Below are 41,020 nucleotides of genomic sequence, written 5' to 3'. Positions count from 1 at the left end.
GAGGTTAGATAGGCACAAGGTGTAAGCATGGTAACATGTTCAGCTGATGTGTACTAATAGGTCGAGGGCTTATCCAAAGAAAGCAAGATAGGATCCAAGAGATTTCAGTGTTCGGTTTTGAAGGTATAAACTTCAGGAAATGGCCCGGTGGCTCAGCTGGTTAGAGCGCCGCCCTGTCACGGCGGAGGTCAGGGGTTCGAACCCCCTTCGGGTCGCTCAACTTCATATTTTAGTTTGACCGGGGTCTTAGCTCAGCTGGGAGAGCATCTGCCTTACAAGCAGAGGGTCACAGGTTCGAGCCCTGTAGGCCCCATTTTTAAACTAATTACACATTCGAGTGTAAGCCGATGTGGCTCAATTGGCAGAGCAGCTGATTTGTAATCAGCAGGTTAACGGTTCGAGTCCGCTCATCGGCTCTATATGGATGGCTTCCCGAGTGGCCAAAGGGGACAGACTGTAAATCTGCTGCAATTTGCTTCGGTGGTTCGAATCCACCGCCATCCATTTTTTGTTGCATATAAGCAGCAAACATAAGCGATTCGTACGAGGTACGGATTTATAATGACGCGGGGTGGAGCAGTCTGGAAGCTCGTCGGGCTCATAACCCGAAGGTCATAGGTTCAAATCCTGTCCCCGCTACTATATGCCTAGATAGCTCAGTTGGTAGAGCAGAGGACTGAAAATCCTCGTGTCGTTGGTTCGATTCCGACTCTAGGCATCTTTTTTTATTAATCCTAGCGATCAGGTCTCGCTGGGATTTTTTTTTCTCACGATCTCTGATAAAGAAATAAGAATTATTTAGCTACTTTTTTTAGGTTTTTTATACTTTATTATTCATTGTGTGATATGATGAAAAAAATTAAGTAACTTAAAATGTTGTGTTATGCGCTCACGAAAGCGCATGGAGAATGAAAATGCATCATTTACACCACATAGATGAAGAGGATAAAGAGATCATCAAAAAGTTTCTGGATGTGAAGCACTATGATCCAGATGCTTTTGATCCAGAGATTTTAAATGATCTAGAGGCAGATAAGGAATATCAGAGTCTGCTTACTTTTTATGGTTCTGATATTTTAGGATCTGAGAATTACATAAAATTAAAGAGCTTTATCCAGCATGGTAATGTTACTGTTTTTGAACACAGTATCCATGTTGCTTTGTGCGCTATCAAGCTTAACAGAAAGATGGGAATCGGTGGAAGAGAGAGGGAGATCATAAGAGGAGCTCTTCTTCACGACTATTTCCTCTATGACTGGCATGACGGAGAGGCACCAGGAAACATACATCCTAAGCTTCATGGTTTCTACCATCCAGGTATCGCTCTTAAGAATGCAACAAGGGACTTTACTCTTTCAGAGAGAGAAAAAGAAATAATCAAAAAGCACATGTGGCCTCTTACTGTTAAGCCACCCAGATGCCGAGAAGCCTGGGTTGTTTGCATGGCTGACAAATACGCGTCAACACTGGAGACCTTAAAGATCAGAAAGGGAAAGATTAGAGTTAATTATGCCTGATATTTACCAGGAACTTCTTAAACTGGCTGACAGCGATATGTATCCGCTTCACATGCCAGGACATAAAAGGAACCTTGAAAGCACCCCGTTAAAGGGTGCTTTTCGCTGTGATATAACGGAAATTGACGGCTTTGACAATCTTCACGACGAGAGCGGAATCATCCTGGAGGCGGAGAGAAGGGCAAATGACCTCTACGGCGCGGATGAGACTTTTTTCCTGGTAAATGGAAGTACTTCAGGTGTGCTTAGTGCAGTTTCAGCTGCGGTTTTAGAAGGTGGCAGGATCCTTGCAGCAAGGGGAAGCCACAGATCTTTTTACCATGCAGCCTACTTAAGACACCTGGATGTAGAGTATCTGCCAGTTAAGATGATCGATAAATATGGAATATTTGATGGATACAGCGCGCAGGAAGTTCAGACTGCGTTGGACAGTCTTGATAATCAGGTAGAAGCAGTATTTATTACATCGCCAACCTACGAAGGCAAGTGTTCAGATGTTGCAGGAATCGCCAGGGTCTGCCATGACAGAAACATCCCTCTTATTGTGGATGCTGCTCACGGAGCGCATTTTGGTCTGGGAAAAGAGATCCCGGAAAGCGCAGTAAAGCTTGGCGCAGACGTAGTCATTCATTCACTTCACAAGACACTTCCTGCAATGACGCAGACTGCACTAATTCATCTTCAGGGAAGCCTTGTAGATAAGGCTCTATTAAAGAGGTTCTTAAGGATATATCAGTCCAGCAGTCCTTCTTATGTCTTGATGTCATCTATTGATCTTTGCATAAATGAGCTTTTGGAAAAGAAGGAAACCTATGTACAGAGGCTCCTGGAACATAGGAAAAATCTGGAGTTAAAGACAAGAGGGTGCGAGAAAGTTCGCATAATCCACACAGATGAGCTGGAAGACCCTTCAAAAGTGCTGATTTTTGTTGATTCTGAGGAAATGACAGGCCATCAGTTATATGATATACTGCGTGAGGAATACGGATTGCAGCTTGAAATGGCAGGGGAGAGATATGGTCTTGCCATCATTACAGGCTGGGATACCGATGAGGGTATAGACAGATTATCCAAGGCTATCTGCGAGATAGATAACAGGCTATCTGACAGTAAATCCCGCCATGAAGAAAGTGGGAAGCCAGCTTTAATCCCACAAAAGCAGATGCCTCTTTTTGAGGCCTGGGACAGTGATAGCGAGGCTGTTGAACTTGGCATGGCAAAAGGGAGAATTGCTGGGGATTTTGTAAACCTTTATCCGCCAGGAATTCCAATGATAGTTCCAGGAGAGGTAATAGATCAGGGACTTATAGACCAGATTGAAGGATGTATAGAGCAAGGACTTAATGTTCAGGGCATTTTCAATGGAGAAAATAGGGGAAATAAGGGTATAATAATTAGGAGAGAGATAATATGCGTAAAACAAAAATAATCTGCACGATCGGACCAGCAAGTGAGCAGGAAGATAAGTTAAAAGAGCTGATGCTTGCTGGAATGAATGTAGCAAGATTTAACTTTTCACATGGTTCCCATGATGAACATAGAAGAAAGTTCGAGAGGATCAGAAAGCTTAGAGATGAGCTTGACCTTCCTGTCGCAACAATGCTCGATACAAAGGGACCAGAAATAAGACTTAAAGATTTCGAGAATGGTAAAACTGAGCTTAAGGCAGGTCAGACATTTACTTTGACTGCAAGAGACATCAAGGGTACAGACAGCGAGGTTTCCATTACATATAAAGAACTTCCAAACGACTGCAAGAGTGGAATGACAATCCTCTTAGATGACGGTCTTATCGAGCTTAAGGTCGAGAAGGTTACAGATACAGACATTGTCTGCACAGTAGTTAACGGTGGACCAATCTCTGACAAGAAGGGCGTCAATGTTCCAGGAGCAGAGCTCACAATGCCTTATCTTAGCGAGCAGGACAGAGGGGATATCATCTTTGGCTGCGAGCAGGGCTTTGATTTTGTTGCAGCTTCTTTTGTAAGAACAAGAGCTGATGTTGATGCCATAAGAGAGATCTTAAAAGAGCAAAACAGCCCAATGAAGATCATTGCTAAGATTGAGAGCACACAGGGTATCAACAATCTTAAGGACATCCTTGATGCTGCTGATGGTATCATGGTAGCAAGAGGAGACATGGGTGTTGAGGTTCCTTTTGAAGAAGTTCCAGTTATCCAGAAGATGATGATCAAGATGGCAGAGGCAAATGGTAAGTATGTTATCACAGCAACTCAGATGCTTGATTCAATGATCCATCATCCAAGACCAACAAGAGCTGAGGTTACAGACGTAGCCAATGCGATCTACGATGGAACAACAGCCATCATGCTTTCAGGCGAGACAGCTGCAGGCGACTATCCTATCGAGGCACTTAAGACCATGTCTAAGATTGCTGAGAGAACAGAAGCTGATATTGATTATATAGGAAGACTTAAAAAGAGAGACTACGCACCAAGCGATGACACAACTGCTATTTCACACGCAACATGCAGCATTGCTGCTGAGCTTGACGCTGATGCGATCCTTACAGTAACAATGTCAGGCTTTACAGCCAGCATGGTTTCAATGTACAAGCCAAATTGCCAGATCATTGCATGCACAACCAATCCAACAGTATGCAGACAGATGAACCTCATGTTTGGTGTTCTTCCTCTTCATATCAGACAGGAAGATACAGCAGACGAGCTGTTCAGAGAGGCAATCAATTCTGCTAAGAACGCCGGATATCTTAAGAGCGGCGATAAGGTTGTCCTTACAGCCGGAGTTCCACTTGGAATTCCTGGAAGGACCAACATGATAAGAGTAGAAGAAATCTAAGGAAACAGGACAGGACACAATATGGGCAGGATTTTTCTTTTGATGGGCAAGAGCACATCTGGGAAAGATACGATATACAAGAACTTAATAGCAGATGAGAGCCTTTCATTAAAAAAGGTTGTTCCCTACACCACAAGGCCTCAGAGGTCCGGAGAGACTGACGGAGTTCAGTACTTTTTCAAAACGGAAGAGGAATATCAGGATCTTAAGGGCAGTGGCAGGATCATCGAGGAGAGAACCTATCACACAAACTACGGTGAGTGGAGATATTTCACAGTAGATGACGGACAGATCGACCTGTCACAAGGCGATTACATGGTGATCGGAACTTTGGAATCCTTCTGCTATATAAGAGATTATTTTGGAAAAGAAAATGTGGTACCCCTTCTGATCGACGTGGAAGCAAGGATTCGTCTTGAGAGAGCCATGAAGAGGGAAGGCAAGCAGGAAAATCCAAGGTACGACGAGATGTGTAGAAGATTTCTTGCTGATGAGGAAGATTTTTCCGAGGACAAATTGCAGGAAGCTGGTGTCAGCACCAGATTTACCAACAACGACAAGATAGAGGACTGCATAAGCAGCATAAAAGCGTTCATTCTTGAGAAAAAAGCTTAACTTATTTGGGGAGGGCTTGGAATGGATATTAAGATCAATAATATCGCGCCAACACAACAGGCTCCTGCACCGGAACAGGTACAGGAAGCTAATGGCGATTTTAAGTTCATACTGACCAGTAAGCTTGAAGACACTGATCTTGCTGAGCGCCTGAATCTCATGATGCAGGACATAGTCCAGCAGGGCGAGCGCATTTCCAAGAAGAATGACATCAAGGACATGCAAAGATACAGGATCCTTATCAAGGATTTCCTGAATGAAGTAGTGACCAGGTCACATGTCTTTTCCAGAGAGAACTTCCTTGACAGGAAGGGACGCCACAGAGTCTATGGCATTATCAGACAGGTGGATAAAGAGCTGGACGAACTGGCTCAGGAGCTGGTAAAGGACGAGTGTAACAACATTGATATTTTAGCTAAGATAGGGCAGATACAGGGGCTGCTGCTCGATATATTTACTTAAGGGGAGTTGTAATGGCGGATTTTTCCGATATCTATGATCAGGAACAGATGAAGGAGCACATGCAGTATGTGCTTAAGACTGATAAGGCATCCCATGCCTATATCATTTCCGGAGAAGATGGATCGGGAAAAGAGTTTATCGCCAGGATTTTCGCAAAGGCCCTTCAGTGCAGTGACAGACAGGAAAAAGATGGTGAAATAGAGGCATGTGACCTCTGCCCATCCTGTATAAAGGCCATGTCAGATAACCACCCTGACATCATCACCATAACCCATGACAAGCCAAATAGCATCGGTGTTGACGACATCAGACTGCGCCTCAGGGATGATGTGGTGATCAAGCCCTATGAGAGCAAGTACAAGATCTATATAATTCCCGAAGGGGAAAAGATGACAATAGCAGCTCAGAACGCGCTTTTAAAGACGCTTGAGGAGCCGCCTTCTTACATTATCATCATCATTCTGACCAACAATCTGAATGCTTTTTTACCCACTATTATCAGTAGATGTATAGTTCTTCCCACAAAACCAGTAAGGGACGAAGTAATTAAGAAGTATCTGATGGAAAACTGCCGGGTAGTAGACTACAAGGCAGAACTCAGTGCTGCCTTTGCAAGGGGCAACATTGGAAAAGCACTGGAGCTCTCATCAAACGAGCGCTTTGAGAATCTAAAAAACGAGACAATTGACCTTATCACCAAGCTTGAAAACCTTGAAGTCCACGATATAATGGACAGGGTTCATGGGCTTTTGGAAAACCCGGAAGCAGACGAGAAGTCAACCAAGAAGGGTATAGATATCGCTCAGTACGAGGACTTTATGGATATCCTTTTGTTCTTCTTTAGGGATATGCTTGTGTTCAAGGCGTCCGACAACGTGGATCACTTGATTTTCACTGATAAGGTATCGTATATTAGTAGTGTTACAAACAAGTGTAGCTATGATGATATTAGCAGTATTTTGGACAACATCGATATTGCAAAAAATCGCATATCTTCCAATGTAAATATAGATTTGGCCTTAGAGCTTATGCTCATAGGCATTAAGGAGCATTTATGACAAGAGTAATCGGCGTAAGATTCAGATCTGCCGGCAAGATATATTTCTTTTCACCAGGGAAATACATTATCAAAAAGGGTGACCATGTCATTGTTGAGACAGCTCGTGGCGTGGAGTATGGAACTGTAGTTACTGAGATCCAGGAGATTGAGGACGAGAAGGTAGTTAAGCCCCTCAAGACAGTTCTTAGAACAGCAAGTACCAAGGACGACGAGCAGGAAGCTGGCAACAGGGAAAAAGAAAAAGAGGCATTCAGGGTATGTCTTGAGAAGATCAAAAAGCACAATCTCGAGATGAAGCTCATCGATGCAGAGTATACTTTCGACAACAACAAGATCCTCTTCTACTTCACAGCTGATGGAAGAATTGACTTTAGAGAACTGGTCAAGGATCTGGCAGCAGTATTTAAGACCAGGATCGAGCTCAGACAGATCGGTGTTAGAGATGAGACCAAGATAATCGGTGGCTATGGTATCTGCGGAAGACCACTTTGCTGCCACTCATATCTTTCAGACTTTGTACCGGTATCCATAAAGATGGCCAAGGAGCAGAGCCTTTCACTTAATCCGACCAAGATTTCCGGAGTTTGCGGAAGACTTATGTGCTGCCTTAAGAACGAGGAAGAGGTTTACGAGGAATTAAACCGCAAGATGCCTGGCGTTGGTGACTTCTGTACAGCCAAGGACGGACTTAGCGGAGAGGTTTCAAGTGTAAATATCCTCCGTCAGACAGTTAAGATCCTTGTGGAAGTCAATGACGAGAAAGAGGTTCACGAGTACAAGCTCGAGGAACTTGAGAACATCAAGAAGAGACAAAAGAAAAAGAACAACAATAACAATAATGGCTCTAAGAAGGGTTCCAAGGAAGACGAAGAAATGAAGGAACTCGAGAAGCTTGAAAAGATCGAAAAGCAGGAAGGAAAGTCTAAGCTTGGGGACAATTGAGCTTAAGGAGTCAGAGAGACTTGACGATCTCCAGAGGAACAACCTGAAGATCATTCAGGATCCGGACAGATTCTGCTTCGGAATGGATGCAGTTCTTTTGTCAGGATTCGCAGCTGCCAAAGAGGGAGACAGAGTTCTGGACCTTGGAACTGGCACTGGGATAATACCTATCCTTATGTCAGCTAAGACTAAGGCACAAGAGCTGGTTGGCCTCGAGATACAAAAAGACAGTGCAGACATGGCTCAAAGGAGCGTCAGGCTCAACGACCTGGAAGACAAAATTAAAATAGTAAATGGCGATATTAAGGAGGCAGGGCAATTATTTGACGCTGCCTCTTTTGACGTGGTAACAAGTAATCCGCCTTACATGATAAACAGCCACGGCCTTCAGAATCCCGAGGCGCCAAAGGCAATCGCAAGGCATGAAGTGAGCTGCACCCTTGAGGATGTGGTGGCAGCAGCTGCAAAGTGCCTTAAAAGCGGCGGTAAGTTCTACATGGTCCACAGGCCCTTCAGACTTGCTGAGATCATGGTGATCATGCACGAGTACAAGCTTGAGCCAAAGAGGATGCAGTTGGTTTATCCATTTGTAGACAAGGAGCCCAGCATGGTCCTTATCGAAGGTGTCAGGGGCGGAAGATCCAGGATCACAGTGGAAAAGCCCCTTATCATCTACGAGAGTCAGGGCAGGTACACCAAGGACATTTACGACATTTACGGCTATTAAGAGGATTGAGATATGGCTGGAATACTGTATTTATGCGCAACTCCTATAGGAAACCTTGATGACATAACCTTCAGGGTGCTGGAAACACTTAAGTCTGTTGATCTCATTGCAGCAGAAGATACCAGGAACAGCATAAAGCTTTTAAACCACTTTGATATACATACGGAGATGACAAGCTACCACGAGTACAACAAGTACGACAAGGCACAGTGGCTCATCGGCAAGATGCAGGAGGGCATTAACGTGGCTCTTATCACTGACGCCGGAACTCCCGCTATTTCTGATCCGGGAGAGGTGCTGGTGGCAGAGTGTCACAAGGCAGGCATTACTGTAACATCCCTGCCAGGTCCCGCTGCATGTATCACGGCTCTGACATTATCTGGACTTTCTACCAGGAGGTTCTGCTTTGAAGGATTCCTTCCATCTTCAGATGATAAGAAGGCGAGAAAGAGGATCCTTGAGGACCTTAAGGATGAGAGCCGCACAATGATAATCTACGAAGCGCCCCATCATCTTAAGGCGGCACTTTCTGATCTTTATGACACACTTGGAGACAGGAGAATTTCCATCTGCAGAGAGCTGACCAAGAAGTTTGAGGAGGTCAGACCAACTACTATAGCAGAGGCGATCTCTTTTTACGAAGCTAATGAACCACGAGGCGAGTATGTCCTTGTTATTGAAGGCAAGAGCCTTCAGGAGCAGGATGAGGAGAGCAGACAGAGTTTCCTTGAGATGAGCCTTGAAGAACACATGGCAATATACGAGAGTCAGGGGCTTTCAAGGAAGGATGCCATGAAGAAGGTAGCAGCTGACAGAGGTGTCGGAAAAAGAGATATCTACCAGGCACTTTTAGATGGTGAAAAGAACTGAGGATTTAGAGATTTTTTATACATAAAACCCACGAAAATCCCTTGTTAAAACATTGACTTTGTAGTATAAATGAAGTATCGGCGCACATTTGCCGGAAAATTTAATAGTGTATCTGCGAAATATCTGGATATTTATAAATATCAGTTATTTCGTACAAAAAAATCATAAAGAAAAGAGGTTAACAAATGGCAAACATCGATTTAACCAAGTATGGTATCACAGGAACAACTGAGATCGTTCACAACCCTTCCTATGATGATCTTTACACAGAGGAAATGAAGCCAGAACTTACTGGTTACGAGAAGGGCGTTGACACAGAGCTCGGCGCTGTTAACGTTATGACTGGTATCTACACAGGACGTTCACCTAAAGACAAGTACATCGTTATGGATTCTAACTCCAAGGACACTGTATGGTGGACATCTGACGAGTACAAGAACGATAACCACCCAATGAGCGAGGAAGTTTGGGCTAAGGTTAAAGAGATTGCTAAGAACGAGCTTTGCAACAAGAGACTCTTCGTTGTTGACGCTTTCTGTGGCGCTAACAAGGATACTCGTATGGCAGTTCGTTTCATCGTTGAGGTTGCTTGGCAGGCTCACTTCATCAAGAACATGTTCATCCAGCCTACAGAGGCAGAGCTTGCTTCTTTCGAGCCAGACTTCGTAGTTTACAACGCTTCACTTGCTAAGGTTGATGACTATCAGGCACTTGGCCTTAACTCAGAGACTTGTGTAGCATTCAACATCACAAGCCGTGAGCAGGTTATCATCAACACATGGTACGGCGGAGAGATGAAGAAGGGTATGTTCTCAATGATGAACTATTACCTTCCTCTTAAGGGAATTGCTTCTATGCACTGCTCAGCTAACACAGATATGAACGGTGAGAACACAGCAATCTTCTTCGGTCTTTCAGGAACAGGTAAGACAACACTTTCAACAGATCCTAAGAGACTTCTTATCGGTGATGACGAGCACGGCTGGGACGACAACGGAGTATTCAACTTCGAGGGCGGCTGCTATGCTAAGGTTATCGGCCTTGATAAGGATTCTGAGCCAGACATCTACAACGCTATCAAGAGAGATGCTCTTCTTGAGAACGTAACTGTAGCAGGTGATGGCAAGATCGATTTCGATGACAAGAGCGTTACAGAGAACACTCGTGTATCATATCCTATCAACCACATCAAGAACATCGTTCTTAATGTACATCCTACATCATCAGGCCCTGCAGCTCAGAATGTAATCTTCCTTTCAGCTGATGCTTTCGGAGTACTTCCTCCAGTATCAATCCTTACACCTGAGCAGACTCAGTACTACTTCCTTTCAGGCTTCACAGCTAAGCTTGCTGGAACAGAGAGAGGAATCACAGAGCCTACACCTACATTCTCAGCATGTTTCGGACAGGCATTCCTTGAGCTTCATCCAACAAAGTACGGTGAGGAGCTCGTTAAGAAGATGCAGAAGTCAGGAGCTAAGGCTTACCTTGTAAACACAGGATGGAACGGAACAGGCAAGAGAATCTCCATCAAGGATACTCGTGGAATCATCGATGCAATCCTTAACGGCGATGTAAACAAGGCTGAGACCAAGAAGATTCCTATCTTCGATTTCGAAGTTCCTACATCACTTCCAGGAGTTGATCCTGCAATCCTTGATCCTAGAGATACATACGCTGATGCTTCTGAGTGGGAGACAAAGGCTAAGGATCTTGCAGAGAGATTCATCAAGAACTTCAAGAAGTATGAAGGTAATGACGCTGGTAAGGCTCTTGTAGCTGCTGGCCCAAAGCTTTAATCAATAATTAGTTTATAATTATTTAAAAAAACATTAATGGCGCTACGTCTTTTCGGATGTAGCGCCTTTTTGTATAATATTATTGATGGTTGTTGGCTCAGTAGAGGGCTTGGCATGGATAAGGAGTCTGCTAATAAATTCGAAAAAATGGATCTTGTTTTTGTGGCCGGCATCGTAGTATCCTACAGCTGCTTTTTTATAAGCACAATGCTAAAGGCTACTTTTTTTATTGAGCTGTTTTCACCAATTACAGGATTTGCTATAGGAATAACTATTTTAGGATGTCTTAAGCGAATGGGAAGGTTTTGGAAACCTTCTTTTATTCTTGCTTTAGGCATTTTTTCATATGCTTTTGCAGATATCCTGATCTTTATCAGCAATTGGATAACAGGTAGTGAGAAGCTGTATGAGTTTGCCGCGTTCATTTTTCTTCTGCCAAACTATTTTTTTGGTGCATCGGTAGGATTCTACTTTATCCAGAAATTAAAGGGAAAAGATCTTTACCGGTTCCTCATTAACTCTCTGACCTTTACGGTAATTGGAATCATTGCTCTAAGGCGTATTCTGGTGCATCTGGGCACATATGACCTTGTTGATCAGGGAGCCCTTATCAGGATATACCTGTATTTCACAGTGAATATCTTTATTCTGATCATGATCGTGCACATGACTTTGATGATCGCTACAGATAATGGTCTTAAGGGCACAAATACCATGATTTTCGGAATTATCGGGTACATTCTGCTTGATTTTCCCTACACTTATGTTCAGGCTTTGGGCCAGGATCCTGAAAATATATACACAAACCTTGTGTACATGCTATGCATGATACTCATGGCTCATGGAATCTATCATCAGGTTCATCATCATCACGTATTCCAGTTTAAACCGTACAAGTACACACAGGGAGCTGTCAGAAGGACCAGAATTGTAGTTTTAGCTGGTCTCATTTTAAGTATTATCCTGATGGTCCTAAAAGTGATTGAGAGTGGAGAGTTCTTTTATGTAGCATTTGCTCTACTTGCATACTGGATCACCACAGCTACTTTCCAGAACAGTGCTTTAAGCGAGCAGCTTCTTAAGCAGCAGGATATCCTTACAGGACTGTATAACAGAAGGTACAGCAGTACTGTTCTTGAGGAAGCTGTAAACAAGGCAAAAGAGCAGAGCAAGAGATTTGTAATTTTTTGCGTTGATCTAAACTGCTTTAAGCCCATAAATGATACCTATGGACACGACATGGGAGACAGGGTATTAAAGGAGTTTGGCTCAAGAATGCTTGCGCTTCCCAAATCATACACGTCATTTAGAACCGGTGGAGATGAGTTCATGCTGGTAAGGGAAGAGATCAGCGAAAAAGAAGAGATCGTTCAGTGTGCCAGGGATCTTCAAAAGCTGTTTAACACTCCTTTGCACATTGATACATACATATTCTCCCTCTCAGGAAGCATCGGAGTATCTGTTTATCCCGATGATTCAGAACAGATAGAAACTCTTGTCAGGTATGCAGATGCAGCTATGTATGCCGTTAAGCACAGCGGCAAGAAAGACAACTTCAGACTCTTTGATAGTAGTCTGGTAGAAACAGTTGAAAAGCACAGAGCTTTGGAAGAACGACTAAGAAAAGCAGAGCCAGACAGGGATTTCATACTTCATTATCAGCCGAGAATAGATGCGTTCACTGGGCGACTAACTGCAGCTGAGGTTTTCCCAAGACTTAAGGGGGAAAGTAACTACACCGCAGCAGATCTTTTGCCGATCACTGAAGAAGTGGGCCTTATGAACAGGCTTGGAAACTGGATCATAGAAACTGCCATACGTCAGCTTAAGACCTGGCGTGATACCTGTGGACAGGATATATCCATATCAGTCAATTTATCTCCGCTGCAGTTACTGGACATGGATTTTCTGGAGAACCTTAAAGTGGTTGTTAAAAAGAATGATCTTAGCCCTTCAAAGGTTCATCTTGATATCAGTAATGATGTAATTATGGGAGCTTCCATAACCGCCAAGGAGACCCTTAGGAACTTAAATGAGTATGGCTTTAAGCTGTCACTGAATGATTTTGGCGGAGATGACATCAATCTTAACCATATTCTGACCTGCGGATTTTCAGCGATCCACATGTCGCCGTCCCTTATCCACAGGGCAGACAGTGATGAAGATGCAAATGTTCTTATAGAGACAATTGTTGGCCTGGCTGGTAATATGAATATAGACGCCTATGCAGTTGGTATTGAGACAAAAGAGCAGGGAGAAAAATTAAAAAGTATGGGCGTAAGGGCTCTTCAGGGGTATTATTATGGTAAACCTGTAGAAGCAGAGGAATTTACCAGGAGGTATTTTTAAAAAGCGATAAAATGGAGAAGAAAAGAGAGTGTTATCTTGATATTGCCCGTGTCGCATCAATGCTGGGAGTCATAATAGTTCATACGGGAGCCATCAGCTGGTATGCTGCTCCATTTTCGTTGTATCCCTGGGGTGTTCTAAATGTTTTTGATATGCTTGGAAGGTTCAGCGTCCCTGTATTTTTAATGATCAGTGGGTACCTGTTTTTATCACCAAAAAGAGATGTCAAACCGTCTGATATCTTCAAGAAGTATATTCCGCGCCTTCTTTGCGCGTACATTTTCTGGGCATTTATCTACGCAGTGATAACCAGTGGCCTGTTATCTTCAAGGAGCCTTTCAAATGGAGTTGGAGAAAAGCTCCTAAGTGACACCATTTCTGGCAGATATCACATGTGGTACATCTTTACCATAGCAGGACTTTACATTATAACGCCGGCTCTAAGGCCCGTTGCTGCTGACAGGAAGGCAATGAAGTATTTCCTTATAACATCCTTTGTGCTTGCTTATGCCATCCCCACACTTCAGCTGCTCCCAATATCGAATCAGTATGTGGCGTCAATATTCGGAAGACTTGAACTGTCATATATATCAGGTTATGTATTTTATTATCTTGCTGGATACTATTTTGGAACGGAGGAGCTATCCCCGAAACAAAGGAAGATCATATATGCCATAGGAACTGCATCGGTACTTGTGATGTACGCTGTAGTCTCTTTTGTCATTATAAAAGAGCAGTATCCAACACTTATATATCACGACTATGCAAGTGCAGGAATGCCTCTCTTTGGAATAGCAGCATTTGTTTTCTTCCGTTACAGGTTCCAGAACGTTGACCCTGACTCAAAAATAATGAGAGTCATTGTAAAGCTCTCAAAGATGAACCTGGGAATATATCTGGTACATGACTTTGGACTTATAGTATTTCGGAAAATAGGACTAAGTCCGGTAATGGGAACGCCAATCATTACACTGCCTGTTCTGGCTCTTATTGACTTTGCAATTTCCATATGTATAGTATTTGTGATAAGTCATATACCAGTACTTAAAAAGTGGATAATATAAAAATGAAGCGACATGTATCATCACATGTCGCTTTTACTTTGGATATATTCTCTTGGGCTGTGGCCATCCACCTTTTTAAACACCTTGGAAAAATAGTACGCTGACTCAAATCCAAGGGCGTCAGCCACTTCATAGATCTTCATATCGCCGGACAGGAGCATCTCTTTTGCCCTGTCAATTTTCTTGGTATTAACATATTCGGAAAATCCTGACTCTGTGGTCTTTTTAAACAGCACTGAAAGGTAGGCTGGTGACAGACCAAAGACTTCCGCCACTTCATTTAGCTGGAGCTTGCCATTTAAGTTGGAATCGATGTACTCCTGAATTGCAGTAATAAGCTTATCTTTGCCTGACCTTCTGTTGCTTCCAACGATGTGGCTAAAGAGCCTTACCGGCTGGGAAGCGTCAGTCTGCTGAGCTGCAGTCTTGGCTTCATCAAAAGAAACTGCGATATCTAAGGGTGCAGATACTGCAGAGCCGATTCCAAAGGTGATCTCAGCTTTAAAGTAGCTGCTTATCATGGTCCTGGCATTTTCAAGGGCCTCAGTGATAAGGTCCATGGTTCCAGCCACAGGCTCATCCTCGTTGAACATAAAGACTATCGCAAAATGTTGGATATCAATTGACACGATCTGGCATGGCGCATGCCTTGAGATTATCTCCTTGGCCATGCTGATACTGGAGGAATATACGTCAAGAGCAGCTTGGGTAAAAGAGCTGTCGGCGCCCTCAGACTGGTTCCCTGAGTGGATCTCTCCGTAGACCACAATGTATCTGTTGTAATCAAAGCTAAGGTTCAGACGTCCTGCTTCTGATAAAAACTCTTCCTCACTTCCAGCAAGATGGTTAAAGAGTTTTACCATGAACTTCTGACGAAGGTCTTCAAGGGAGCTTTCGCTGCTTCCTTCCTTCTGGGAGGTCTGGGGCTTAAGCTCATCTATTCGCTGGATGGCCTTGTTTATAGCTTTGGTAAGAGTTGCAGGGTTGAGCTCTATCTTAACAAGATAGTCCACCGCTTCTCCGATGAGGGCCTGCCTTGCCATCTCAAATTCTTCATAGGCTGTGAGCATGATAAAAGCCGGGACTGTGCCATATTTGTTGTGGGACTTGTTAAGCAGTTCAAGGCCGGTCATGACGGGCATTCTTATGTCCGCAATGACAATGTCCGGGGGATCCATGCTGATCATGTCCCAGGCTTCCTGGCCATTTGAGGCTGTTCCGATAACTTCTATTTTATCCGCCAGCTCTTTTGCCAGCATGCTCTTGAGCCCTATCTGGACAAGGGGCTCATCATCTACAATCAGTAATCTGTACATTTCTTCTCCAATTTATTTCCCTGAGGGAAGAGTAAATCTCATGGTGGTGTAAACGTTAGGTTCGCTCTCTATGGTTATACCATAGCCCTCTCCGAAGGTGTATTTGATGCGCTCGTTAACATTGAAAACGCCTATCTGCTTAAAGAACTCTGTGCTGGTCTGGGTCTTACCAGAGAGTACGGACTCTATGGCCTCAGAGGTCATGCCAACGCCGTTGTCCGTGACGTCTATTATAACATTGCCATCCTGCCTGTAGGTGTGGATAAAGATCCTGCCTGCGCTGCCCTTTGGCTCAATGCCGTGGAAGATGGCGTTCTCAACAATTGGCTGAAGAGAGAAGCGGTTGATCTTCTCATCAAGGAGGCTCTCGTCATCTGTCTGGTACTCAAGCTCAATGGTTCCGCCGTAGCGGTATTTCATAATGGTAAAATAGTCATCCACCAGGGAGAACTCATCGCTTAAGGGGATAAGGTCCTGAGAGCTCTTACTGATGTTCTTCATGAGCCTCGAAAGAGATGTGGACATATCTGCTATTCCATCAGACCCTTGTATTGTGGCCATCCACTTGATGGTGTTTAAGGTATTATATAAAAAGTGCGGATTGATCTGGGACTGAAGAACCTGGTATTCCAGTTCGTGCCTCTCCTGCTCATCCTTAAGCTTGGTCTCCATAAGGTCTGACACATTAGTGGAAAGAGAGTTGATGCCCTTTCCAATCTCCCCAAGCTCGTTGTTCCACTCAAGGGCCTCGTCTCTTGAGAAGTCTCCCTGACCTATCTTTTCAAGGCGGCCAATAAGAAGATTAACGGGCTTTGTAATGTTTCGCTGAAGAACAAAACTTAAGATAAGTCCTGCACACAAGATGATCATAAATATAAGAAGGATCATGAGCCTGTAAAAGTTCATCCTGCTGGTGAGGGCCTTTTCAGATGGAAGGTAGGATATGATCCATCCGGAATCTGGAAGGGTGTAGGCAATAACTCCTTCCGGGACAGTGGCTTTTACAAGAGTTCCGCCCATATATCTGTAGGAATGACCGTGGCTGAAGGTAAGGAAAAGAGCATCATCCTCAGATAACACGAAGTTCCTAAGGGCATTGGTAATGACCTTCTCGGGGATATCAAGATATACCCAGCCAAGAACAATCGATGATGAAGAACTGTAGATGGGACGTACAACCGGAAGAACCCTTGGATTACCGCTCTTGGTAAGAGGGTTATCAACAAAGCCGATCCATGCATAAGAAGGATCAGTTATAAGCTCATCAAAAAAGACAGTGTCCATGATGGTCATGGGGCTACTAAGAGAACTCTGGGCATCACCGCCTGATATACTCTGAAGGTACTGCTTGCCATCAGGAGTTGAGATGATAACTCTGTCCACATAGTTTCTTACGCCGATGATATTAAATTCATTATTGAGGTGATTCCATGCGGAGAGAGACAGCTTTTTTCCCAGATGCTCGTCAGAAGCGTAGGTTCTGTTAACGGTCTGGAGGTAGTTTTCAAGCGTGCTGTCCAGGCGGATCCAGTTAGCAAAGGTAAGAACACTTCCTATATCAGAGTCCAGGTCGTTACCAAGGACGTGGATATTGGTCAGGGCGGACTGCTGCTGATTCTCTTTTAAATAGCGCACGGAAAGAACGTAGCTAAGAGAAGCTACGGACAGCGCCAGGATCAGGGCAAAGCCCATGGCCCAGATGATTATTTTGTTCCTTATAGAATGTTTGTGACCCCGCATAGATATAGTTTAGAGCAGGGGAAAGATTAATAAAATACAATTTTATATAAAAAAATTGCATTTTTTTGTCAACAAGAGTTAAAGAATGTACATTCTTAATTTCGTATAACAATTATAAAATTACTGTGAACAAAGGACAGCCGACATCGGCTAAAATGTAAAGGGAGGTTATTCCATGAAAAAGAGAATTCTTAGCACAATTCTTGCTATGGCTATGGTTGTAGCCAACATCACAGCTTGCGGAAGCGCAGCACAGACCGCTCCTGCAGAGCCAGCACAGACAGAAACAACTGAGGCTCCAGCAGCAGAGGCACCTGCAGCAGAGGCTCCAGCAGCAGAGGCATCAGATGAGCCAGTTAATCTTAAATGGGCTCTTTGGGATGTATCAAGCACAGTTTACTATCAGCCACTTATCGATGCTTATACAGCAGCACATCCAAACGTAACAATCGAGATGGTTGACCTTGGATCAACAGATTACAGCACAGTTCTTGGAACACAGCTTTCAGGTTCTGGTTCAGACTTTGACGTAGTTACAATCAAGGACGTTCCTGGTTACGTTTCACTTGTTAACAAGGGAGTACTTGAGTCACTCAATGACCGTATCTCAGCAGACGGCGTAGATCTTTCACTCTACAACGGTGTTACAGATCAAGTTACAATCGACGGAAATCTCTATGAGCTTCCTTTCCGTTCAGATATCTGGGTTCTTTTCTACAACAAGGACGTATTTGATGCAGCAGGCGTTGACTATCCTACAAACGACATGACATGGGAAGAGTACGATGCACTTGCAAGAAGCGTAACAGATACAACTCCTGGTTCAGAAGTTTATGGTGCACACTACCACACATGGAGATCAACAATCCAGCTTGATGGTATCCTTGATGGAAAGAACACAATCGTTGATGGCAACTACGAGTTCACAAAGCCTTACTACGAGATGGTTCTCGCACAGCAGAAGGACGGCGTATGCATGGACTACGCTACACTTAAGACACAGGGTCTCCACTACTCAGCAGCTTTTGCTCAGGGTAATGTAGCAACTCTCAACATGGGTTCATGGTTCATCGCAACACTTATCCAGAAGATCAAAGACGGCGAGTACACAGACTGCACAAACTGGGGTATTGTTAAGTATCCTCACGCAGCAGGTGTAGAGCCTGGATCAACTCTTTCAACAATCACAGGTCTTGCAGTTCCAACATCAGCTCCTAACAAGGATGCAGCATGGGATTTCGTTAAGTTCGTATCTGGATCAGAGGGTGCAGAGGTTATGGCTTCAACAGGTAACATCCCAGCTATGACAAACGACAAGATCGTAGAACTCATCTCTTCAATGGATGGATTCCCAACAGACGCTGCTTCTAAGGAAGCACTTGTAACAAGCCACACATACCTTGAGATGCCTGCAAACGACAAGTCATCTGAGATTGAGACAGTTCTCAACGAGCAGCATGACCTTATCATGAACGAAGAGACAAGCGTTGATGATGCTATTGCAGCTATGAACGAAGGTGTTCAGGCAATCCTTGCACAGTAATCTTAAGAAGTAAAGATTAAAACGGGGCACTTGAAACATATTCACTACATTTCAAGTGCCCTTTTTATAGAAATGAGGAATTACTAATGGCAGCAGAGCTTACCGCGATGGAAAAGAATATGAAGAGAAGGGCCAGGAAAAGAAATCTGGTGGCCTATTCTTTTATTGCACCAAACTTTATCGGGTTTGCGGTGTTTACACTTGGACCAATAGTGCTTGCTCTTCTCATGTCCTTTGCAGAGTGGGATGGAAGCAATGCAATGAAGTTCGTGGGACTTCAGAATTTTGTAAATATCTTTAAGGACGACAGATTTTTGGCGTCACTTAAGAACACTATCGTATATAGCGTGTTCACAGTGCCGGTAACACTGATCATGGCCCTGGGACTTGCTATCCTTCTTAACCAGAAAATAAAAGGAAGAGATTTCTTCAGGACCGTAGCTTTCTTTCCATATGTAGCTTCACTGGTTGCAGTTGCAGCTGTATGGAACATGCTCTTTACCCCTGCAAAAGGCGGTATCGTCAATCAGGTCCTTATGAATGTATTTCATGTAGCGCCTCTTAAGTGGGCTGCTTCATCAAGTACAGTAATGTTGACTATTATCATGTTCTCCGTATGGAAGAACATGGGTTATTATATGGTAATTTACCTGGCGGGACTTCAGGGAATAAGTGAAGACCTCTACGAGGCAGCAGCTCTTGACGGAGCAAACTCCTGGCAGAAGTTCATGCACATCACTGTTCCACAGCTTAAGCCCACCACTTTCTTTGTAACCATTATGCTTACGATCAACTGCTTTAAGGTATACGACATCGTATACATGCTGGCAGGCGGATCAAACGGCGTTGTAAATAAGAGCGCTATGGTACTTGTTTTCTATATCTACGAGGAAGCTTTCAGAAACTGGAAGCTGGGCCAGGCATCAGCATCTGCCCTGGTACTCTTTGCCATAGTACTTGTTGTCACACTCATCCAGTTCAGGGGTGAGAAGAACTACGCGAACGATTAACCTGGGAGGAATTTGACGTGAAAAGCAAAAAAGCAAACAGAACCATAGGACGAGTAATAGTCTATGCGCTGCTTATCCTCCTGGCACTTATGATGTTAGTGCCCTTCGTGTGGATGATATCAGCATCTCTGAAGTTCAATAAAGATGTATTTGTAATACCTTTTGAGTGGATCCCAACAGCTCCAAGATGGCAGAACTATGTGGACATCTGGACCAAGATCCCTCTTGCAAAGTTTACTTTAAACACTGCCAAGCTGACACTTATTGTTACCTGCCTGCAGCTCCTTACATCAAGCTTTGCAGCATACGCTTTTGCCAAGCTTGAGTTCAAGGGAAGAGATATTCTTTTCCTTGCATACGTTGCAACTATTGCAGTTCCATGGCAGGTTTACATGGTTCCTCAGTTCATGTTCATGAGAGGTCTCGGCCTTGCGGACACTCATCTGGCGATCATAATCCTTCAGGCGTTCTCAGCCTTTGGTGTGTTCCTGATGAGACAGTTCTACGCAGGAATCCCAGATTCATTGTGCGAAGCAGCCAGGATCGATGGAATGTCAGAGTATGGTATCTACGCTAAGATCATGATACCAATGTCCAAGCCAGCTCTTTCAACACTGGTTATCTTCACATTCGTTAACACCTGGAACGACTTCCTTGGACCACTCATCTATCTGACCACAGAGTCAAAAAAGACTTTGCAGATCGGACTTAAGATGTTCATATCCCAGTACTCTGCTGAGTATGGACTTATCATGGCAGCATCTGTGTTATCATTAATACCAGTATTTATCGTATTTATCTCACTTCAGAAGTACTTTGTAGCTGGCATCACAACCGGTGCTGTTAAAGGATAACTTTAAATGAAAAGAACTATTGTTAGTGATCATGTAAAAGAGACTAAGGGAGCATCTGCATTTTTCAGATACCCTGACATCTCACATAGAGAAAGATGGGAAGGACTTTCTTCCTCTCTTAAAAAAGACATCATAGAGGCTGGAGAAGAGGCGCTACTTGCGCCTTGGACCCAGCTTCTTATCTCTGATTTCACACAGTTTAGCAAAACCGGAGAAAGACTCCCCTTCGAGGATAAGTATTTCCCAAGAAGAAAGAAGCTCGCTGGTCTCATTATGGCTGAGTGCGTGGAAAATAAGGGCCGTTTTATGGATGACATCTTGGATGGCCTCTACCTCATCCTTGAGGAGACTACCTGGTGCCTTCCTGCCCACAACACCTACGTAAGAGACGCTGTGCAGGAGTATCTTCCAAGCGCATCAAGACCTGTCATCGACCTGTTCGATGCAGAGACAGGAGCCTTTGTGGCCATGGCAGAGTATCTGCTAAGGCCCGCTTTTGATAAGATAAGTCCCTACATCTCTCAGTACGTGGATGAGAGATTGAACGAGAGGATCTTTAAGCCATATTTCAGGGAGCATTTCTGGTGGATGGGCAATGGAAAAGAGCCTATGTGCAACTGGACTCCATGGATAACCCAGAACATCCTGATCGCGGCTTTAACAAGAAGAGAGACTTATTTCACACAGGAGGAGAGGCGCTACTACCTTGAAAAAGCGGCTGTCTCTCTGGACTTTTTCCTTGATGAGTACGGTGATGACGGGTGCTGCAACGAAGGCGCCCAGTACTATTCCCATGCTGGACTCTGCCTCTTTGGTGCTCTTCATGTGATGAGCAGCGTCTTAGAGACCTCTTTTACAGACATATTCAAGAATGAACTTATCAGAAATATAGGAAGCTACATCGTCAAAATGCATGCCTGCGGCGACTACTATATTAACTTCGCTGACTGCAGTCCTATCTGTGGAAGGCGCACAGCAAGAGAGTATCTGTTTGGAAAGGCCACAGGGGACGAGGCACTTAAGACCTTTGCAGCAGCTGACTTTGCGAAAGGGTCAGCCTCTGAGAGACTTATTACCGATGAGATAAATCTCTTTTACCATGTGCTTCAGGTTCTAAACTACGACGAGATGCTTGGCTATGAGGGAAAAGAAATATCCCCACAGGACAGCTTTTTTGACAGCACGGGCCTTATGATCGCAAGGGATGAAAGATACGTTCTTGCGGCAAAAGCCGGTAACAACGCGGATTCCCACAACCATAATGATGTTGGTTCCTTTACCGTCTACAAGGATGGAAAACCCATGATCATTGACCTTGGGGTTGAGACTTACACCGGAAAGACCTTTTCAGATAAACGCTACGAGATCTGGACCATGCAGTCACAGTTCCACAATCTGCCAACATTCCTGGATGGAGACTATAAGGGAAGCCTTGGAAAGGCCCCAGAAATGGATGTTTATGACATGGGCGTCGTAATGCAAAGAGACGGCGGAAGATTCGGAGCATACGGTGTTACCTGTGACCTTGAGGGCAGAAGTCTTCAGATGGATATTGCTCCTGCCTATGGAGATACCAGGGTAAAGAGCTACAAGAGGAAGATAGCTCTTTTGCCAAAAGAGGGAATCCAGGTAGTTGATAACTATGTGGGAGCCCTTAGGTCTGTAATGAGCCTTATGACTTATGAAAAACCAGAGGTGACAGATGAGGGACAGGTCAGCATTATAAAGCTTGGAGACCTTGGGGAAGTGAGAATAGAAGGATCTCTTGGAGTAAATGTTGAGACCTATCCTGTTCTTGATGAGAGGCTTAAGATCTGCTGGAAGCACGAGGTTTACAGGGTGCTTATAACCATGGGCGAAGAAGGAAACTTAAAGCTCGAAATACAGTAATGTGTGCAAGAAAGATAAGATATTTGCACAGATTTTCATTAATATACTGGAAACTTATACCTATAATGATAATAAAGTCATACAAGTTGGAGGGTACATGAGAAATCTTACTGGGGAAGAACAACAGTGGGTAAGGGACGTTCTTAAAAAGATCGAAGATAAGATGGTTCCTGTCACACAGAGGAATCTTGATAAAATCCCATACACAACTAAAGATGGAAAATTTGATGATAAATCTGCTTCCGAGATCACATGGTGGACCAATGGATTCTGGGGCGGCGAGATGTGGCAGCTATTTAAGCTCACAGGAAATGAGATGTTCAGGCAGCAGGCCATAGAGGTTGAGGATAAGCTTGATGCTAACCTTATGATCACTGAAGGGCTTGACCACGACAACGGCTTTAAGTGGCTTCCCACATCAGTTATCAGATACAAACTGGAAAAGGAGCCCAAGTCCCTTAACCGCGCAATGCTGGCAGCAGGCAACATGGCAGGCCGCTTTAACATGGCAGGTAACTTCATAAGAGCCTGGAACAACTGGGACAACGTGGACAGAAGAGGCTATGCAATCATCGACTGCATGATGAATCTTCCACTTCTCTACTGGGCATCAGAAGAGACCACTGATCCAAGATTTAAGATGATGGCCGTAGCCCATGCTGACACAGCCATGAGAGATTTTGTAAGGGAAGATGGCTCAGTTAATCACATCGTGGTTTATGATCCTGAGACAGGTAAGATGAAGGAATCCCTTGGAGGACAGGGGTATGGTGTTGGCTCATCCTGGACAAGGGGCCAGAGCTGGGGAATTTACGGATTCGCCCTCAGTTACCGCTACACCGGTGACAAGAAATATCTGGAAACTTCAAAAAAGATCGCGGACTACGTTATCTCAGAGCTTCCGGATTCTTATCTTGTTCCAATAGACTATCGCCAGCCTAAGGACGTAGATCTTGAGGATTCAACAGCAGCAGCTATCACAGCATCAGGCCTTATCGAGCTTTCATTCCTTCTTGATGAAGGGGGAGATAAGTACCTGGACGCAGCAATTAAACTCCTTAAGACCCTTGATGAAAAGCGCATCAGCTGGGGCCTTGATACAGACAACCTTCTTAATAACTGCGCTGTGGACTACCACGGAGATGGCCACAACATGTCCATCATCTATGGTGATTACTATTTCATCGAGGCAGTTATGAAGCTTGCAGGCAATGCTCTTTGCATTTTTTAAGTGAACTCACTTTGGAGAATACAGATGTTTAAACCAACCAAAACCGACTTTGAACTTAGCCCATATACCGGCCTTACAAGGGAAAGCTGGATCGAAGCTGCCAGGTACCTGTTATCAGGAGTCTTTGATAACCTTGAGAGTATTGAGGCTCCGGTTGTCATGCCAAGATATGAGACAGAGGTTACTTACCCTCATCCGGGAGATCCCGAGTGGCGCTTTAAGGCTGAAGTTTTTGAGGGCCTTGCAAGATCTTTTTTCATCGCAGCGCCTCTCATGCACATAGAGCCTGACCTTGAACTCAACGGGATAAGCGTAAGAGACTACTACAGGAAGCAGGTTCTCTACGCAGTTACCCCCGGGGAAAAGAACTACGTACTAAATTACACGGATATGAAAGCCCAGGATAAGAGCGGCAACAACTTCGCTGCCTTCCAGCAGACTGTGGAAACAGCGGCTCTTGTGATCTGTCTGTGGCTTTCACAGGAAGAGATCTGGGATACCTACAGCCAGGAGGAGAAGGACAGGATCGCTGCCTTCCTTTCAGACTTTGGCCACTCCAATACCGTTCCCCAGAACTGGCGCCTTTTCAACATGCTTGATCTGGCCTTCCTTCACATGAACGGATACGACATAGACGAGGATATCATGCGTGATCACGCCCAGAACATCCTCCACTACTATGCAGGAAACGGCTGGTATAGAGACGGTCACTCTTTTGACTACTACTCATGCTGGGCCTTCAACATGTACACAGCCATCTGGAACAACTGGTATGGCTATGAAAAAGAGCCTTACATCGCCGCTCGGTTTGAAGAAAATTCCAATGAACTTATGAAGACCTACCCTGATTACTTTGACAGGGATGGCTTTACAAATATGTGGGGCAGGAGCGGTATCTATAGAAATGCCGCCACCAGTGCATTTGACGGAAATCTCCTTATGAAGAACTCCTCTGTGGACCCTGGCCTTGCCAGAAGGATCTGCTCAGGGTCACTTCTTCAGTTCCTTACAAGAGAAGATTTCCTTTATAAGGGCGTTCCAACCCTTGGATTCTACGGACCTTTCGTGCCACTGCTTCAGGGATATTCCTGTGCGGAATCACCCTTCTGGCTTGCGAAAGCCCTTTTGTGCCTGCATCTTCCAGCAGATCATCCATTCTGGACTGCAAAAGAAAACAACGGAACCTGGGATAAACTGCAGAAAAACGAGAGCAAGGTCACATACCTTGATGGGCCAGGTCTTTGCATCACTAACCACGAAGCCAACGGAATCACTGAGCTAAGAACAGGTAAGGTGTTCAAGGATAAAAAAGATATCCACGGAATGAACAACTACTCAAAGCTTGTGTTTAACAGCAAGTTCCCATGGGAAGCTACTGTAGCTGAGGATGTGGAATCCCAGCAGTACGTGGCAAAGTACCTTGATGATGGTCAGATCCTTAGAGGAAACACCACTCTCTGGGCTGGTGAGAAGGACGGTGTTCTCTACAGGCGTCAGTTCTTTGAGTACGAGATGGAGACAGAGTGCCACTGGAGAACAGCCATAGACCTTGCAGACTTTGCAGTTCCATGCGGAATTTTAAGAGCTGACAAGATCCGTATGTACAGAAGACCTATAGAGTTTACCCTTGGAAGCTTTGGTTTTCCGGATAATGGAACCGAGATGCTCACCAAAACCAATGGCAGCGCCAAGGCAGTTATCTTAAAGGGAAGAGATCACACGGGAAAAGAAAAACAGCTGGCCTTTACTATCTTCGACGGATGGGGAGACATCCTCTCAAAGGCAAGCACAGGAACCAACCCTGATTCAGAAAAGTCAGTTGTCCTCTACGCTACCACAAGGAGAGATAAGCAGTACGGATATGATCCATACTTTTTGATCTCCCAGACCATCACCAAAGAGTCCTTTGAGGACTTTACTGAGGATGAGCTTTTCCCAATAGAAAAAATAGAGTACGAAGACCCTCAGTGCTGCGGTGGATATGGACCTGTTAAGATCCACTTAAAGAGCGGCATGGTAAAGACCATAGATTTCTATGGAATAGAAGGAAAGCTCACACTGTAACAAACACTTATCACAAAGGAAATACACAGATGAAGATTACAGTTTATAATGACTGGGACCACGTGCCAAAGGCGGAAAGCGAAGGCACGGATGAGGCTGTCCTTGCTTGGGATGGTGAATATAGAAAGGGCGACATCATAGAGTTTTCAGGCCTTGAGCCTGGGCGCTTCTACATGGTCAAGGTTGATGCGGCTATTGAGACATCGCTCGTCCTTATCAAGGAGGAGACAGTTCTTTACACTGTTCCCTTCTATGAGAAAAAGACAAGCTACAACCCCCTGGCCTTCTTTGGCAACAGGCATGTAGTGACTATCCGTTATGCAAGGGACTATGAGATAAATTCCTATAAGAACCTGGCCCTTAATCCTTTTGACCAGCATGAGGTTTCAGGTGTATATCCACACGCCAGTGCCAATGTAGAGACCAGAGGAGAAGCAGTGTTTGCAGCAAGAAATGCAATTGATGGCTGCATCTGTACTTTATCTCACGGCGAGTGGCCATATGAGTCCTGGGGGATCAACAGGCAGGATGATGCCAAGATCACAATAGACTTTGGCAGAAAGGTAGACTTTGACAAGATTGTTATTTATACAAGAGCAGACTTCCCACACGACAACTGGTGGGTTCAGGGAACCTTTGAATTCTCTGACGGAACAACTGAGGTGGTGAACATGGACAAAAAGGTCCAGGAGCCCCATGTCTTTGACATAAACAAAAAGGGAATAGAGTGGATCAGGCTTGGAAATCTCATTAAGGCAGACGATCCAAGCCCGTTCCCGGCTCTTACCCAGATAGAAGTGTACGGAACAGAAAGTAATTTAATTATTAAAACACCTTCCAAGGATTAATAGTTTTTTAAGAAAAGCTGCATATTCCAGATGTTAGAATATTGTTAGTTCTTATGAGAAAGCAGGAAGGTGAGATATGAATACATATTTTACAAGAGGTAAAGATCAAAATAAGAGCAGGCTGTTATCTACTGTGCTGATAATAGCCCTGCTTTTTTGTTGCACAGGTTTATGCGGCTGCGGAAAGAATGGCGGCAAGGCCCTTTCAGAATACTGGGCTGCTGACTCGGAAGCCGCAGAGAGCCTATGCGAGTACGTTTCAAAGGTTACAAACAAAAAGGACAGCGAAAACTTCATTCCGGTAGAGGACAGGATTGCTGTATTTGACATGGATGGTACTCTTACCTGCGAAACTTACTACACCTACTACGACACCATGATGTTCATCAACTACTGCCTCGAGGATCACCCTGAAAGGGTCTCTGACGACCTGAAGGCAGCAGCTGCAGAAATAAAGCCTGGCTACACCGCTGGGGAGGAACTTGCAAGAAACTTTGCCAAGGCCTATGCAGGAATGACTGTAAAAGAGCTCTATGACTTCGCTGTAGAATTTGGCCAGAAGGAAACAGATAGCTTTAATAACATGAAGTACATTGACGGTTTCTATCTGCCAATGGTGGAAGTGGTCAAGTACCTTTATGACAACGACTTTACGATCTATGTGGTAAGCGGAACAGAGCGCACTACTACAAGGGCAATCGTAGCAAACTCTCCTATACGTGACTATGTTTCTCCGGCCCATGTGATCGGTACAGAGTTCGAAGTCAAGGTAAAAGGAAACGAAGACGTATCTTCAAATATGGACTTTAAATATGCAGATGGCGATGAGCTGGTATTTACCGGCGGCTTTATCCAGAAGAATCTTAATGCCAATAAGACCATCTGGATTGAGAGGGAGATAGGTCAGTATCCGGTACTTGCCTTTGGTAACAGCGGAAGTGATACCAGCATGATGAATTATGCTCTGGATAAAAGAAATCCATACCCCCTCTGAGGCTTATATGGTTGTGGCGGATGATGATGTGAGGGAATGGGGAACTCAGAACTGGGAAGAAAAATCCGCTGCCTACAAAGAGCAGGGATACGTTCCGATCTCTATGAAGAGCGATTTCCTTAAGATTTACCCGGATGCCATCACCAGAGCAGAAAACCAGTATGTTGAAAGAGAGATCGAAGCAGCACAGGCAGATAACATTATCCAGTTCCCGTCAAAGACAGAAGGAGGTACTTCTGAGGATGAGAACGTAAGGGCAACTCTTTCAAGAGAAGGTTTCACACTAGAGAAGTCTGTTGTCCTTAGCAGACATAATATCAGAGCTCCGCTATCAGGCGAGGGCTCAGCACTTGATACCATAACTCCTCACGAGTGGCTTGACTGGTCAGCAGAGGCCAGCCAGCTCTCTGTAAGAGGAGGGACTTTAGAAACAGAGATGGGCCAGTACTTCAGGAAATGGCTTGAGAAAGAAGGGCTGTTTGAACCAAACTACAGACCAGAAGACGAGGCAGTTCGCATTTATGCAAACTCCAAACAAAGAACTATTGCTACAGCTGAGTTTTTCGCAGCAGGTCTTTTGCCGGTTGATGGTATAGATGTTGAGTATCACAGCGATTTTGATACCATGGATCCGGTATTTAACCCAGTTTTCACGTATGCTTCTGATGATTATGCAGCTGATGCAACAGATGAGATCATAGAAAAGTTTGGTCCTGTGATAGAAGATCTGAGTGATAATTATTCTCTTTTAGAAGAAGTGATTGATGTGAAGGAATCTGATGATTTCAAGAATGGCTCCTTTACAGGCTTTGATACCGGAGATGACGAGTTTGCTATCGAAGAAGGGAAAGAACCTTCAGTATCAGGGTCACTAAAGAAGGCGTGCCAGATAAGCGATGCCCTGGTTCTTCAGTACTTTGAGGAAGAAGATGAAAAGAAGGCAGCTTTTGACCATGACCTTACTACAGAGCAGTGGGAAGCAATCTCAGAGATAAAGGATGTTTACGGTGACGCTCTCTTTACAGCACCGCTAGTAGCTACTAATGTAGCCCACCCTCTTCTTCAGGAGATAGAGAGCGAACTTACAACTGAAGGAAGGCAGTTTACCTTCCTTTGCGGACATGACTCAAACCTTGCAAGTGTGCTGGCTGCACTGGATGTTTCAGATTATTCTCTTCCCGATACGATAGAGAAAAAGACCCCTATAGGAGCAAAGCTTGTTATAAACACCTGGAAGGATGGTAGCGGCGAAGAGTACATCACCCTTGACCTTGTCTATCAGCAGACTGAGCAGCTAAGAAGCATGAGCATTCTTGATGACAACAATCCTCCTGGAATCTATACACTTCATCTTAACGGAATTACAGCAGATGAAAATGGAATGTATAAGGCAAAAGACGTACTTGACCGCTTCAATAGTGCCATAGAAGCTTATGATCTCATGATTGAGGAGTATCAGCAGGAAGGCGCAGCATAAATATCATATCTAAAACAGCCATCTGAATCCAAAGTTCAGATGGCTGTTTGTATAAGTCAGTCTTTTTTATCAAAATCATCTGGAACATGTGAGAATACGCCCTGTCTTACAGGAGCAGTATCTTCACTTGAAGCTTCCTCAGCCTTAGGCTCGGCGTCCTCTTCAACAGGCTCATCGTTAACAGCCTCAGGGCTAACTGGAAGGTCACCAGCTGCTCCTGCAAGAGCATCGATGAATGCCCCCTTTTCTGGAGCATCGTCCTTGGACTCTTCCTCTTTGGACTCTTCCTTGTCCTTGGGCTTTTTAACTGGAACGTTCTCACCAACAAGGGCTGACTCAGCTCTTGTTGCGTAGATCCTTCCGTGCTTGGCTGCCTCTGCCTCTTCCTCTGTGGGTTCAGGGATGTTGCATACCTCACGGTAGATCTTCATGAATTCTTTACCAGTGATAGTCTCTTTTTCGATAAGGAACTGAGCGATCTTGTCCATTGCATCAAGATGCTCACTGATGATCTTTTTGGCTCTGTCGTAGCATTCAGCAAGGAGCTTTTGAACTTCAGCGTCAACCTCTGCTGCTGTCTGATCACTGCAGTTGAGGACTCTGTTTCCATCAAGATATCTGTTCTGGATGGACTCAAGCTGCATAAGTCCGAACTTCTCACTCATACCAAACATGGTGATCATGCTGCGGGCCATTGATGTGGCCTTCTCGATATCGTTCTCAGCGCCTGTGGTAACAGTGTTGAAGATAACTTCCTCTGCTGCACGTCCGCCAAGGGCAACGATGATGTCATCGATGATCTCGTCCTTGGTCTGAAGATATTTCTCGTCCTCAGGAACCTGCATAACATATCCAAGAGCTCCCATGGTTCTTGGTACGATAGTGATCTTCTGAACAGGCTCGGTGTTCTTTTGAACTGCGCTTATAAGTGCGTGTCCAACCTCGTGGTAGGATACGATCTTTCTCTCTTCCTTGCTCAGGATCCTGTCCTTCTTTTCTTTTCCGACAAGAACCTGCTCTACAGCTTCCATAAGATCCTGCTGGCAAACGTACTCTCTGCCTGCCTTAACGGCGTTGATGGCAGCTTCGTTGATCATGTTTGCAAGGTCAGAACCTACAGCACCACTGGTTGCAAGGGCGATTCCCTTAAGATCAACGGTCTCATCCATCTTAACGTCCTTGGAGTGAACCTTAAGGATCTCTTCTCTTCCCTTGAGATCAGGCTTATCAACGATGATACGTCTGTCGAAACGACCAGGTCTAAGGAGCGCTTTATCAAGGATCTCAGGTCTGTTGGTAGCACCAAGGATAAGTACACCCTTGGAGGAATCGAAACCATCCATCTCGGAAAGGAGCTGGTTAAGTGTCTGTTCTCTCTCCTCATTACCACCACCGTACTTGCTGTCACGGCTACGTCCGATGGCATCGATCTCATCTATGAAAATGATACATGGTGCATTCTTACTAGCTTCGCTGAAAAGATCTCTTACACGGCTGGCACCTACACCAACGTAGAGCTCGATGAAATCTGAACCTGCCAGTGAATAGAAAGGAACATGAGCTTCACCTGCAACGGCCTTGGCAAGAAGTGTCTTACCTGTTCCGGGAGGTCCTACAAGGAGGGCGCCCTTAGGGAGCTTGGCTCCGATCTTGGCGTACTTGGATGGGTTATGGAGGAAGTCTACAACTTCTACCAGTGACTCTTTTGCCTCGTCCTCACCAGCTACATCCTTGAAGGTAACTCCGGTCTCCTTCTGAACATAAACCTTGGCATTGCTCTTACCAACACTAAGTGGTCCGCCGCCTCTTCCCATTCTCTTAAAGATCACAGAAAGAAGAAGCCACATAAGAAGAATTGGAGCTATATAATAAAGAAGGAATGTAAGGATTGCTCCTGATGAATCCGGAACCTCGCTTGAAACCTCGACTCCTTTATCAAGCATTCTCTGAGTGAGAACGCCGTCCTCTTCTGATTTACCGGTATAGTATGTTACAGTTGTGTAACCTGTAAGGGAGTAGCCAAAGCCCAGCTGGTCCTCAGCTTTTGTTTCCTTGGGATAGATATTTATCCTGTCGTCTTCGATAATGATGTGATCAACCTTGCCATCATCTACCATCTGAAGAAATTCTGAATAGGTAACTTCAGAGTTGGTATTTTCTGAAAAGGCCTTCATAAAGTAGGTCATGCAGACCATTGTTACTACGGCAGCCACCAAAAGAAGTATTATATTCTGCTTCCTTGGGGAGCCGTTTTGATTCCCTCCGCCGAGGGGATTATTATTTCTCTGATTCTGATTATTATCCATATATTTTTCCTTTATATAAAATGCTATCTTATGCTATAATAGCACGAGATTACTACACCACGATATACGAATTATATCGCATACAATTTATATTATCAATCATTCATTCATAAATTTCCCGGGAGGACAATATTAAAATGGCTGTTAAGTACATCTTTGTTACAGGAGGCGTTGTATCAGGTCTTGGTAAAGGCATTACTGCTGCATCGCTGGGCAGGCTCCTTAAGGCCCGCGGATATAAGGTCACAATGCAGAAGTTCGATCCTTATATCAATATCGATCCAGGAACCATGAATCCGGTTCAGCACGGAGAGGTTTTCGTAACAGAAGATGGAACTGAGACAGACCTTGACCTTGGTCACTACGAGAGATTCATCGACGAGAACCTGGACAAGAACTCCAATGTCACCACCGGTAAGATATACTGGTCTGTACTTCAGAAGGAGCGCCGCGGAGACTACGGCGGACGCACAGTACAGGTCATCCCTCACATCACCAATGAGATCAAGAGTAAGTTCTACAGGAACTTCACAGACGACGACACCCGCATTGCCATCATCGAGGTGGGCGGAACCGTCGGAGATATCGAATCACAGCCATTCTTAGAAGCAATAAGACAGTTCCAGCACGAAGTTGGACATGAGAACGCAATGCTCATCCTTGTTTCTCTTATTCCATACCTTCGCTGCTCTCAGGAGATCAAAACAAAGCCAACCCAGTCCGCAGTTAAGACTATGCAGGGAATGGGACTTCAGCCAGACGTAATCGTATGTAGAAGTGAGATGGAGCTGGATCAGGAGACCAAAGAGAAGATAGCTCTTTTCTGTAATGTTCCAAGCAGCCACGTTCTCAACAACCTTGACCTTGAGTACCTGTATGAAGCTCCTCTTGCTATGGAAAAAGAGCATCTGGCTCAGGTTGCATGTGAATGCCTTAACCTTGATTGTCCAGAGCCTGATCTTACAGACTGGAAGGCAATGGTTGACACCCTTTACTCACTTAAGCATGAAGTAAGGGTTGCTCTTGTAGGTAAGTACACACAGCTCCATGACGCGTACATCAGTGTTGTAGAAGCTTTAAAGCACGGCGGTATTTCCAATCAGACTGCTGTAGATATCAAGTGGGTTGACTCAGAGGAAGTTACTGAGGACAACGTAAAAGAGATCCTCTCAGATGTTGACGGACTCATTGTTCCTGGAGGCTTCGGCGACAGAGGAATCGAGGGCATGATCACAGCAATCAAGTATGCCCGTGAGAACAACCTTCCATATCTTGGCCTTTGCCTTGGAATGCAGCTCGCGATCGTAGAGTTTGCAAGGAACGTGGTTGGTTATGCTGATGCTCATTCAATCGAGTTTGATCCAAATACTCAGCATCCTATGATAGCTCTTTTACCTGATCAGAACGGAGTTGAAGATATCGGGGGAACACTTCGTCTCGGTTCATATCCATGTGTTCTTGATAAGGATTCCAAGGCGTTTGAGCTCTTTGGTTCAGAGAATATCACAGAGCGTCATCGCCACAGATATGAGGTCAACAACGACTACAGAAATGTACTTGTACAGAACGGCCTGAAGCTTTGCGGAATGTCACCAGATGGCAGGATCGTAGAGATGATCGAGCTTCCATCCAATGATTTCCACATGGCTACACAGGCTCATCCAGAGCTTAAGAGCCGTCCTAACAGACCACATCCTCTGTTCTCAGGATTTATCAAGGCATCACTTGAGCACGAAAACAAGAAGTAATTTAATACCAAAAATACTATGGCGCGGGGGGCTGTACTCCGCGCCATTTTTGACTCTTAAGGACTTGTCACTTGTCAGGGTGACAAACTTAAAGATGTATGAATTGAAATTCCAAAGGCGTACAAATAGAATAAGATTAAATCATTCGGATGCATTCGCTATTAAAGAGGGTTTCCACGGCAGACGTGTCAAGGAACCGCAAAAAACTACCTGACATTCAGGTTGGAAGGGGAAACTTATGAAAGAAAAAATACAAAGTTTTGGTAGATTCCTGAGCGGAATGGTTATGCCAAACATCGGTGCATTCATAGCCTGGGGACTTCTTACAGCTCTTTTCATCGAGACAGGCTGGCTTCCAAATGCAGCACTTAGTTCAATCGTAGGCCCAATGCTTACTTACGTTCTTCCAGTTCTTATTGCTTATCAGGGTGGTAAGATGGTCGGCGGACAGAGGGGTGCAGTAATGGGCGCCATCATGACAATTGGTGTCATCTGCGGAACAGAGTACACAATGTTCATGGGTGCTATGATCGCAGGACCTCTTGCAGGATGGGTTATCAAGAAATTTGACAAGGCCGTTGAGGGCAAGATCCCTACTGGCTTCGAGATGCTTGTAAACAACTTCTCAGTTGGTATCCTTGGACTACTTCTTGCAATCATTGGCTACTATGTAATTGGCCCATTCATGGGCGGCGTACTTGCAGTACTTAATGGTGGTGTTGCAGTACTTGTTGACAACAACATTCTTCCACTTGTATCAGTATTTGTTGAGCCAGCTAAGGTTCTTTTCCTTAACAACGCTATCAACCATGGTATCTTCACTCCTCTTGGAGCAGAGCAGGTTGCAACAGCTGGCAAGTCAATCTTCTACATGATTGAGACAAACCCTGGCGCAGGTACTGGTGTGCTGGTAGCATACTGGCTCTTTGCTAAGGATAAGGTTACTAAGGATTCAGCTCCTGGAGCACTTATCGTACATCTGCTTGGTGGTATCCACGAGATCTACTTCCCATATGTACTTATGAATCCACTTCTTTTACTTGCAACAATCGGCGGATCAGTTGCAGCTATGATCTTCAACACAGCTTTCAAGCTTGGCCTTGCTGGACCTCCATCACCTGGTTCAATCATCGCTTATGTTGGAATGGCTCCTAAGGGATCAACCTTCATGGTACTTCTTTCAGTAGTTGTTGCAGCAGCTGTTTCATTCGTTATCGCAGCTCCTATCATCAAGCTTTCAAACTCAAAGCAGAGCCTTGAGGATTCAACAACTCAGATGAAAGAGATGAAGGCACAGAGCAAGGGTGTTGCAGCAAGCGAAGTTAAGACAGTAGCTGACACACTTGTAGCTGGCGCTTCTGAGATCAAGCACATCGTATTTGCATGTGATGCAGGAATGGGCTCATCAGCAATGGGAGCAACAGTTCTTAAGAAGAAGCTTGCAGAAGTTGGAAGATCTGATATCGAAGTTAAGCACGCTTCAGTATCTGAGATCCCAGCAGAAGCTCAGATCGTTGTAACACATCAGGACCTTGCAGGAAGAGCAAGAAACAGTGCTCCTAATGCCAGAGTCATCACTATCAATAACTTCATGTCAGCACCAGAGTATGATCAGCTGGCACAGGAATTAAAAGCTAGTATTTAATGGAGACGCAATGGAACTTACACCACGTATTAGACAAATAATCCTTTATTTGCTAAACGCAGAGCAGCCGGCGACAGACAGTGAGGTCGCTGATGCTCTGGGTGTGAGTAAGCGTACCATTTTAAGAGAGGCAGATTATATCGCAGGCATTCTTCAGGGATATGATCTGACTCTTGTAAGAAAGAAGGGTGAGGGCAGCCAGATCGAGGGTACTGCAGAAAACAAGGCAAAGCTCCTTGAGGCTGTCAAAGCTCATTCTGACCAAATTGTTTCTGATAAGGAAAAGAGAAGAGAACTTCTTAAACTTGAGCTCCTAAGAAACAGAGAGCCTCAAAAGCTCTTTTACTACAGTGATATGTTTGGTGTCAGTGAAGCAACCATAAGCAATGACCTGGAGGCCATAAGCGACTGGGCCAGCGAATGTCACCTTGATATCATCAGAAAGCCAGGCTATGGAATAGCTCTTTCTGGCAATGAAAAGAGCTACAGAACTGCCATGCAGCGTTTTGTCACCGAGAACATGAAGAGCGAAAAGCTCAAGAATGCCGATGACAACATATATCTTCTTATGAATGAGGAGATACTGGTTGACGTGGAAAAGGTTCTGGAGAGACTTCAGGAACCATACCTGCACCTTCTTACCAACGATGCATATGTGGGGCTTCTTGTCCACCTCGCAGTTGCAGTCGAGAGGATAAAGCAGGGAGAACTGGTATCCATGGAGACCTACGACGCAAGGTTTGACAACGGTTACGATACCGCCAAGAACATTGCGAAGGCTTTAGAGGAAGAGTTCGATATCGACATTCCCGAGTCAGAGGTAAACAATATTCTGCTCCACATCAAGGGAGCCAAGCTTAATTACAGCAGTGATGCCATCAGAGAGAGCGGCATTCAGACCGAGGAACTGATGGGGATCATCAATGGAATGATAGATGTGATGGATCCTGATTTTGCCAGAGAGCTTCGATATGAAGAGGATTTCATAAGAGGCCTTATGGTACATCTTGAGCCGGCGCTCTATCGAATGAAGAACGACATGGCCATCAGCAACCCGCTTTTGTCTGAGATAAAAAGCGAGTACCCTGACATCTACGCAGATTGTCAGAGGGCGGCAAAGGTCATTACAGATAAGACAGGACTTGTTCCTGGAGACGCAGAGGTTGGCTATCTTGCCATGCACTTTGGCGCAGCCAGGGAAAAGATCGACTCCCGCAAGAGGAAAAAGCGCACAGTTACTATCGGGGTTATATGTGCCAGCGGCTTTGGTGTGGCCCAGCTTATGATGGCCAAGCTAAAGAGTCATTTTGCGGACTGGGATATCGTACTTAAGGCCTATGGAATAGATGAGATAAACGGACACGTGGTTTCAAGGACGGACTTCTTTATTTCAAGCATAGGCGTGGATGACCTTGGAGTTGATTATTGCCTTGTCAATCCTCTCATAACACAGAGGGATATTTTACAGATCAGCGTAAAGATCGACGAATACGCATCAATGCCTGCCAAGCAGGAGAACAATGATTTCACAAGACAGCTTGATGAGATCAACAACATTATTAACAGGATAAAGGGTATTATCAGAAGGTATCATCATCTGGTAGTTTCAGAAGATATGACCCTTGAATCCCTGATAAGGATTCTATCCGCTGACATAACGGATACATCCAAGGCAGCAGCCGTACTTACAGCAGATATCATGGCCAGGGAGCAGGTGATGAGCCAGCTCTTCCCGGAACTTGGACTTGCTCTTTTCCATTGCAGGAGCAAGGCGGTAAAAGAGTGTCAGATAGTCACTGCTGGAATAGAGGCCGGTAGCTCTTTTACAGATGAAAAGTTATCTGGAATAAGGGCAGCGCTGTGCATGGCAATGCCAGTGGACGACAACAGGCAGCAGAATGCCGAAATGCTGGGCAGAGTATCCAGCGCCATCATCGAGGATTCAGATTTCCTTGATGCCATAAAGAGCGGTAATGAGGAAATGGTTCAGGACAAGCTGCAGGAAATATTAAAAGCTTACTTTAGCGAGCAGCTGGGAAGTCTTTGAAATTGGAGGGACACATGATTCTAGAAACCAGAAATATCTTTATAAACCAGGAGCCTTCGGAGAAAGAAGATATCATAAGAAGAATTGGAGAGATATTCTCATCTCAGGGGTATACCAACGAGTATTATACTCAGGCGATGCTGGATAAAGAGAAGGTATTTAACACATATATTGGGAATGCAGTAGCAATTCCTCACGGTATTGAGGATGCTAAGAGACATATAAAAAAGACTGGCCTTGTGCTTATGACAGTACCAGAGGGCCAGGACTGGGGTGCGCCTGAAAAGGTGAAGGTCATCATTGGAATAGCAGCAGTTGGAGATGAGCATTTAAACGTTCTCCAGAAGATAGCCATGACCTTTTCAGACAAGGCAGGTGTTGACCATCTGCTGACATTAAATGAGCAGGAGATAAGTGACCTGTTTGAAGGAGAAGAATAATATGAAGACCAGAGCAGTAAGAATGTATGGAGAAATGGACCTTAGACTTGAGGAGTTTGAGCTCCCTGAGATCAAGGACGATGAGATATTAGTTAAGGTAGTAAGTGACAGCATCTGCATGTCCACCTACAAGCTTGCCAAGCAGGGCAAGAAGCATAAGAGAGCACCTCAGGATATCGATGTTAATCCTATCATCACAGGACATGAGTGCTCAGGCGTAATCGTAGAGGTAGGTTCTAAGTGGAAGGATAAGTACAAGGTAGGAGATAAGTGGGCTCTTCAGCCAGCACTTAACTACCAGGGTAAGCTTGATTCCCCTGGATATTCCTATCGTTTCTGCGGCGGAGATGCTACCTACTGCATCATGCCTCACGAAGTAATGGAGCTGGATGCACTTCTTCCTTATAACGGAGAGAGCTACTACCAGGCATCTCTTGGAGAACCAATGAGCTGCATTATCGGTGGTTACCACGCTAACTACCACACCAACAAACAGAATTACAATCATGCCATGGGAACCAAGGAGGGTGGAAATATCCTTATCATGGGCGGCTGCGGACCAATGGGTCTTGGAGCGGTAAGCTATGGCCTTAGATTTGAGAATAAGCCAAAGAGGATCGTAGTTACAGATCTTGATGACAAGAAGCTTGAGAGAGCAGCATCTGTAATAAGCCCTGAGTTTGCCAAAGAAAAGGGAGTAGAGCTCATCTACTTTAATTCTTCAGAGAGCGATGCAGAAGAAAAGCTCATGGAGATCACTGAGGGCCATGGCTACGATGATGTATTTGTTTATGTTCCAGTAAGAAGCGTTGCTGAGATGGGAGACAGACTCCTTGCTTTTGACGGCTGCATGAACTTCTTTGCAGGACCTACAGACAATCAGTTCAAGTCAGAGATCAATCTCTACAATGCTCACTATACAAGCACACATATTCTTGGAACCACAGGTGGTAACAATGACGATCTCTTAGAGGCTCTTGACCTTGCAGCTAAGGGAGAGATCAACCCATCAGTTATGGTCACACACGTAGGCGGTCTGGATGCAGCTGCAGAAACAACCTGCAACCTGCCAAACATCCCAGGTGGCAAGAAGCTTATCTATACACTTATTGATATGCCACTTACAGCAATCGATGACTTTGGTAAGCTCGGAGAGACAGATCCACTGTTCAAGAAGCTTGATGAGAGCTGCAAAGCTCACGCAGGACTTTGGAATCCGGAAGCTGAGAAGATTTTGTTTGAGCACTTTGGTGTGGAGATATGAAGATAATTGATTATGTAATTACAGACCCTGAGGGAGTGCATGCACTTCCTGCAGGGGGACTAGTAAAGCTTGCACAGAGCTTTTCTTCTACCATTACAGCGAAGGGAAATGGACAGGAGACTGATGTTAAGCACGTCTTTGGCCTTGTTGGGCTGGGGGTTAAGTGCGGTCAGACTCTTTCCATAACATTTGCGGGAGAAGATGAAGACCAGGCGGCTGACGCACTTTACAGATATCTTAAGGATAATCTGTAAAGCGCTTAAGATAGACACTCTTTCAGCCAGAGTATCCTTTTTTTCCTCTTTAAAACCATCAAAACGAATGGCATCCTCTTATCTTGGCCATCGCTTTTGGTGGTTTTATTATGTGAAATGGATATAATATAGGTATGTTTGATATCAAAGAAGAGCTGAAAAAACTTCCAAATAAGCCGGGAGTTTATATTATGCATGATGAGAATGACACCATCATGTATGTTGGAAAAGCCATCAATCTTCACAACCGTGTGAGGAGTTATTTTCGTTCAAATATAGGACGTGGCCCTCAGATTGACCGGATGGTTAAGCAGATAGCCAGGTTTGAATATATCGTCACAGACTCAGAGCTGGAGGCACTGGTCCTCGAGAACAACCTTATCAAGGAGCACTGCCCTAGATACAACACTATGCTCAAGGATGACAAAACTTATCCTTATATTAAGGTGACAGTCTCTGAGGATTATCCAAGAATTCTTTTCTCCCGTTTAATGAAAAAGGACAAGTCCAGATATTTCGGACCTTTTACCAGCGCGGCAGCAGTTAAGGATACCATTGAGCTTATCAATAAGCTCTACGGCCTTAGAACCTGCAACAGGGTTCTTCCAAGGGACATTGGCGCAGAGAGGCCATGTCTTAACTACCACATGAAGCAGTGCTGCGGACCCTGCACAGGTAACATCAGTAAGGAAGAGTACAGGGACAGGATAGATAAGGCTCTTGAGTTTTTAAATGGCAACTATGCCCTTATCCTCAATGACCTTCAGCAGAAGATGGAGGCTGCTTCAGAGGATCTGGACTTTGAGAACGCAGCAAGGTACAGGGACCTTATCGCATCAGTGAAGGTCGTGGCCCAGAAGCAGAAGATGACAGACTCCTCCATGGAGGACAAGGATATCCTTGCCATTGCTTCCGATGATAAGGACGCCGTTGTTCAGGTGTTCTTTGTAAGAGACGGAAGGCTTATTGGCAGAGAGCATTTTTATATGACCCACGTGGCAGAGAATCCCCAGAGCGAGATCCTAGAGAACTTCGTAAAACAGTTCTACGCAGGAACTCCGTTTATTCCGCGGGAAGTTCTTTTGCCAGAGCCCATCGAAGACATGGATATTATCGAGAAGTGGCTTTCCCAGAGAAAGGGCTCAAGGGTTTATATCTCTGTTCCTGAGAGGGGACAAAAGGAAAAGCTCATGGAGCTTGCAGCCCAGAACGCAGAGCTTGTTCTATCAAAGGACAAGGAGAGGATAAAGAGAGAAGAAGGTAGGACCATCGGAGCTGTCAAAGAGATCGAAAAGCTCCTTGGCATAAAGGGCCTTGACCGAATGGAGGCCTATGATATATCTAACATCAGCGGCTTTGCCAATGTTGGATCCATGGTAGTTTACGAGAAGGGTAAGCCTAAAAAGAGCGACTACCGCAAGTTCAGGATTAAGACTGTATCCGGGCCTGACGACTACGCATGCATGCACGAGGTCCTCACAAGAAGGCTTCTTCATGGAATTGAAGAGAGGCAGGAGCTGGAAGTAAGGGACATCGATGCCAAGTACGGCAGCTTTACCAAGTTCCCTGATCTGATACTGATGGACGGAGGAAGAGGTCAGGTAAATATCTGTCTCCAGGTCCTTGATGAGCTTGGGATTAAGATCCCAGTCTGCGGAATGGTCAAGGATGATAACCACAGGACCAGAGGCCTTTACTATAATAATGTAGAACTTCCTATCGACACCAGGTCAGAAGGATTTAAGCTCATAACAAGGATACAGGATGAGGCCCACAGATTTGCCATCGAGTATCACAGATCTCTTCGAAGCAAATCTCAGGTAAAGAGCTCCCTTGATGATATTCCTGGAATCGGACCAGCAAGGAGAAAGGCTCTTATGAAGAGCTTTAAATCCATTGAGGACATTAAAAATGCCAGCATAGAAGAACTGAGTAAGGTGCCTGAGATTCCGGAAAATACTGCAAAGCAGATTTACGATTTCTTTCATCCTGAAAATGTTTGAACATAAAACTCTTCTATGATAATATGAAGGCGTTGTATATGGAATATGGCAAACAGGGGGCAAAAAACCTATGTCTAGCGTAAGTTTAAAGAACATTATCGAGAAACAAAAGCTGGAGAAT

Annotated in this window: 32 protein-coding genes and 6 tRNA genes (1 of these 38 cut by a window edge); 35 read left to right on the top strand and 3 right to left on the bottom strand. The window is 44.7% G+C overall.

Annotated features, from left to right (window positions below):
- The first annotated feature begins 141 nt into the window (after positions 1–141).
- The 18 genes from D6855_RS09535 to D6855_RS09450 all read left to right on the top strand — a co-directional run bounded on the left by D6855_RS09535 (position 142) and on the right by D6855_RS09450 (position 14,225).
- Positions 142–215, top strand: a tRNA-Asp gene (locus tag D6855_RS09535).
- A gap of 25 nt (positions 216–240) precedes the next feature.
- A tRNA-Val gene (locus D6855_RS09530) sits at positions 241–313 on the top strand.
- A gap of 30 nt (positions 314–343) precedes the next feature.
- Positions 344–416: transfer RNA gene (locus D6855_RS09525), tRNA-Thr, on the top strand.
- Positions 417–422: 6 nt separating this feature from the next.
- Positions 423–504, top strand: a tRNA-Tyr gene (locus D6855_RS09520).
- Positions 505–565: 61 nt separating this feature from the next.
- Positions 566–639: transfer RNA gene (locus tag D6855_RS09515), tRNA-Met, on the top strand.
- A 6-nt stretch (positions 640–645) separates the two neighbouring features.
- Positions 646–718 (top strand) — tRNA-Phe (locus D6855_RS09510).
- A 196-nt stretch (positions 719–914) separates the two neighbouring features.
- Positions 915–1,517: an HD domain-containing protein gene (locus tag D6855_RS09505; protein ID WP_120740381.1), complete on the top strand. Its 603-nt coding sequence runs from the start codon at positions 915–917 to the stop codon at positions 1,515–1,517.
- A complete protein-coding gene (locus tag D6855_RS09500) occupies positions 1,510–2,946 on the top strand; it encodes an aminotransferase class I/II-fold pyridoxal phosphate-dependent enzyme (RefSeq protein WP_120740379.1) in 1,437 nt (478 codons plus the stop codon). Before D6855_RS09505 ends, D6855_RS09500 begins: the two co-directional genes overlap by 8 nt.
- Positions 2,928–4,337 carry a pyruvate kinase gene (pyk, locus tag D6855_RS09495; protein WP_120740377.1) on the top strand — a complete coding sequence of 470 codons (1,410 nt, stop codon included), beginning with the start codon at positions 2,928–2,930 and terminating at the stop codon, positions 4,335–4,337. Before D6855_RS09500 ends, pyk begins: the two co-directional genes overlap by 19 nt.
- Positions 4,338–4,358: 21 nt before the next feature.
- Positions 4,359–4,952 carry a guanylate kinase gene (locus D6855_RS09490; RefSeq protein ID WP_120740375.1) on the top strand — a complete coding sequence of 198 codons (594 nt, stop codon included), beginning with the start codon at positions 4,359–4,361 and terminating at the stop codon, positions 4,950–4,952.
- Between the two features lie 21 nt (positions 4,953–4,973).
- Positions 4,974–5,414, top strand: a complete 441-nt coding sequence (locus D6855_RS09485; RefSeq protein ID WP_120740373.1) for a YaaR family protein — start codon at positions 4,974–4,976, stop codon at positions 5,412–5,414.
- 11 nt (positions 5,415–5,425) lie between these two features.
- Positions 5,426–6,472, top strand: a complete 1,047-nt coding sequence (locus D6855_RS09480) for a DNA polymerase III subunit (RefSeq protein ID WP_120740371.1) — start codon at positions 5,426–5,428, stop codon at positions 6,470–6,472.
- Positions 6,469–7,416, top strand: coding sequence for a PSP1 domain-containing protein (locus D6855_RS09475; protein WP_120740369.1), 948 nt, complete (start codon positions 6,469–6,471; stop codon positions 7,414–7,416). Before D6855_RS09480 ends, D6855_RS09475 begins: the two co-directional genes overlap by 4 nt.
- A complete protein-coding gene (locus D6855_RS09470) occupies positions 7,403–8,143 on the top strand; it encodes a tRNA1(Val) (adenine(37)-N6)-methyltransferase (RefSeq protein WP_120740367.1) in 741 nt (246 codons plus the stop codon). The genes D6855_RS09475 and D6855_RS09470 overlap by 14 nt, the downstream gene beginning before the upstream one ends.
- 12 nt (positions 8,144–8,155) lie before the next feature.
- On the top strand, positions 8,156–9,013 hold the full coding sequence (rsmI, locus tag D6855_RS09465) for a 16S rRNA (cytidine(1402)-2'-O)-methyltransferase (RefSeq protein ID WP_120740365.1): 858 nt from the start codon (positions 8,156–8,158) through the stop codon (positions 9,011–9,013).
- A gap of 185 nt (positions 9,014–9,198) precedes the next feature.
- On the top strand, positions 9,199–10,812 hold the full coding sequence (gene pckA, locus D6855_RS09460; RefSeq protein WP_120740363.1) for a phosphoenolpyruvate carboxykinase (ATP): 1,614 nt from the start codon (positions 9,199–9,201) through the stop codon (positions 10,810–10,812).
- A gap of 114 nt (positions 10,813–10,926) precedes the next feature.
- A complete protein-coding gene (locus D6855_RS09455; protein ID WP_158589502.1) occupies positions 10,927–13,161 on the top strand; it encodes a putative bifunctional diguanylate cyclase/phosphodiesterase in 2,235 nt (744 codons plus the stop codon).
- Positions 13,162–13,172: 11 nt separating this feature from the next.
- A complete protein-coding gene (locus D6855_RS09450) occupies positions 13,173–14,225 on the top strand; it encodes an acyltransferase (protein ID WP_120740359.1) in 1,053 nt (350 codons plus the stop codon).
- Between the two features lie 20 nt (positions 14,226–14,245).
- Here D6855_RS09450 and D6855_RS09445 read toward each other — a convergent pair whose 3' ends face one another.
- Positions 14,246–15,541 carry a response regulator transcription factor gene (locus tag D6855_RS09445; RefSeq protein ID WP_120740357.1) on the bottom strand — a complete coding sequence of 432 codons (1,296 nt, stop codon included), beginning with the start codon at positions 15,539–15,541 and terminating at the stop codon, positions 14,246–14,248.
- A gap of 12 nt (positions 15,542–15,553) precedes the next feature.
- Positions 15,554–17,281 carry a cache domain-containing sensor histidine kinase gene (locus tag D6855_RS09440; RefSeq protein ID WP_120740355.1) on the bottom strand — a complete coding sequence of 576 codons (1,728 nt, stop codon included), beginning with the start codon at positions 17,279–17,281 and terminating at the stop codon, positions 15,554–15,556.
- Between the two features lie 175 nt (positions 17,282–17,456).
- Between D6855_RS09440 and D6855_RS09435 the strand changes: the two genes are divergently transcribed.
- The 9 genes from D6855_RS09435 (at position 17,457) to D6855_RS09395 (ending at position 29,192) form a co-directional block, all read left to right on the top strand.
- The gene (locus D6855_RS09435) at positions 17,457–18,824 is read left to right on the top strand and encodes an ABC transporter substrate-binding protein (protein WP_120740353.1); all 1,368 of its coding nucleotides are present in this window, start codon (positions 17,457–17,459) and stop codon (positions 18,822–18,824) included.
- An 86-nt stretch (positions 18,825–18,910) separates the two neighbouring features.
- Positions 18,911–19,834 carry a carbohydrate ABC transporter permease gene (locus D6855_RS09430; protein WP_120740351.1) on the top strand — a complete coding sequence of 308 codons (924 nt, stop codon included), beginning with the start codon at positions 18,911–18,913 and terminating at the stop codon, positions 19,832–19,834.
- A 17-nt stretch (positions 19,835–19,851) separates the two neighbouring features.
- Positions 19,852–20,688 carry a carbohydrate ABC transporter permease gene (locus tag D6855_RS09425; RefSeq protein ID WP_243111852.1) on the top strand — a complete coding sequence of 279 codons (837 nt, stop codon included), beginning with the start codon at positions 19,852–19,854 and terminating at the stop codon, positions 20,686–20,688.
- Positions 20,689–20,694: 6 nt separating this feature from the next.
- The gene (locus D6855_RS09420; RefSeq protein WP_120740349.1) at positions 20,695–22,578 is read left to right on the top strand and encodes a heparinase II/III domain-containing protein; all 1,884 of its coding nucleotides are present in this window, start codon (positions 20,695–20,697) and stop codon (positions 22,576–22,578) included.
- Between the two features lie 97 nt (positions 22,579–22,675).
- The gene (locus tag D6855_RS09415) at positions 22,676–23,809 is read left to right on the top strand and encodes a glycoside hydrolase family 88 protein (protein ID WP_120740347.1); all 1,134 of its coding nucleotides are present in this window, start codon (positions 22,676–22,678) and stop codon (positions 23,807–23,809) included.
- Between the two features lie 24 nt (positions 23,810–23,833).
- Positions 23,834–25,873: a DUF2264 domain-containing protein gene (locus tag D6855_RS09410; protein WP_120740345.1), complete on the top strand. Its 2,040-nt coding sequence runs from the start codon at positions 23,834–23,836 to the stop codon at positions 25,871–25,873.
- 29 nt (positions 25,874–25,902) lie between these two features.
- Positions 25,903–26,721, top strand: coding sequence for a carbohydrate-binding protein (locus D6855_RS09405; protein ID WP_120740343.1), 819 nt, complete (start codon positions 25,903–25,905; stop codon positions 26,719–26,721).
- A gap of 76 nt (positions 26,722–26,797) precedes the next feature.
- Positions 26,798–27,715 carry an HAD family hydrolase gene (locus D6855_RS09400; protein WP_120740342.1) on the top strand — a complete coding sequence of 306 codons (918 nt, stop codon included), beginning with the start codon at positions 26,798–26,800 and terminating at the stop codon, positions 27,713–27,715.
- Between the two features lie 7 nt (positions 27,716–27,722).
- Positions 27,723–29,192, top strand: coding sequence for a histidine-type phosphatase (locus D6855_RS09395; RefSeq protein ID WP_158589501.1), 1,470 nt, complete (start codon positions 27,723–27,725; stop codon positions 29,190–29,192).
- Positions 29,193–29,248: 56 nt separating this feature from the next.
- On the opposite strand, the gene ftsH is transcribed toward D6855_RS09395, so the two are convergent.
- Positions 29,249–31,498 (bottom strand): ATP-dependent zinc metalloprotease FtsH, encoded by a 2,250-nt coding sequence (ftsH, locus tag D6855_RS09390; protein WP_120740339.1) that lies wholly within the window; start codon positions 31,496–31,498, stop codon positions 29,249–29,251.
- Positions 31,499–31,635: 137 nt separating this feature from the next.
- Here ftsH and D6855_RS09385 point away from each other — a divergent pair, with 137 nt between their 5' ends.
- The 8 genes from D6855_RS09385 to hprK all read left to right on the top strand — a co-directional run.
- Complete coding sequence (locus tag D6855_RS09385; protein ID WP_120740337.1) at positions 31,636–33,246, top strand: CTP synthase; 1,611 nt, start codon at positions 31,636–31,638, stop codon at positions 33,244–33,246.
- Positions 33,247–33,484: 238 nt separating this feature from the next.
- Complete coding sequence (locus D6855_RS09380) at positions 33,485–34,891, top strand: PTS mannitol transporter subunit IICB (protein ID WP_120740335.1); 1,407 nt, start codon at positions 33,485–33,487, stop codon at positions 34,889–34,891.
- A 10-nt stretch (positions 34,892–34,901) separates the two neighbouring features.
- Positions 34,902–36,938 carry a BglG family transcription antiterminator gene (locus D6855_RS09375; RefSeq protein WP_120740333.1) on the top strand — a complete coding sequence of 679 codons (2,037 nt, stop codon included), beginning with the start codon at positions 34,902–34,904 and terminating at the stop codon, positions 36,936–36,938.
- Between the two features lie 14 nt (positions 36,939–36,952).
- On the top strand, positions 36,953–37,378 hold the full coding sequence (locus D6855_RS09370) for a PTS sugar transporter subunit IIA (protein ID WP_120740331.1): 426 nt from the start codon (positions 36,953–36,955) through the stop codon (positions 37,376–37,378).
- Between the two features lies 1 nt (position 37,379).
- Complete coding sequence (locus D6855_RS09365; RefSeq protein WP_120740329.1) at positions 37,380–38,642, top strand: zinc-binding dehydrogenase; 1,263 nt, start codon at positions 37,380–37,382, stop codon at positions 38,640–38,642.
- Complete coding sequence (locus D6855_RS09360) at positions 38,639–38,896, top strand: HPr family phosphocarrier protein (RefSeq protein ID WP_120740328.1); 258 nt, start codon at positions 38,639–38,641, stop codon at positions 38,894–38,896. The genes D6855_RS09365 and D6855_RS09360 overlap by 4 nt, the downstream gene beginning before the upstream one ends.
- A 134-nt stretch (positions 38,897–39,030) precedes the next feature.
- Complete coding sequence (gene uvrC, locus D6855_RS09355) at positions 39,031–40,899, top strand: excinuclease ABC subunit UvrC (protein ID WP_120740326.1); 1,869 nt, start codon at positions 39,031–39,033, stop codon at positions 40,897–40,899.
- Positions 40,900–40,969: 70 nt separating this feature from the next.
- Positions 40,970–41,020, top strand: the 5' portion of a protein-coding gene (hprK, locus tag D6855_RS09350; protein ID WP_120740324.1) for an HPr(Ser) kinase/phosphatase. Its footprint extends 897 nt past the window's final position; 51 of the gene's 948 nt are visible here — the first part of the coding sequence; its start codon is at positions 40,970–40,972; its stop codon lies off the right edge, out of view.

Origin of the sequence: Butyrivibrio sp. CB08 (assembly GCF_003625485.1) — a bacterium.
Taxonomy (GTDB): Bacteria; Bacillota; Clostridia; order Lachnospirales; family Lachnospiraceae; genus Butyrivibrio.
Note: the sequence above shows the minus strand (reverse complement) of the source record. Positions and strands in the feature narration are given on the sequence as shown.

Bases quoted from the DNA above. Each gene is read 5' to 3' on its own strand.
- D6855_RS09395 (WP_158589501.1), top strand. From the start codon at position 27,723: ATGGTTGTGGCGGATGATGATGTGAGGGAATGGGGAACTCAGAACTGG.
- D6855_RS09360 (WP_120740328.1), top strand. From the start codon at position 38,639: ATGAAGATAATTGATTATGTAATTACAGACCCTGAGGGAGTGCATGCA.
- D6855_RS09385 (WP_120740337.1), top strand. From the start codon at position 31,636: ATGGCTGTTAAGTACATCTTTGTTACAGGAGGCGTTGTATCAGGTCTT.
- D6855_RS09450 (WP_120740359.1), top strand. From the start codon at position 13,173: ATGGAGAAGAAAAGAGAGTGTTATCTTGATATTGCCCGTGTCGCATCA.
- pyk (WP_120740377.1), top strand. From the start codon at position 2,928: ATGCGTAAAACAAAAATAATCTGCACGATCGGACCAGCAAGTGAGCAG.
- rsmI (WP_120740365.1), top strand. From the start codon at position 8,156: ATGGCTGGAATACTGTATTTATGCGCAACTCCTATAGGAAACCTTGAT.
- D6855_RS09480 (WP_120740371.1), top strand. From the start codon at position 5,426: ATGGCGGATTTTTCCGATATCTATGATCAGGAACAGATGAAGGAGCAC.
- D6855_RS09405 (WP_120740343.1), top strand. From the start codon at position 25,903: ATGAAGATTACAGTTTATAATGACTGGGACCACGTGCCAAAGGCGGAA.
- D6855_RS09505 (WP_120740381.1), top strand. From the start codon at position 915: ATGCATCATTTACACCACATAGATGAAGAGGATAAAGAGATCATCAAA.
- D6855_RS09435 (WP_120740353.1), top strand. From the start codon at position 17,457: ATGAAAAAGAGAATTCTTAGCACAATTCTTGCTATGGCTATGGTTGTA.
- D6855_RS09380 (WP_120740335.1), top strand. From the start codon at position 33,485: ATGAAAGAAAAAATACAAAGTTTTGGTAGATTCCTGAGCGGAATGGTT.
- uvrC (WP_120740326.1), top strand. From the start codon at position 39,031: ATGTTTGATATCAAAGAAGAGCTGAAAAAACTTCCAAATAAGCCGGGA.
- pckA (WP_120740363.1), top strand. From the start codon at position 9,199: ATGGCAAACATCGATTTAACCAAGTATGGTATCACAGGAACAACTGAG.
- D6855_RS09375 (WP_120740333.1), top strand. From the start codon at position 34,902: ATGGAACTTACACCACGTATTAGACAAATAATCCTTTATTTGCTAAAC.
- D6855_RS09485 (WP_120740373.1), top strand. From the start codon at position 4,974: ATGGATATTAAGATCAATAATATCGCGCCAACACAACAGGCTCCTGCA.
- D6855_RS09475 (WP_120740369.1), top strand. From the start codon at position 6,469: ATGACAAGAGTAATCGGCGTAAGATTCAGATCTGCCGGCAAGATATAT.
- D6855_RS09445 (WP_120740357.1), bottom strand. From the start codon at position 15,541: ATGTACAGATTACTGATTGTAGATGATGAGCCCCTTGTCCAGATAGGG.
- D6855_RS09420 (WP_120740349.1), top strand. From the start codon at position 20,695: ATGAAAAGAACTATTGTTAGTGATCATGTAAAAGAGACTAAGGGAGCA.
- D6855_RS09370 (WP_120740331.1), top strand. From the start codon at position 36,953: ATGATTCTAGAAACCAGAAATATCTTTATAAACCAGGAGCCTTCGGAG.
- D6855_RS09455 (WP_158589502.1), top strand. From the start codon at position 10,927: ATGGATAAGGAGTCTGCTAATAAATTCGAAAAAATGGATCTTGTTTTT.
- D6855_RS09490 (WP_120740375.1), top strand. From the start codon at position 4,359: ATGGGCAGGATTTTTCTTTTGATGGGCAAGAGCACATCTGGGAAAGAT.
- D6855_RS09365 (WP_120740329.1), top strand. From the start codon at position 37,380: ATGAAGACCAGAGCAGTAAGAATGTATGGAGAAATGGACCTTAGACTT.
- D6855_RS09400 (WP_120740342.1), top strand. From the start codon at position 26,798: ATGAATACATATTTTACAAGAGGTAAAGATCAAAATAAGAGCAGGCTG.
- D6855_RS09440 (WP_120740355.1), bottom strand. From the start codon at position 17,281: ATGCGGGGTCACAAACATTCTATAAGGAACAAAATAATCATCTGGGCC.
- D6855_RS09430 (WP_120740351.1), top strand. From the start codon at position 18,911: ATGGCAGCAGAGCTTACCGCGATGGAAAAGAATATGAAGAGAAGGGCC.
- D6855_RS09500 (WP_120740379.1), top strand. From the start codon at position 1,510: ATGCCTGATATTTACCAGGAACTTCTTAAACTGGCTGACAGCGATATG.
- ftsH (WP_120740339.1), bottom strand. From the start codon at position 31,498: ATGGATAATAATCAGAATCAGAGAAATAATAATCCCCTCGGCGGAGGG.
- D6855_RS09415 (WP_120740347.1), top strand. From the start codon at position 22,676: ATGAGAAATCTTACTGGGGAAGAACAACAGTGGGTAAGGGACGTTCTT.
- D6855_RS09410 (WP_120740345.1), top strand. From the start codon at position 23,834: ATGTTTAAACCAACCAAAACCGACTTTGAACTTAGCCCATATACCGGC.